This is a genomic window from Pantoea sp. JZ29 (assembly GCF_035190385.1).
Taxonomy (GTDB): Bacteria; Pseudomonadota; Gammaproteobacteria; order Enterobacterales; family Enterobacteriaceae; genus Pantoea; species Pantoea stewartii.
The window spans coordinates 115344-173014 of sequence record NZ_CP045242.1; the positions used below are offsets into that span (position 1 = coordinate 115344).

General features: G+C 50.4%; 49 protein-coding genes, 2 pseudogenes and 1 riboswitch (2 of these 52 cut by a window edge). Of the genes and pseudogenes, 19 read left to right on the forward strand and 32 right to left on the reverse strand.

Annotation, left to right across the window (positions count from 1 at the left end):
- Positions 1 to 1111, reverse strand: partial view of a sensor domain-containing phosphodiesterase gene (locus GC090_RS20435; protein ID WP_172913275.1) — the 5' portion only. It extends 656 nt beyond the left edge of the window; 1111 of the gene's 1767 nt are visible here — the first part of the coding sequence; it begins with the start codon at positions 1109 to 1111; its stop codon lies off the left edge, out of view.
- 823 nt (positions 1112 to 1934) lie between these two features.
- On the opposite strand from GC090_RS20435, the gene GC090_RS20440 reads away from it, so the two are divergent.
- Positions 1935 to 2174 (forward strand): hypothetical protein, encoded by a 240-nt coding sequence (locus tag GC090_RS20440; protein WP_006122003.1) that lies wholly within the window; start codon positions 1935 to 1937, stop codon positions 2172 to 2174.
- 512 nt (positions 2175 to 2686) lie between these two features.
- On the opposite strand, the gene GC090_RS20445 is transcribed toward GC090_RS20440, so the two are convergent.
- Positions 2687 to 3457: a DeoR/GlpR family DNA-binding transcription regulator gene (locus tag GC090_RS20445; RefSeq protein ID WP_324021887.1), complete on the reverse strand. Its 771-nt coding sequence runs from the start codon at positions 3455 to 3457 to the stop codon at positions 2687 to 2689.
- Between the two features lie 448 nt (positions 3458 to 3905).
- Complete coding sequence (locus tag GC090_RS20450; RefSeq protein ID WP_054634040.1) at positions 3906 to 5099, reverse strand: diguanylate phosphodiesterase; 1194 nt, start codon at positions 5097 to 5099, stop codon at positions 3906 to 3908.
- A 670-nt stretch (positions 5100 to 5769) separates the two neighbouring features.
- Between GC090_RS20450 and GC090_RS20455 the strand changes: the two genes are divergently transcribed.
- On the forward strand, positions 5770 to 7542 hold the full coding sequence (locus GC090_RS20455) for an EAL domain-containing protein (protein ID WP_324021889.1): 1773 nt from the start codon (positions 5770 to 5772) through the stop codon (positions 7540 to 7542).
- Positions 7543 to 7586: 44 nt separating this feature from the next.
- Here GC090_RS20455 and GC090_RS20460 read toward each other — a convergent pair whose 3' ends face one another.
- The 5 genes from GC090_RS20460 to GC090_RS20480 form a co-directional block, all read right to left on the reverse strand.
- Positions 7587 to 8258: a hypothetical protein gene (locus GC090_RS20460; protein ID WP_033742365.1), complete on the reverse strand. Its 672-nt coding sequence runs from the start codon at positions 8256 to 8258 to the stop codon at positions 7587 to 7589.
- Positions 8259 to 8484: 226 nt separating this feature from the next.
- Complete coding sequence (locus tag GC090_RS20465; RefSeq protein WP_377776260.1) at positions 8485 to 9006, reverse strand: GrpB family protein; 522 nt, start codon at positions 9004 to 9006, stop codon at positions 8485 to 8487.
- Between the two features lie 8 nt (positions 9007 to 9014).
- Positions 9015 to 9887, reverse strand: coding sequence for a 23S rRNA pseudouridine(2604) synthase RluF (rluF, locus tag GC090_RS20470; protein ID WP_006122011.1), 873 nt, complete (start codon positions 9885 to 9887; stop codon positions 9015 to 9017).
- Between the two features lie 229 nt (positions 9888 to 10116).
- Positions 10117 to 12090: an autotransporter outer membrane beta-barrel domain-containing protein gene (locus GC090_RS20475; RefSeq protein WP_324021891.1), complete on the reverse strand. Its 1974-nt coding sequence runs from the start codon at positions 12088 to 12090 to the stop codon at positions 10117 to 10119.
- Between the two features lie 296 nt (positions 12091 to 12386).
- Positions 12387 to 13265, reverse strand: a complete 879-nt coding sequence (locus GC090_RS20480; RefSeq protein ID WP_282499089.1) for a MurR/RpiR family transcriptional regulator — start codon at positions 13263 to 13265, stop codon at positions 12387 to 12389.
- Between the two features lie 490 nt (positions 13266 to 13755).
- Here GC090_RS20480 and GC090_RS20485 point away from each other — a divergent pair, with 490 nt between their 5' ends.
- Complete coding sequence (locus GC090_RS20485) at positions 13756 to 15885, forward strand: TonB-dependent siderophore receptor (RefSeq protein ID WP_205959527.1); 2130 nt, start codon at positions 13756 to 13758, stop codon at positions 15883 to 15885.
- Positions 15872 to 17005, forward strand: coding sequence for an ABC transporter substrate-binding protein (locus GC090_RS20490; protein WP_324021893.1), 1134 nt, complete (start codon positions 15872 to 15874; stop codon positions 17003 to 17005). Before GC090_RS20485 ends, GC090_RS20490 begins: the two co-directional genes overlap by 14 nt.
- A 48-nt stretch (positions 17006 to 17053) precedes the next feature.
- Here the strand turns inward: GC090_RS20490 and GC090_RS20495 are convergent, their stop codons facing one another.
- The 9 genes from GC090_RS20495 to GC090_RS20535 all read right to left on the reverse strand — a co-directional run bounded on the left by GC090_RS20495 (position 17054) and on the right by GC090_RS20535 (position 25992).
- Complete coding sequence (locus GC090_RS20495) at positions 17054 to 18025, reverse strand: XdhC family protein (protein ID WP_205952957.1); 972 nt, start codon at positions 18023 to 18025, stop codon at positions 17054 to 17056.
- Positions 18022 to 18591 (reverse strand): nucleotidyltransferase family protein, encoded by a 570-nt coding sequence (locus GC090_RS20500; RefSeq protein WP_324021895.1) that lies wholly within the window; start codon positions 18589 to 18591, stop codon positions 18022 to 18024. The genes GC090_RS20495 and GC090_RS20500 overlap by 4 nt, the downstream gene beginning before the upstream one ends.
- A gap of 22 nt (positions 18592 to 18613) precedes the next feature.
- Positions 18614 to 20953, reverse strand: a complete 2340-nt coding sequence (locus GC090_RS20505; RefSeq protein ID WP_263759385.1) for a xanthine dehydrogenase family protein molybdopterin-binding subunit — start codon at positions 20951 to 20953, stop codon at positions 18614 to 18616.
- The gene (locus tag GC090_RS20510) at positions 20950 to 21942 is read right to left on the reverse strand and encodes an FAD binding domain-containing protein (protein ID WP_263759382.1); all 993 of its coding nucleotides are present in this window, start codon (positions 21940 to 21942) and stop codon (positions 20950 to 20952) included. Before GC090_RS20510 ends, GC090_RS20505 begins: the two co-directional genes overlap by 4 nt.
- On the reverse strand, positions 21939 to 22427 hold the full coding sequence (locus GC090_RS20515; protein WP_033742349.1) for a (2Fe-2S)-binding protein: 489 nt from the start codon (positions 22425 to 22427) through the stop codon (positions 21939 to 21941). Before GC090_RS20515 ends, GC090_RS20510 begins: the two co-directional genes overlap by 4 nt.
- A gap of 223 nt (positions 22428 to 22650) precedes the next feature.
- Entirely contained in the window at positions 22651 to 23472 is an 822-nt protein-coding gene (locus GC090_RS20520; RefSeq protein ID WP_033742614.1) for a metal ABC transporter permease, read from the reverse strand.
- Between the two features lie 2 nt (positions 23473 to 23474).
- Positions 23475 to 24323 carry an iron/manganese ABC transporter permease subunit SitC gene (gene sitC / locus GC090_RS20525; RefSeq protein ID WP_324021897.1) on the reverse strand — a complete coding sequence of 283 codons (849 nt, stop codon included), beginning with the start codon at positions 24321 to 24323 and terminating at the stop codon, positions 23475 to 23477.
- Positions 24320 to 25138, reverse strand: coding sequence for a manganese/iron ABC transporter ATP-binding protein (locus GC090_RS20530; RefSeq protein WP_324021899.1), 819 nt, complete (start codon positions 25136 to 25138; stop codon positions 24320 to 24322). Before GC090_RS20530 ends, sitC begins: the two co-directional genes overlap by 4 nt.
- The gene (locus GC090_RS20535) at positions 25135 to 25992 is read right to left on the reverse strand and encodes a metal ABC transporter substrate-binding protein (protein WP_269750711.1); all 858 of its coding nucleotides are present in this window, start codon (positions 25990 to 25992) and stop codon (positions 25135 to 25137) included. Before GC090_RS20535 ends, GC090_RS20530 begins: the two co-directional genes overlap by 4 nt.
- Before the next feature lie 352 nt (positions 25993 to 26344).
- Here GC090_RS20535 and GC090_RS20540 point away from each other — a divergent pair, with 352 nt between their 5' ends.
- The 4 genes from GC090_RS20540 to GC090_RS20555 all read left to right on the forward strand — a co-directional run bounded on the left by GC090_RS20540 (position 26345) and on the right by GC090_RS20555 (position 27975).
- On the forward strand, positions 26345 to 26653 hold the full coding sequence (locus GC090_RS20540; RefSeq protein ID WP_324021901.1) for a hypothetical protein: 309 nt from the start codon (positions 26345 to 26347) through the stop codon (positions 26651 to 26653).
- A gap of 227 nt (positions 26654 to 26880) precedes the next feature.
- Entirely contained in the window at positions 26881 to 27126 is a 246-nt protein-coding gene (gene ycgZ, locus GC090_RS20545; RefSeq protein WP_033742343.1) for a regulatory protein YcgZ, read from the forward strand.
- Between the two features lie 164 nt (positions 27127 to 27290).
- Positions 27291 to 27578, forward strand: coding sequence for a hypothetical protein (locus tag GC090_RS20550; protein ID WP_033742341.1), 288 nt, complete (start codon positions 27291 to 27293; stop codon positions 27576 to 27578).
- A 142-nt stretch (positions 27579 to 27720) separates the two neighbouring features.
- Positions 27721 to 27975 (forward strand): biofilm/acid-resistance regulator YmgB/AriR, encoded by a 255-nt coding sequence (locus GC090_RS20555; protein WP_033742340.1) that lies wholly within the window; start codon positions 27721 to 27723, stop codon positions 27973 to 27975.
- 80 nt (positions 27976 to 28055) lie between these two features.
- Here the strand turns inward: GC090_RS20555 and GC090_RS20560 are convergent, their stop codons facing one another.
- From GC090_RS20560 to GC090_RS20570, 3 genes are all read right to left on the reverse strand, one after another.
- A complete protein-coding gene (locus tag GC090_RS20560; RefSeq protein WP_072021715.1) occupies positions 28056 to 28250 on the reverse strand; it encodes a hypothetical protein in 195 nt (64 codons plus the stop codon).
- A 976-nt stretch (positions 28251 to 29226) separates the two neighbouring features.
- Positions 29227 to 29910, reverse strand: coding sequence for a hypothetical protein (locus GC090_RS20565; protein WP_324021903.1), 684 nt, complete (start codon positions 29908 to 29910; stop codon positions 29227 to 29229).
- 664 nt (positions 29911 to 30574) lie between these two features.
- Positions 30575 to 31438 carry a CblD like pilus biogenesis initiator family protein gene (locus GC090_RS20570; protein WP_324021961.1) on the reverse strand — a complete coding sequence of 288 codons (864 nt, stop codon included), beginning with the start codon at positions 31436 to 31438 and terminating at the stop codon, positions 30575 to 30577.
- On the opposite strand from GC090_RS20570, the gene GC090_RS20575 reads away from it, so the two are divergent.
- Positions 31419 to 31619, forward strand: coding sequence for a hypothetical protein (locus GC090_RS20575; RefSeq protein WP_226375812.1), 201 nt, complete (start codon positions 31419 to 31421; stop codon positions 31617 to 31619). The two genes, GC090_RS20570 and GC090_RS20575, sit on opposite strands and share 20 nt — an antisense overlap.
- Positions 31620 to 31668: 49 nt before the next feature.
- On the opposite strand, the gene GC090_RS20580 is transcribed toward GC090_RS20575, so the two are convergent.
- From GC090_RS20580 to GC090_RS20605, 6 genes and pseudogenes are all read right to left on the reverse strand, one after another.
- The gene (locus GC090_RS20580) at positions 31669 to 34305 is read right to left on the reverse strand and encodes a TcfC E-set like domain-containing protein (RefSeq protein WP_324021904.1); all 2637 of its coding nucleotides are present in this window, start codon (positions 34303 to 34305) and stop codon (positions 31669 to 31671) included.
- A gap of 128 nt (positions 34306 to 34433) precedes the next feature.
- Positions 34434 to 34931 carry a CS1 type fimbrial major subunit gene (locus GC090_RS20585; RefSeq protein ID WP_033742332.1) on the reverse strand — a complete coding sequence of 166 codons (498 nt, stop codon included), beginning with the start codon at positions 34929 to 34931 and terminating at the stop codon, positions 34434 to 34436.
- 34 nt (positions 34932 to 34965) lie between these two features.
- On the reverse strand, positions 34966 to 35700 hold the full coding sequence (locus GC090_RS20590; protein ID WP_164483327.1) for a fimbrial protein: 735 nt from the start codon (positions 35698 to 35700) through the stop codon (positions 34966 to 34968).
- A gap of 1178 nt (positions 35701 to 36878) precedes the next feature.
- Positions 36879 to 37055, reverse strand: a pseudogene (locus tag GC090_RS20595) (transposase domain-containing protein); the annotation flags it as partial.
- Positions 37054 to 37251, reverse strand: a pseudogene (gene tnpB, locus GC090_RS20600) (IS66 family insertion sequence element accessory protein TnpB); the annotation flags it as partial. The pseudogenes tnpB and GC090_RS20595, both read right to left, overlap by 2 nt.
- A 468-nt stretch (positions 37252 to 37719) precedes the next feature.
- Positions 37720 to 38493, reverse strand: a complete 774-nt coding sequence (locus tag GC090_RS20605; RefSeq protein ID WP_039339554.1) for a YoaK family protein — start codon at positions 38491 to 38493, stop codon at positions 37720 to 37722.
- Positions 38494 to 38827: 334 nt separating this feature from the next.
- Between GC090_RS20605 and GC090_RS20610 the strand changes: the two genes are divergently transcribed.
- A complete protein-coding gene (locus GC090_RS20610) occupies positions 38828 to 39160 on the forward strand; it encodes a hypothetical protein (protein WP_162286566.1) in 333 nt (110 codons plus the stop codon).
- A gap of 22 nt (positions 39161 to 39182) precedes the next feature.
- Positions 39183 to 39554 carry a RidA family protein gene (locus GC090_RS20615; protein WP_006122018.1) on the forward strand — a complete coding sequence of 124 codons (372 nt, stop codon included), beginning with the start codon at positions 39183 to 39185 and terminating at the stop codon, positions 39552 to 39554.
- A gap of 1446 nt (positions 39555 to 41000) precedes the next feature.
- Here GC090_RS20615 and GC090_RS20620 read toward each other — a convergent pair.
- The 4 genes from GC090_RS20620 to GC090_RS20635 all read right to left on the reverse strand — a co-directional run bounded on the left by GC090_RS20620 (position 41001) and on the right by GC090_RS20635 (position 47069).
- Entirely contained in the window at positions 41001 to 41180 is a 180-nt protein-coding gene (locus tag GC090_RS20620) for a hypothetical protein (RefSeq protein ID WP_133745716.1), read from the reverse strand.
- Positions 41181 to 42075: 895 nt separating this feature from the next.
- Positions 42076 to 43047, reverse strand: a complete 972-nt coding sequence (locus GC090_RS20625; RefSeq protein ID WP_033742325.1) for a ParB family protein — start codon at positions 43045 to 43047, stop codon at positions 42076 to 42078.
- A gap of 7 nt (positions 43048 to 43054) precedes the next feature.
- Positions 43055 to 44254 carry an AAA family ATPase gene (locus GC090_RS20630; protein ID WP_039339560.1) on the reverse strand — a complete coding sequence of 400 codons (1200 nt, stop codon included), beginning with the start codon at positions 44252 to 44254 and terminating at the stop codon, positions 43055 to 43057.
- 1885 nt (positions 44255 to 46139) lie between these two features.
- Positions 46140 to 47069 carry a RepB family plasmid replication initiator protein gene (locus GC090_RS20635; RefSeq protein ID WP_324021909.1) on the reverse strand — a complete coding sequence of 310 codons (930 nt, stop codon included), beginning with the start codon at positions 47067 to 47069 and terminating at the stop codon, positions 46140 to 46142.
- 459 nt (positions 47070 to 47528) lie between these two features.
- Here GC090_RS20635 and GC090_RS20640 point away from each other — a divergent pair, with 459 nt between their 5' ends.
- Entirely contained in the window at positions 47529 to 48899 is a 1371-nt protein-coding gene (locus GC090_RS20640) for an aldehyde dehydrogenase family protein (RefSeq protein WP_110268525.1), read from the forward strand.
- A 125-nt stretch (positions 48900 to 49024) separates the two neighbouring features.
- Here GC090_RS20640 and zigA read toward each other — a convergent pair whose 3' ends face one another.
- Positions 49025 to 50257, reverse strand: a complete 1233-nt coding sequence (gene zigA / locus GC090_RS20645) for a zinc metallochaperone GTPase ZigA (protein WP_205952970.1) — start codon at positions 50255 to 50257, stop codon at positions 49025 to 49027.
- A 220-nt stretch (positions 50258 to 50477) separates the two neighbouring features.
- Here zigA and GC090_RS20650 point away from each other — a divergent pair, with 220 nt between their 5' ends.
- From GC090_RS20650 to GC090_RS20665, 4 genes are read left to right on the forward strand one after another with little or no spacing between them, the layout of a single operon-like run.
- Positions 50478 to 52004 (forward strand): ABC transporter substrate-binding protein, encoded by a 1527-nt coding sequence (locus GC090_RS20650; RefSeq protein ID WP_324021911.1) that lies wholly within the window; start codon positions 50478 to 50480, stop codon positions 52002 to 52004.
- Positions 52004 to 52939 carry an ABC transporter permease gene (locus GC090_RS20655; RefSeq protein WP_324021913.1) on the forward strand — a complete coding sequence of 312 codons (936 nt, stop codon included), beginning with the start codon at positions 52004 to 52006 and terminating at the stop codon, positions 52937 to 52939. The genes GC090_RS20650 and GC090_RS20655 overlap by 1 nt, the downstream gene beginning before the upstream one ends.
- Positions 52936 to 53727, forward strand: a complete 792-nt coding sequence (locus tag GC090_RS20660) for an ABC transporter permease (RefSeq protein WP_324021915.1) — start codon at positions 52936 to 52938, stop codon at positions 53725 to 53727. Before GC090_RS20655 ends, GC090_RS20660 begins: the two co-directional genes overlap by 4 nt.
- Entirely contained in the window at positions 53712 to 55124 is a 1413-nt protein-coding gene (locus GC090_RS20665; RefSeq protein WP_277284897.1) for an ABC transporter ATP-binding protein, read from the forward strand. Before GC090_RS20660 ends, GC090_RS20665 begins: the two co-directional genes overlap by 16 nt.
- Positions 55125 to 55136: 12 nt before the next feature.
- Here the strand turns inward: GC090_RS20665 and GC090_RS20670 are convergent, their stop codons facing one another.
- The gene (locus GC090_RS20670) at positions 55137 to 55685 is read right to left on the reverse strand and encodes a helix-turn-helix domain-containing protein (RefSeq protein ID WP_033742317.1); all 549 of its coding nucleotides are present in this window, start codon (positions 55683 to 55685) and stop codon (positions 55137 to 55139) included.
- 102 nt (positions 55686 to 55787) lie between these two features.
- Here GC090_RS20670 and GC090_RS20675 point away from each other — a divergent pair, with 102 nt between their 5' ends.
- The 3 genes from GC090_RS20675 to GC090_RS20685 all read left to right on the forward strand — a co-directional run.
- On the forward strand, positions 55788 to 56453 hold the full coding sequence (locus GC090_RS20675; protein WP_324021963.1) for an AzlC family ABC transporter permease: 666 nt from the start codon (positions 55788 to 55790) through the stop codon (positions 56451 to 56453).
- Positions 56450 to 56770 carry a branched-chain amino acid transport AzlD family protein gene (locus GC090_RS20680; protein WP_006122033.1) on the forward strand — a complete coding sequence of 107 codons (321 nt, stop codon included), beginning with the start codon at positions 56450 to 56452 and terminating at the stop codon, positions 56768 to 56770. Before GC090_RS20675 ends, GC090_RS20680 begins: the two co-directional genes overlap by 4 nt.
- 77 nt (positions 56771 to 56847) lie before the next feature.
- Positions 56848 to 56967: riboswitch (TPP riboswitch) on the forward strand.
- 138 nt (positions 56968 to 57105) lie between these two features.
- Positions 57106 to 57671: the 5' portion of an FAD-dependent oxidoreductase gene (locus GC090_RS20685; RefSeq protein WP_054634067.1), read on the forward strand. Its footprint extends 379 nt past the window's final position; the window shows 566 of its 945 coding nt (coding positions 1-566); the start codon lies at positions 57106 to 57108; the stop codon falls past the right edge of the window.

The following is a 57671-nucleotide window of genomic DNA, read 5'->3' on the forward strand; positions in this document are numbered from 1 at the left end:
CCAGCCCCACGGTTTTGCCGGTTTTTAAACACACTTTGGGCTGATAAGCCAGATAAAGACCTTCGTCTTTTTTCAGCGCCTGTGCCAAATCATTCATGATCAGAAAATCATCCGTGCGGCGCGAATCATAAGCATGATCGAAGGTCATGGCACCGCAATTCTGATAAATGCATTCATGCAGTGCGCTTACCGCCTGACGAACGATTTCATTGGCATCTATCTCTCGGGAAACAAACTCTGTTTCACCTGCATAAACGTCGATATCGATCGTGATATTGTCCGCTAAATCCGCCTTCAAATTCTTGAGAACATCAATCGTGCTTTGTGCCGTGTACCCTTCAAGATAGGGCTGGATGAGGGCAAACCGACCCGGTGCGAATGAATAAAGCATATCATCGGACTCAAGTTCGAGGCGCGCACTGACCAGGCCGGCGATTTGCCGGAGCAGGTTTTCTACCGGCGCGATACCAAAGGTGCGCGAGAGTTCATAAGCATGCGGAATATCAATGCAGTCGATAAGAATAAGGCGGAAGCGTCGATCAGGATTGCTCACGGCCAGCTGCTGTATATCACGCAACAACCGCGGGCGATTAGGAAGATGCGTGATCAGGTCAGTAAAACTGGCCAGATTCCAGGCGTCCAGAAATGAGGTGACCAGCCTCGCTAACGACTTTAAGGTTTCGAGTTGCGCATCGTTAAAGGTATGGGGTTGCGTATCTGTGACACATAACGTGCCCAGAACCAACCCTTCAACATTACATAATGACACGCCCGCATAGAAGCGGATATGCGGCTCGCCTTCCACTAACGGATGGAAAGAGAACCGATTGTCTTGCAGTGTATCCTGAATGACCAGTTGGCCGTCGCCATCAATAACATGTCGACATAAGGAAACATCACGTGACGACGCTTTAAGATTAAAGTTGCGGGAAACTTTAATGTATTGATTTTTGTCGTCAATAATTGAGATAAAACTGCCCGAAATGCCGAGTGCCTGCGCGGCAAGCTGTACAAATTTTTCCAGCACCTCATCCCTGGTTACATCAGGTGACAAAAGTGCTTTAACCGCTTTAAGACGATTTTCTTCATTGCCACTTTGATTATCGTGCACAACAGCCTCCCCATGTGCGGGTGCAAAACGCAGAAAACAATTTAGCCTAATTTTAAATATTTAGCGCCACATTGACCGACAATTTATAGCAAACAAGAGGCCATGCGAGACTGTATAACATGCAAGAAAAGGTTTTAAGTCATTTTTAACCGTAAATGTCACAACGTTCTGCATTATGCCCGACACACAGGCGGCACTTTTGGTGAGGAGACGACATCGCTGTCAATGTTCAGGCACAATAATCGATCAGCTTACCCCATTAAGGGTATTGGTCCACATTAAGCGGTTTTTTCTCCCGACGCTTCATCTTGCCACAGGCTGCCTCTCTCAGTAATGAATGCGCATTCAGTTATTACCTGTTGCGCGCCTGTAAGACTGCCGTTATGAAATATTACTTAAGCTTTTCTGTCAGAGATAAGAACTTAATAATGGCAAAACATCCTGACGGCACAGACGTTAATTAAATGCAAAATGTAAAGTTATGGAAGCAAAGATTAACAAACACGGTCGGGGGCTTCGTGATGGCGCGAGGAATACAGAACAGTTCAGGCATCTTAGTGTCTGCAGACACGATAAATGTCAGCAGACTTCTGGCTGAAAGCATAAGGAAATGGACGTTAGCCCGCTATCGCCGGCTACGGTATGCTGAACAGCTTTTCTTTTCGCTTATTAAACGACGCCCTGACGGTAATGATGGGCTGACACGCTGATAATTGGTACACTTATTGCCTTGGCGGAACAATGCCAATGCTGAACTCGATTAACAGGTTAAACAACCCTGCCAGTTGGCGCCAGCAGGTCTGGGTTGCTCAGGAAATGAAGTATGCTGACTGACGATCAACTGAATTACATTCTCAGCCACCCCGACGAATTTTCAGATCAGGTTGTGGCAATGGCGAAAGAGATACGGGTTTACCGTGCTGCGTTCGCACAGCCCTATGCGATCATTGAACCATTAGGTATGACGTTTATTGGCGATGAAAATGGCGCGATGGTGTGGCATCCGAAACACTACGAAGAAGGCGATACGCCGCTCTACCTCAGACCATCAATGGAAGAATAACCGTTGTGACGCATTCATACTTACACATCTGTAAATCCCCGTCCTGGCACGCCCCCGTTCACCTTCATTCATGTCAACGCTGCGAGACTCATGTTACACACTGATACTCCCTTAGTCAGCCCTGCTCTTCACCCCGTAGCATCAACACTTCATCTATCCATGTTTAGTTTGATTTGAGACACTGCCTGGCGCTGCCATGATGCGTGTGGCGTGACCACCCGCTCTGCAGAAAGATAAGCGATTCGGTCACTTTTCATCGTCAACGCATACCGATGCCGTCCATTGTGGTTGTTGGCATCTGTCCCGGCTCTGCACTTACTGAATCACTGATGTGATGCGACAAGCGCGTGATTTAAGCGAGACCCAATCATCACAACACGCGATCACCGCTTTCAGCTGCCACCGGGCGAGTCAGAAAACACGGGTTGACCGCATTTCTCTGGGCCACATCGTTGCGGCTTCTGCGCCCATCAGTTTTTGTAAGTTGTTACTGGCAAAATAATGCAGACAACTCAGGCAGGATGAGCGATAGTCAACGCAGGCACGCTGCTGGACAGGAGCGCTTTCCTGACGTCTGCGTCCAGATTAGTGTCAGTGACAATATCCGTCAGCGCATCCAGATGAACCACATTGAAAAGAGACCAGGCACCGTATTTTGAACTGTCTGCCAGCAAAACACGTCGCCTCGCATTGATGATCAAATCGTGTTTCAGAGCCGCTTTTTCTTCCGTGGGCGATGTCACGCCTTTCGTCATATCCCATCCATTACCACTCAGGAAAGCAATGTCAGGATTGATATTGTTCAGCATCTTCCGACCGTGATCGCCAATGCAGGACTGGCTGCTTTCATCGATTCGCCCACCAATGATGGTTACTTCAATCTGCTTAAACTCGGAGAGGAACAGTGCAATATGTAAGTCATTGGTGATCACACGTAGCGGCATATGGGTAATTTGCCGGGCCAGCTCAAACATCGTCGTCCCTGCATCAAGGATTACTGCATCGCCTGCTTTGATGAAGGTGGCTGCAACGCGCGCAATAGCATGTTTTTCAGGCTGATTCCGTGACGATTTTTCCAGCGTGGTGGGCTGCGATGGAATAAAGCGGTTAAGCGTTACGCCCCCGTGCGTGCGGCTGACCACTCCTTCCTGATCGAGTTTAATCAGATCACGCCTGATAGTGGCAGGAGAAGCGCCTGTGACCGAAACAAGCTGTTCAACCGTTACCAGATTATTTCCTTTCAGGTAATTCATTATCGATTCTAAGCGACTGTTTTCTTTCATCTTCACATTGACCAGGGCGTTTTCTTTTTTTGGATCATGCAGATATGATCGCAAAGTGCGATTTTTCTGTCCAGGTAATACTGAGAAGGTGATTAACTCAGCTCACGGGTGAGTAAATACCTTTGGATTCCTTACTGCACGACTGAAATGATGGTGATCCGCTTTCCTGCGCCATGCATACTCTCATCGCGAAAGCATTCTGTTCAGCATGACTTCTCGGCGAGCGACGGCGTGTTAATGCTCTTAGATGAATATAAGGTTTCGTCCCACTTCGTCTGAAACGAGGACGGTAAAAATTTGATGTGAAAGGCGAGATGACTGATTCAGGCGTGAAGTCGGGACAGGTTGAATGCGGTATCTGGAGCACTGCTGACGCAATCAAAACGGCAGCGGTCCCTGCTGCGAGTGATACGATGTCTTTATCGTGACATATAATATTAACCGGACCTTACATCGCGCTTCGATATTCCGGCCAGGCCACCGCGTCTGAATGAAGCGCACCTGAAGGAGCAAATAAACTGCCCTGGAAATTAATCACGCCCGCTGCTTCCAGCCACATCCACTCCTCCGCTTTCACGATGCCGGCAGCAATGACCGTAATCTCTAAGGCAGAGCAACATTTTATAATGGCCTGAACCACGGCTTGTTTCGGACCACTGCGGTGAACATCGGAAGTGATACTTGAGTCAATGCGAATCCGGTCGGGCTGAATATGTGTCAATAACGAGAGCCCGGCGGAACCGGCACCAAAATTATCGACGGACAGACTGATGCCCGCAGCCTTAAGCTCCCTGACGGCAACCGAAAAAGCTTCCACGCGTGAAATAACTTCCGTTTCGCTGACACCAATGACCACCTGCTCAGGGACCAGTCCTGCAGCATTTATGGCCGCAACAATGGTCTGAACCGCATCAGGTACGACAACCAGCGTCATAGGCAGCAGACTGACATACAGCGTCATCTCGTCCGGGCAGGCCCGCCCGGCCATCCTGAACGCTGTAATCACCGCGTCAAGATCGGCATCATGTAACTGCTTTGACGAATCGCGCTGTTCAGTACGACGAAGCCGTGCGTCCGCTATCGCCTCAATCGCCGTCACTTGACGGGCAAGCGGATCGACGACGGGACGGAAAGTAATACCCGATACCGAAGGCGTCACCTTGCTGGCAGTGGTGCTTTCCGGAATGAATTCCCAGTATTCGGAGGGCAATACCTCGAAGTAATTCTCTTTCTCACGCGCCTCAACAAAGGTACGCAGGAACTGCAACGCGCGGTCAGCATAAGTTAACTGGTACTTCGACGTGCCTTTATCCAGCACCGCCTGAAGCACAGTGGAACGATCATGCTCACGTAAATCAAACAATTCCATGCCGGCATTACCGAACCGACGCGAGGGCGCATAATCACGCATCAACTCGACCAGGTTATGGTGACGTCGATCAGCACAAATGCGCTGATAAATGGCAAGCACGCCCTCTTCCGGGCCTTCCAGTAACTGGAAAAAGTGCGTGCCATTGAACAACAGAATACCGGTCACATCATGAGACGCATTCAGTATGCTGGCATCATCCACCATTCCGGGTAGCGTCTTAACAGGAACGTCATCCGAGATATGGCTGCGATAAATTATTGTGGTCAGCAAAGGGCATCTCCAACATCAACGTGAGTGTAGTCGTCAGCTTATCAGTTATTCCTTTAACATGCAGGTCTCGGTGCGCGGACTGACGCAATAATTTACATTAAATTGCATCAGGGAGGAACAGTGATGGCGCGCAAGACAAAATAACACAAAGTAAACCCGGATCGGCTTCTCATTAATTATCGTTACTTTTTCAGCGGGGAACGATTACTGCCCTGACCTCTTTTAAAAGAGATATTTTTTAACTGCTAATGAGTGCGCTTTTATTTATTTTTTAACTCTATGTTTTAAAAGGTTTTAACCCACCTGCCGGTGACCCGCGCTTCTGGGTTTGCAGATTTATCCACCTGAAGCCGGCCCGACATGCCGCACGGAGCACGTCGGGAAATGTATCGCAGCCAGAAATTTGCCTTATAAAAAAGCGTAAGCGAAAATAAAATCTTCGTCCGAGGCTCCAGGGTTTCTGTTCTTTCCTCACCTGCCGTATTAATCAATACGCATTAACTCAAAAAAATGAACGGCCTTCACCCAGGACGTAAATGGTTATTCCATGACGGTTTAGCATCGCAACGCATTAATTGTTTTCGCCTTTTATAGTGATTGGCTTTTATTTTTTAAAATCAACGTACAATTATTTTTTGCAATATCATTCAGCATATGGGCAGGAGCGGCAATGGCTCAGGAACCTGGCGACAAGGAATATCACCGCACCAGAACAACACAGTCACTGCGCTTCTCAGACAGAGGCCGGGATGAGGTGCTGAAAAAGTTTTTACGTCTGGCCTGTCAGTTAGTTGGTATTAATGGAAGTTATATCGCTGTCTTAAATGACGATAAGCATAGTGTGCGTGCCAATTACAATATCGAGCTGAGTGACACGACGCGCGACCAGGCCTTATGCCGGCATGTTGTCGAAAGTGATACGACGGTCATTGCACCCGATACCCGACTTGATCCGCGTTATGCCCATCACCCTTTGATTGTCCATGCCCCTTATATTCGCTTTTATGTCGGTACGCCGCTGAAAAACGCTCATGGACAGATACTGGGAACGCTATGCCTGACGGATACGGTGCCACGGACTTTTAGCCACCAGCAGAAACAGATCATTGAGTCACTGGCTGGATTGGTTGTTGCCTTTCTTGAAGCCTGGCATTCGGCGGCCTTTATCGAACCTGTTACCGGCATGGCCAATCGGGAACGTCTCTTTCGCGACATTCTGCATCTTGCCACGCTGAATGACACGGCACTGCGCCGTCTGGTGCTTATCGACTGTATTGATATGTCACGCGCCTACGACCTGTCCCGGTCACTGGGCATGGCGTCGCTGGAGTCCTTGCTTAAGGATGTCGCCACCCTGTTAAGGTTACGTCTTCGGCCTGCCAGTGGTGAGTCGATTTACACGATCGCGACTGGCCGCTTTGCGATTTTGACCCGTGCAGAAAGCCACGTTAGCGCAAAATGGGTTGAGGAACGGTTAAACGGGATTCATGCCGATATGGGCGACGGCCTCACTATGGCGTTGGCGACCTGTACCGCGCAGATCGACTTTATCGCCGGCCAGACCTTCCCCCAGGACGCTCTCAGACGGGCAGTCAATGCGCTGGAACGCGTGAGCGGTCCGTCCGTTCGTCTGTGTGATGCTGTTAGTGATGGAATTAAAGACGCGAGTTCCCCCGCTGATTTCACCTTAATGCGTGATCTTGCAGACGCGCTGCGGCGCAACCAGGGACTGTATCTGGTTTTCCAGCCCAACGTTTGCTTGCTCAGTGGTAAACCGGTTAGCCTCGAAGCGCAGATCCGTTGGCATCATCCCCAACGTGGAGAGCTGGCAGCCGATAACTTTACTTCACTGGCCGTTGGGACTGAGCTGGGCACAACACTCACGACCTGGCTGATTGACAGCACCATTGCCCGGCTTAAACGTCTACGTAATCATCCTATTCAGTTACCTGTCACGATCAGTATTCATGAGCGGGATGTGACAGATCGGGCGTTTGCAGAAAAGCTGGCGGAAAAAATGCTTAAGGCAACCTTACCTGTGTCAATGCTGGTCATCAAAATCGTTCAAAAAGAGCATATCATTGACAGCCCCTCAGCCATGCTGGGCCTGGAAATGCTAAGACGTATGGGATTCACAATGACATGGGAATATATCGCGAAAGGCTATCGCAAAATACGCTATCTGCGCGGGACGCCGCCTGATGTTATAAAACTGGATAAAACACTGGCCAATGAAATCCATGCAAATATTACTTCCCGACTTATCGCACACAGTATTTTTACGACGCTTAAAGAGCTCAATCTCCTTGTTTTAGCCTACAGCGATCGTCCCGCCTCTGTGGTCACCTCAGATAACAGTGAGGCTACCTATGAATATTTCAACATTAAACCCATGACAGAAACGGAACTCGATCCCTGGCTGAAATGGAAGTTACCGGGGTAAGCGTTTTCTCTCCGTTCTGTACTCATGGGCCATCCTGCTGGTATTTATTTTCTGGCCAGATGGCGTTTCGTATCACGGGCCTGGATACGCGCTTCTGTGGGTGAGGGAAACAGATAATGGTACAGATCGCGATACAGGCTCAGATGTTTCACCACGCCCTCATGAATGGTCTTGGTAATATCGTTGATTAAAAAATCGCAGGTGGTGTTGAAGTTTCCCATTTTAAAAAAGGCTTTATCAAAAACCGTAATAATGCCTTCCCATTTCATCTGATATTCATCCCTGATCGGATCATGAGTTGCAATGAACAGGCCTTTGTGGGACTTCACACCATGTTTGCCCACATAGGTGGTTTGCGAATCGTAGCCACGTTTACTCCGCCAACGGCAAAATTCATAAGGCACATCATAATGGGGCAAAATGAAGTCGGGACAGCGGAAATTCTCGTCGCTTAACAGACCATCCAGCGTCACCGTGAAATGCAAAAAATCCTGCATAAAATCGAACTGACGCGTCTTGGTTAAGGTGACATTGATGGTGAAATTGCCTGAATGCACATACCAGTAGTTAGTAAAACCGTTGACCAGAATACAAAATACCTGCCAGTCGCTAAGCCGCCGGTCACCGGCTAATCCTCTGAAACGACTTATCATTAGCCTTGCTTTGGGATGCTGATACGCTTTGAACAACGGATCATTCATACCTTTCAGTAACATCAGGCCCACTCCTTTGTAATTTAGCGTATCCTGCCATGCCATTTTACTACTGAAAAGGTGCCGTCATCTGATTATGCGACGTTGCGCTTTCCTTTTGGGCACCCTCTTACTTATCGTTCTGTGATGCCGTCTGTAGCCATAAGCATCAGGCTGCATCATTGAATGTGCAGACAAGGCAAGGCTAAATTTTGCAAAAGGAAAATAAAGACGCGTTCAGAGAGATAATTCAGAAGGGATAGAGGGCTAGTGCGCGTTGCTGATGGGTCTGAACAAACGCATTTTTTAATTCACAGTAAACGTTACTCTCCCCCCGGCAGTCACGTTGCGCGGCGTATTTCACTGCCGCATAGCTGTCGCGGATGTCTGGATATTTTCGTAAATAATCCCGAAACGCCAGATGCCGGATGATATCTGGACTGCCCTGGATAAAAGCATGGACGTGATGCGTACGGCGGCCCTGAAGGCCCTTGGTATAATAGCGTCTTCCTGACATACCGTTTTCGCCACGCGCCTGATAGCCAGAGGCGCACAACGCTGACGTAATGTCAGACGAATCATGAGTAATCACTTCCAGCAAAATATCGATGATCGGTTTGGCCGCTAATCCTGGCACCGCAGTGCTACCAATATGATGAATAGCGACAAGGTGTTTACCCAATCTCGCCGCTAACACAGCCGCCTCAGCAGAGAAATGATTCGCCCATTCAGGGCAATACTCACTCACGATTATCTGACGCCCGTTTATCATTTCGCTTTTTAGCGCCCTTTTTTCTTGCGACCCGGCTGCGTAAATCGCTTGCGTGAAGCGGGCTTATCATCAGCTTTTACGCCCGATTTAGGTTGGCTATTCCCTGGTTTTTTTGCAGGAGATTTTTTCTGCGGCGTCTTTTTTGCCGATTTGTCATCAGAAGTGGAATTTTCGAGCAGCTTAAACAGTTCGATTAATTCATCATCCGTCAGATCGCGCCATTCACCCAAAGGAATACCTTTGAGATTTACATTCATAATGCGCGTGCGTTCCAGTTTGGTGACTTCATACCCAAAGTGTTTGCACATACGACGGATCTGCCGATTAAGCCCCTGTACCAGCGTAATACGAAACACGTAGGGTGCTTCTTTCTTCACTTTGCACTTTTTGGTTACCGTGCCCAACATGGGAACGCCGGCTGCCATACCGGCAATAAATTCATCGGTAACGGGCTTATCAACAGTGACGACATATTCTTTTTCGTGGTTATTGCCTGCACGCAAAATTTTATTGACCAGATCGCCATGATTGGTCAGGAAAATAAGTCCCTGCGAATCTTTATCGAGACGACCGATGGGAAAAACGCGTTTACTGTGATTAACAAAATCACTGATGTTATCGCGTTCGCCCTCTTCCATTGTGGTGATAATGCCTGTGGGTTTATTCAGCGCAATCAGCACCAAATCATCTTCATCACGAGGCTCAATCAGCTGACCATTCACTTTTACGACATCGCCAGCAAAAACCTGGGCACCAACGGCTGCGCGTTTACCATTGATGAAAACGTTGCCCTGTTCGATAAAGCGATCGGCATCGCGGCGAGAGCAGATTCCGCTCTCACTGATGTATTTATTGAGTCGTGTTGATGAATGCGTCAGCATGGTTCCTCCAAAAACGCGCACTATACCTTACCCGCTCTCGCTTGCGAAGCAGAAGGCATTAAACTTTTGGCCCCTTCATCGGCCAGTAAAATCAGGCCATATCCTCTGCGTTTTGAACCTGAAAGTGCAGGCAGACGACGTGACACATCAGTCTCGTCCCGCGCCTTTTTCGATGGCGCTGACCCGGGTCTGATCGATGCGACGCCCATAGGTCTGCACCGGGCAGGTGCTAAAACCGCGCGCTCATGCCAAGGTTCCAGGTGACCTCATGATAATCACGCGCGCCCGCCACCGTCGACACAGCGGCAAAAGCGCTAACCGCATCGCCGATGGGGACATTGGCCCCTACAGCTATATCCGTCCAGTCTTTATCCTGATTCGAACGGCTTTGTCGGAAAGCCGTTCGTGTCGATTTCAGACCTGCACTCACCGATGTATCCGTGTCGCCAAACTGATGGTTATAACTGACCTGTGCCCAGGGATTGATTCCTAATCCCTGGGTATCAATGCGCCACCCCACTGCGCCAGTTTGTGAATGCCGTGTTTGATCGGAGAAACGCATCGCACTGCTGCTGTCGCCGCGTTCCTGATAACCGTCGGCCCGCACATAATCCAGCGCATAGCTGACAACAGGCCCCGTGGTAATCGTCTCGTTTAAGGGAAAATCCCAACCAGTTTGAACCCGCGTGCCCATCAGCTTTCCACTACTGCTGCCCTGTTCAGTGCGGACCGCAGGGCCAAGTTTTATCTGACGTTCAATGCTGTCGTAATCCAGATCCGCATAATGGATATCGGCGTTGACCCACAGTCTGTCCATCAGTTGTAGCTGGCTCCAGAGTGCCACCATGTTGCCGTGCAGCCGGTAATCATAACGTTCAGAGGGATGCTGTCGTTGGCTGGCCGTTGACAGCAACGCCCCTGCCTGCAGGTTGTCGGTCAGCTGATAACCCATGCCGGCTGACAGGTTTGCGGTATCTGTGTCGCCATCATTAAAAACATCACGTTTGTTGCGCGCGTGCTGACCGGCGTAACCGCCAAACACGGTGAATTCTCCGGCTTCAGCGGGTTGCCTGCGCTGCTGCTGGAAATGACTGTCCAGCGTGTTATGCACATCCTGCAGCATCGACAGCGGTGCCTGCGTCAGTACCGCGACCTGGGCTGGTGCATCCAGGATTGACTGAATGTAGTCAGCAATCAGGGCATGCACCGCAGGGCTGGGATGAAGACGATCGGCAAACAAAAAAGTCTGTAGCGATGAGAAACCCGCTGTCGACGAAGTACAGACGGCGGAAGAGGTGCCCGGTGGACAGGCCATGCCTGCGGTGTTAGTAAGACCATAAAGCGCCGGACTGGCGATCACTTCATTAAAAAGCCCATTAATATCGACCCGAACAATATTCCCCTGTGCAGCCGCCAGCGCGTTTTCTTCCTGCTGATTGTAACGGGCCGTCAGAGAAGCCGCCTGATCGCTTAACTGCTGCCAGGTGGCGAACAGCTGTTGTGCGATCAGGTCACGAACCGCCGGTATGGCAGAGAGCTGCGCAGCGGCCTGACCGAAAGCCGTCTGGATAGCCTGCTGCCGTTCCGCCGTAGTGAACATGGTCGCCGCGTTCAGTGACTGAAACGCCGCCGCCACCGCTGCGGAACCGGCCCCCTGAAGTATTCCTTCTATCAGGGCAGGCGTCGCACCGACATTCGGCACGGTTGGCACTATCACCGTACCAGCGCCCGCATTCAGTAACGCGCTGACCTGGCTGGCGGCCGCACCGGCGCTGTTGTCAACCAGAGAAAGCGCCAGCGAGGGGCTGGGAATGAGCGTGGCAGCGGCCAGGTCATTCCCGCCGATCCAGTGAATATAGAGCCCGTTGGAATCGGCCCGGCCATTCGTTGACGACAGATAGCGGGCAACCTGATCCTGGGTATTAAACTGCGGATTGAGAGCGGGCACCGCCACAGCACCGCCTGCCGCGTAATTACTCCCGCCCTGAGAGGACGGCTGCAGCATCAGTCCCGCGTCAAGGGCGATGATTTCATCATAGAGTGGATGACTGGCAGAATCGTAGGTAAAACGGCCGACGTTGCCTGTATCACTCAGGCTGTCGCCAAATACGGTAAGACTGTCCCAGGCCATCACCGCTGGTGGGCTTACCAGGATGGCAAGCGCGACGAACGACACAGGAAACCATGCACGATTTTTCTTCATGACCAGCTCCGTTCAGGGAAATAACAAGGATGGATAAATCAAAGAACAGCAAATAAACATCACGGCTGAGTAATAGCCGCAGATTGAAGAACGCTCCAGACGAAAGCTGACGTGAGTTCGCAAAAACGAAAAATTTTTAAGCCATTCCGAAAAGTGTCAGCCACTTTTGCAAACCCGATCACGCCAGGTATTGAGGAAACACATCCAGGCGATGCAGGGTGAGCGAAAGCGTTAAGCTGCGCCAGCCATGTACTGGCTCAACTCTCCTCTTGTCGTGTGACATCTGAACGAAGGATTTATTTTTTTATGGCAGGCTTAAGACCACGGTAGAAATCCTGTAGCCGTTTCATGGTCTTAGTCGTACGATCTGGCAGGGAAGCGGCCACCGAGAGAATCAACATTTCAAGGCAAACCATCACTGTGCCGTGTAACGGGATGCGCCCTTTTTCCCCGCCGCGTGGCACGTCAATAACCACATCCGCTTCCCGGGCAAAGAAGGCGTCGGTCGCATGGGTGAGAAGAATTATCGGAATGCCCAGCCTTTTGGCCTCACGCACCACTGTTGTTCCTTCGCGATGTGCCGACTTTTGTGCCATCATGATCAGCACATCGCCCCGTTGCAGCGCCAGCATCTGTTCCGCCAGCGCAATACCTGAACGGTTAAGTGAGAAGGCTGGCAAACCGATGCGATTTAACAGGCGGACGGTGTAGTCAGCCAGAATACCCGAGGCGTTAATCCCGAAAACGGCCACCTGGCGGGCTTCACTCAGTAACCCCGTCGCTTCGGCCAGCGCCTGGCGGTTTTGCTCAGAGGCCAGTACCTGACACGCATGGAGATGCCCCTGCAATACGAAGTCTATCGACGACGAAACATCATGCGTCATAGCATTGACGGTGCTCAGCATTTTCTCTTCTGAAGAGAGGCCGGGACCAAACCAGGCCTGAAGGACGTTTTTCAAATCGCGCAGTCCTGAAAAACCCAGTGCCTGAATGGCGCGAATCACGGTCGCATCCGATGTGTTGTTCGCGCGGGCGATATCCATGGCAGTGCTGTCCAGAACCGTTTCCCGGTTGGTGTGAAGATAATGTGCAACAGCCAGCAGGCGGGGTGAGAGTTGCTGTTCCCGCGAACGCAAACGCTCGCCCAATATATCTGTACGACTTCTGGCCTGCATCAAGGAAGCCTGTCCCGCTGATTACTGTTAAAAACACCGATGAGATGAAACACTCTCACGCCCCCGTTAAATCCTGAACGATAATGTGTGAACCTGACAGGGTAATCCCCTTCGACGATACTGTTCTTGCTTCGCCTGCGCTAAGCATGTCTCGCCCGGCTGTAGTCAGCAAGCCTTTTCTCCCTCACGAACAGCAAGGTTATGCTTCTTCACCTGGATACACTTCGCCAGAATAAGTTTTTTAATTCATGAAAATTAATGAGTTAACAATATAAAAACAGTTAAATCATCGTTAATACACTCTCCTGGAAATGTAGTAAAAATAAATGTTTTTATATTTACTACTACACCCCTCAATGATTGAATGATTCTCAATTACAAAACAGCCTACCAGGACGGACGCAAAAACCTCCGCCTGAAGGCGAAAAACCCCCACATTTAACGTGGCCTTTACGTTTATTTTGTTTTTGATGATCAGCGAAAAAATATAATGAAAACACGTCCAGGCGAGAGTAAGAACCTCAGATTTCAGCAGGCTTTAATAGTGGCGATCTGTTCCAGCGCCTGGCTTCCGGCCGGTAACAGCCTTGCCGCCACCGGGGATGATACCGTCACCGTCACCAGCGATGCTGACCGTGAAGAGGGCTATGCAGCCACCACCAGCAGCGTTGGCAGTAAAATGCCGACGGCGCGTCTCGACGAGGCTCAGTCTGTCAGTACCGTGACACAACAGCAGCTTGATGATTATCAGGTCAGCAATCTGAGCGATGCGATGCGCTTCGTCAGTGGTGTTGCGGAAGCCAACACGTTGGCAGGAACAGAGGACGGTTTCGTTCGCCGTGGCTTCGGTAGCAATTCTGATGGCTCGATATATCGCGATGGTATACGAAGCAGCCAGGGGTTAAATCTGGATGCGACCACGGAGCGGGTTGAGGTACTCAAGGGATCGGCATCTCTGCTCTATGGCATTCAAAATCCAGGCGGTATCATCAATGTCATCAGCAAAAAACCACGCTATTCATGGCAGTCTTCCGTCAGTGGGCGCTACGCAAGTGAAGGTGGTGGAGCCGGTACGCTCGATGTCACCGGCCCGCTGGGTAATGGTTTTGCTTTCAGGCTCATCGCAGAGAAGCAGCGTCAGGATTACTGGCGCAATTTTGGCAGTGATGCGCATTCTCTGCTCGCACCGTCATTGCAATGGTACGGTGAGAAAGCCAGCCTGTTGGTCAGCTACAGCGACTATCGTTATGACATTCCTTACGATCGCGGTACCGCTTTTATTAATGGCGCACCACTCGATGTCGGTTACAAACAGCGACTGGATGACAAAGCGAATCATGCCTGGGGACGTAATCAGGCACTGAACGCGCATTACGACTGGCAGTTCAACGACAGCTGGAGCACGCGCCTGACGCTTGGCTGGAATCAGCGCCGTTATGACAATAACGAAGTTCGGGTCACGGCGATTAATCCTGCTACCGGCGTGGTTACCCGACGCGCCGATGCCAATCGCGGATTTAATCAGCAAACCAAATATCTGTCATGGGACGTCCTGGGGAATCCGGAGATATTCGGCATGGCGCATGCGCTGGTCTTCGGTACGGATTATGAAATGAACCAGACGTACCGGGCGCACCAGTATCAGGGCAAAAATGACCGCCGCTTTAACTACCTCAACCCCACTTATGACCTGCTGTCACCGGTAACCGACAGCACAACCGAAAATACGGCAAATGCTAACAACCTTAACCGTATCCACAGCCGTTCGGTTTATTTAAAAGACAGTATTTCGCTTACTCCAGACTGGATTGCGGTCATTGGCGGACGTTATCAACATTACGAACAACGCGCGTCAAAAGGATTTAATCCGGTCGTTGAAACGCTGAATGATGAGGGAAATACCTTCCTGCCACAAACCGGGCTGATTTATAAAATCACACCGGATGTTTCGCTCTATGCCAGCATGAGTAAATCGTTCACCCCATCGACGGATGTCGACGATGAAGGAAACGTCAGTAAGCCTGAGCAGGGCACCACCTGGGAGGTTGGCAGCAAATGGCAACTTTCTCCGCGCCTCTTCGCCTCGCTGGCGCTGTACAGAATCGATGAAAAGCGAATGACACTGAACATCAACGGTACTAACCGTCCGATCAACAAGGCGCGCTCGCAGGGCGTTGAGGTTGAGCTTAATGGTGAAGTGGTCCAGGACTGGGATGTCAGTGCCAGTTACAGCTATGACAACGCTGAAATTGTCGATGACCGGATTAACCCGGCGAATAATGGCAATCGCTTACAGAACGCACCAGAGCAGTCCGGTGCGCTTTACCTGAGCCATAATCTGATCGTCAGCAACGTGCCCGGTGATTTTCGTGTCGGCGGCGGCGCCCGCTATGTTGGCAGTCGTGCTGGCGATCCTGACAACAGTTTTACCTTACCGGATTATGTCGTAGCGGACAGCTTTATTGCCTGGAACAACGCGTTGCTGGGCAAGAAAACACAGATACGACTGAATCTGAATAACCTGTTTAATAAACACTATTACACGTCGAGCGGCGGAAACCTGCGCGTACGTGAAGGTGAAACCCGCAACCTGATGGTACAAGCCCGTGTTGAATTCTGATTCCTGTAAACGCAGCCTGCTACGAACGCTCCTGCTGTTGGCTTTGACCTTCAGTAGCCTGGGCTGGGGCAAAACCATCACCGATATCAACGGCGATAAGGTCACCGTTCCCGATCATCCTGTGCGTATTGTGCTGGGCGAAAGCCGGATGCTTTACACCTACGCACTGCTGGAGCCCGGCAACCCTTTCAAAAGGCTGGTCGGCTGGCCCGAGGATCTGAAAAAGTACGATCGTCAGACATGGGATATTTTCGCGCGTCAGTTTCCTGAGATGCAGCATATCGCGTCATTAGGTCAGGAGGGATCAAATGACATCAACCCTGAGAAGGTGATCGCATTACAACCCGATGTGGTAATTTTGCCGGCACTGGCGCGCAGCAGTGAGGCCGGACAACGGCTGGAGCGCGTCCTGAAATCCGCGCATATCCCGGTCGTGAAAATCGACCTGCGGGTGCATCTTCTTGAAAATACGACCCGCAGCGTAGCCATTCTGGGAGAGGTGCTCGATCAGGGTGAGCGAGCCTCGGCTTTTAATGCGTTTTATCAGCAACATATGCAGACCCTTGCGCAGCGCCTCGCTCAGTTTCGCGGGAAGAAGCCCACCGTACTTCTGCAGTTGCATCTGGGACGTCGAAATGAATGCTGTGTGACGTCGGTAAACGGCAGCCTTGGTGAGATACTGGCGTTTGCCGGCGGCGAAAACATTGCCAGCAAAACGGTTTCCGGCGTTTTCGGCCGGTTGAATGAAGAAACGGTGATTGCGTCACATCCGGATTTCTATTTTGCAACGGGCAGCGGCGATCGTAATGATACGTCCGATCTGCGTATTGGCCCTGCCATCACGCAGGCTGAAACGCGCGCCTCGCTGCGGCAACTGGCCGCGCAACAAACGGGCCTGAAGTCGTTGCGTGCGTTGCAGGACGGCCACGCGGCGGCCCTGTGGCATAATTTTTACCTCAGCCCCTGGCACGTTGTCGCGGCAGAATTTTTTGCCAAAACGCTTCATCCCGCGCTCTTTAACGATATTGATCCTGAAAAAACGCTGCGCCAGCTGTTTACTGATTTTCTGCCGGTTCCGTATTCCGGCACCTATTTCTGTCAGCTGACACCCAATACCTGATCACGGATTGTCCGGCGGCGTAATGGTGACGCCGGACAACGCAACGTCTTAACAGTGATTTTTTACCCGTACGATGTCGGCCATGACAGACAGCGCGATTTCCGCGGGGGTTTTACTTCCGATAGCCAGACCAACAGGCGCAATGATCCGTGCGAGCTCATCGTTATCCAACCCTGCAATGGTCTGTAAACGCGACTTGCGCCTGGCCGTATTTTTAGCCGACCCCATAATGCCAATGTAAAACGCATGAGTGTTGACCGCTTCCATCATGGTTAGCTCATCTATGCGCGGATCGTGGGTTAATGAGACGATGGCTACCGCAGCATGCGCACCGTTGAGCTCCAGCCAGCGCGCGGGATGCTGAGGGACGATCGTAATCGTATCCTGGCCCGTAAAATGACCTTCCAGCTCACTTAACATCTCTGAGCGATGCTCACATACCCGAACATGAAAGCCCAGGATTTGTGCCAGCCGGATGCACTCAAAGGCCACGGTAGAGTAACCTGCCACCAGCAATTCCGGGACGGCACCAACCGGTAACACGACCTCTGGATGCTGATAACGAAGCACCGGCAGCGCCGCCGTCATCGCCATAGTTTGCCAGGTGGCACGTTTGCTCACAGTGACCGTTTTGAGCAGTCGTGTTTTGCCACGCAACGCCTGATGCATCGCTTGTAACATCTGGCCGCTGTCGTTATCGGCAACCAAATATTCCACCAGCACGTCGAGGCTACCGCCACAGGGCAACTGCACCTGCGTTTGCCTTCCGCCTTCACCATAACGGACAACCTGACTGTGGGTGCGGTAATGCCCCTCAGCCAGCCGTGCCAGAAAGTCTTCTTCTATACAGCCGCCGGAAAGCGAGCCGCATCCTTCCCCACTGTCACTGATCACCATCATCGTGCCAGGTGCGCGCGGTGAAGAGCCCCAGGTCTGCAACACAGTGCACAGCCAGACGGCCCGTCCCGCATGATGCCAGCCTAATGCCGTTTCAATCACTCGTTGATCTAACGTCATCATGGGCTGCACCTCATTCGCCGTAAATCATCCGGATAATCAACATCCTCCAGGCAACCGCGATCCCGAAGTGGCACGTAATGTACAGGATGATGTTGTAACAGTTGCTGCGCACCAGTATCACCGGTCAGCTGGCGCAGCGCGGGGAAAAAAGCGGCCGAAAAACCCACAGGATGACCAGCACGGTCGTCAACCCAGGGACGCACCAGCGGATACGTGGTTAACGCCCTGTTTACCGCCCTGTAGCTTGCAGCGGTAAGCCACGGCATATCGCCCAGCGCCACGATCACGCCATCATAATCCGTGCACGCGCTGACGCCCGCCGCTATCGACTCGCCCAGCCCTGCGCTGGCACACAACACCCGCACCGCATCACCTAGCAGAGAATGAATGGCCACGTCTTCGGGACGCGATACCACGACCACCTCCATTCCGCTCGCCCTCGCCTGGTCAAGCGTATGTTTCAGCACGGCTTTGCCATTCAACGCCGTCAGTAGCTTATGTTCGCCACTGGCATGCCGAAACCGGCGGCCCATCCCTGCCGCCGTTAATACAATGGCCGTTTTCATCTCAGCGCGTTCCTTCGCATGTTTAGAGAATCTTATCCAGCGTGATGGGCAGATCGCGGACCCGCTTGCCCGTAGCATGGTAAACCGCGTTACTGATCGCGGCCGCCACGCCCACGATGCCCAGTTCACCCACCGTTTTGCCGCCCATCCGGGTCGCTTTATAATCCGGCAGGCCAACATCAATCGTGGTAATCGCCGGGATATCCGCGTTCACGGGAATCAGATAATCGGCAAGATTGTTGTTCAGCACTCTGCCGTTGCGCGGATCGATAATGCCTTCCTCAAGCAAGGCCTGTCCCACGCCCATAATCATGCCGCCAACCCACTGACTGCGAGCCAGTTTGGGGTTATAGAGCCGGCCGCTGTCAAACGCCGCGACCATACGTTTAATCCGGATGGTGCCAAAGTCCTCGTCCACTCTCACTTCGACAAACTGTGCACTCCAGCTGTGTGCGGAGACGTCTTCCGGGCGGCTCATTTCACCCAGGCTACCGGTCACACTGTCCCGTTCCTCGGCAGACATATCCGCTGAGAACGTGCCGCCTTCGACGCACAGCACGGATGCGTTCGTCAGGCTGACCAGTGCACCAAAAGAAACAGTCTGAGAAGGGTTAGCGGTAACACAAATCGCCCCGTTCGCCAGGCTGAGTTCATGCGGAGGGATGCCTTTCAGAGGCGAGCCCGTTAATTCGCTTGCGAGCGTGACTAAGCGCGCGCGCATTTTTTTGGCGGTGTCATCAACCGCAGCCGTCAGGTTTCCTGCCAGCTGAGAGCCCCCCGCAACGCCGGCTCGTGGCAGTTGCGTATCGCCCAGTTCAACTTCAATGCAGTGTGAATCCACCCCTAAGATATCAGCGGCGGTTTGCGCCAGAATCGTGTACGTCCCGGTGCCGATGTCAGCTCCCGCGCACTGCACAACAATCTGCCCCTGAGAGGAAAGCAGGATTTTTGCCTCAGCCGGCATGGTATTAACCGGATACGTGCCCGATGCCATGCCCCAGCCAATTAATTCACGCCCTTCGCGCATCGAACGAGGCGCCATAATGCGTTTATCCCAACCGAAGGCTTCCGCCCCTTTTTCATAGGCTTCTTTCAGACGACGTGAACTCCAGGGCAACCCCAACTGATAATCGTGATCTGCCCAGTTGCGTAAGCGAAAGGCCAGCGGATCGAGATTTAGCGCATAAGCCATTTCATCCATCGCCACCTCAAGCCCGAATGCACTGGGATTCTCACCCGGTGCGCGCATCCAGCCTGGCGTGACGGTATTGATGGGCCTGACCTGGTGCTGCGCCGAGAGATTTTCAATGGCGTACATGCGCCCCGTCACCTTACTGCAGTTTTCAGCGAAGACATCAATCAGTGACGTTTCACTGAAGCTGCGCAAAATCACCGACTGAATTTTCCCGTCGCGTGTCGCTCCCATCTCCAGCTGCTGTGAGGTGGCAGGACGCCCCCCCAAGCCGGTGAAGGTTTGTGGCCGCGTCAGTGACACCCGAACCGGACGATTAAGCGCGCGCGAGGCCACGCAGGCCAGCGCTACGTGCGTATAAGGCACCGGCTTAGAGCCAAAACCTCCCCCCACATAAGGCGAGATGACGTGAACATCTTTTGGCGAGATCCCCATCCATTCGGCGATTTCAACCTGCGCCCCTGCCACCCACTGGCTGGGTTCCCAGACGGTTATGCGGCCCTGCTCCCAGTGTGCAATACAGGCATGGGGCTCCATCGGCATGTTATATTCGCGTGGCGTGGTATAACGCTGATTAATCCGCACGTCTGCACGTTCCATGGCGGCCTGAGCCTCACCTAAATCGATGTCCTGCTTTGTAGTCGGCTTAGGCTCCACCCCTTCATCCGTCGCCGAGATCAGAGCAGGCGTCGTCTCATAGTGGATATCGACCAGGGAAGCGGCATAAGTTGCCTGTTCAAATGTCTCTGCTACGACCAGGCCAATGTTCTGACCATTGTGAATAATCACATCGTCCTGAATGGGCGTATAGGTTGTCTGCGCCGCACCGCCATCAGCAATAGCCGTCGGCTTATTGATTCTGAGTGAATTAAGATGTGTATAAACGGCAATCACACCTGTCGCACGTTCCGCTTTGGCCGTATCGATATGTGAGATGCGGCCACTGGCAATTGTCGATTGCAGGACGACGCCATGCAGCACGCGGTCGGGCTTATGCTCTACAGCATAACGGGCTTTTCCCGTGACTTTGACCTTGCCCTCACCGCGGGTTCGCGGTGTGCCAAGACCGGAAGGGCTGGCAGCGGCGCGACGGTGAGGATTGACGCTTTGCTTATCCGCGGACAGCACATCGTTGTCGGACCGCGCCAGGCCGTTGTTATGTTTTGTCATGCCTGCTCCCCCGCAGCCAGCAGCGCGCGGGCAATCACGCGCGGCGTTAACGTTATTTTGTAAGCGTTGTGCGCCAGCGCGCGCGTTTCCTGAGTGATTAATTCTGCGGCCTTATACAGGCTTTGTTCCTCAAACCGTTGTCCGGTTAACGCATGCTCCACATGACGGGCACGCCAGGGCTTGGTTGCGACACCACCTAACGCGATATGAACGGTCTCTATCCGTCCCTGCGCAAGCGTTAATCCCACGGCCGCACTCGCGCTGGCGAATTCGTAAGAAGTCCGATCGCGTACTTTCAGGTAATGGGACTGTTTTAATGCTAAGGAACGGGGAATCTCGATGGCGACGATAATTTCATCGGGTTGTAAGGCGTGCTCATGCTGCGGCGTCTCGCCGGGCAACAGAAAAAAGTCGTCAACCGGAATGCGCCGCGTATCCTGATGGCTGTTTTGGACAATAATCGTCGCGTCAAAGGCCGTCAGCGCGACGGCCAGATCACCAGGATAGACCGCCACACATTGTTCACTGCCGCCCAGAATAGCGTGACTCGCATTGATGCCGTGCAGCGCTGCACATCCTGAGCCCGGCGTGCGTTTATTGCAGGCGGAAAAGGTGGCCGGATCGCGGTAATAGGCGCAACGGGTACGCTGGCAGAGATTGCCGCCGATGGTTGCCATATTGCGGATTTGAGGCGACGCCGCCTGCCACAGACTGCCATACAGCGCGGGGGCCAGGGCCTCACAATCAGGATGACTGGCCAGTTCACTCATGGTGACCAGCGCCCCAATGGTGATTTTATCGTCGCCGAATTCGAGCGTTGACAGATCCGACAAGCCGGCAATATCGGTGAGGAGTGAGGGAGTCAGTACGCCACATTTCATCAAATCAAGTTGCGTCGTTCCACCCGCGATAAGCTGATTGTCAGCGTGCTGTTTAGCGCCTGCTGCATCCGTTACTGACCGGGCAACCTGCCAGCGAAATTCGTTCATCGTACGTCCTCCGCCATTTCAGCTGCAGCCTGCTTTATCGCATCAATGATAAAAGGATACGCGCCACATCGGCAGAGATTACCGCTCATGTATTCACGAATCTCGTCGTCTGAGCCTGTATGACCTTCTTTAATACAGGCGACCGCAGACATAATCTGCCCGGGCGTGCAGTAGCCGCACTGAAAACCGTCATGTTCAATAAAACAGCGCTGTACCGGGTGCAGCTCACCCGATGCCTGTTCCAGACCTTCAATCGTGGTGACGGCTTTTTCTTGCGTCTGAACAGCCAGCGTCAGGCAACTCAGGACACGCTGACCGTTCACCAGCACTGTACAGGCGCCGCACTGGCCCTGATCGCATCCTTTTTTAGTGCCGGTCAGATCAAGATGATCGCGCAGTGCATCTAATAATGTGACGCGAGGATCGACCGTTAACTGCCGGGTCTCACCATTGACCTGCATCGTGAGTGGTATTTTTTCTGACATTATCTGTTTCCCATGGTTGCAGGGCCGGTTACGTGATGTGAGGCTTATCGCTAACGGGCGAAATTAAAAACGTGAAGCGCGGATAACCCTGATGTTTACATGCGTATGTCCGTCATTAGGTTTAGCACTTATTTTTCGGGTCGGAGATAAAAACGAGAAGAATGTCTGCTGTGCTTGACGCTGACCGTCCAGACAAGGGTGACGGTCAGCGAAACAGCGAAGATTAATGGGCAGGTAAACGTGGGCCTTTAACGTGCGCGATCAACAAACTGATCATAAAAACGAAAGCGAATAAGACAACGATGGTCGGTGCTGGGGCACTGTCGATAAAAAATGACAAATATACACCGCTGAGCGATACCATTACGGAAATGAGAGCGGCCAGAATCAACGCATGTGAAAAACGACGTGTCAGTAAGACAGCAATCGCGCCGGGCGCAATCAACAAAGAAATGGAAAGAATGATGCCCACCGCTTTTAACGTCGCCACAATCGTCAGAGAAACCATGGCTAACAAGCCATAATGCAGCCAGCGCACCGCCAGGCCACAAGCCCGCGCCTGCTGGACATCGAAACTGAATACCATCAGGTCACGCCATTTCAGGATAACAAGTATTACCACTGTCGCAGCCATCGCCCCTGTCTGAATAATGTCATCACGGCTGATTCCCAGCATATCGCCAAAGAGAATATGGTCGAGATGAATCGCGGGTTTTAACGCAACAAACATAATCAGGCCGGTGGCAAACATGCCCGAAAAAACAATCCCCAGTACCGTATCCTGTTTGATTCTGCTGTTATCTTTAAGATAGCCGCTGGCAATCGCGCAGAAAAAACCCGCGCTGAAAGCGCCTGTGGCAAGCGGTAATGACAGCATCCATGCCAGCACAACACCGGGAAACACGGCATGGCTCATGGCATCCCCCATCAGCGCCCACCCTTTCAGAACCAGAAAGACAGACAACAGCGCACAGGGAATAGCAACGATACAGGCAATTAACAGGGCGTGGTTCATAAAACCAAACTGAAAAGGTTCAAGCCACATCATCATATCTCCTGCATCCGGCGACGCCGATGGTTCGCGAGTAAACCGTGCTTAGGTGCAAACACAAAAGCCAGCAGAAACAGCAACGTCTGGGCCACCACAATGATTCCTCCTGTCGCACCATCGAGATAATAACTTGCCCAGGCACCCGCAAAGCTGGTCAGGCTGCCGATGGCGACAGCAATAGCCAGTAAACGTGGAAAGCGATCGGTCAGCAGCCATGCGGTTGCGCCCGGTGTTACCACCAGACTGATGACTAAAAAAGCCCCAACCGTTTGTAATGCCGCTACGGTTGAAACTGCAAGTAAGGTGAAAAACAGTATTTTGAGCCGTCCCGGCTGTAACCCCACGGCGCGAGCATGGTTCTCATCGAAGAAAGCCACCATTAAATCTTTCCATTTGAAAAATAAAATCGTGGCAGACGTGATCCCGATAACGGCCAACTGAACAATATCCGCGGGGGCGATAGCCAGAATATTGCCCAGTATGATGGTTTGAATATTCACCGACAGGGGATTCAGTGAAACCATAAACAGCCCTAACCCAAAAAACGAAGAAAATACCAGACCAATAATGGCATCTTCTTTTAAACGTGTACGCTGATTCAGGACTAGCATGCTCCCCGCCGCTAATCCCCCCGACAGGAATGCACCAAAGGCAAACGGAAGCCCCAGCATGTACGCGCCTGCCACGCCCGGCACGATAGCGTGCGACAGCGCATCGCCGATAAGCGACCAGCCTTTTAGCATCAGGTAGCATGAAAGAAAGGCACACAATCCACCCACCATTGCGGCAATCCACATGGCGTTCAACATATATTGATAACTGAAGGGTTCAAATAATAACATCATGGCTGACCTCGTACTGAACGCCTGTCAGGCGATGCGGGTAAAAGAGGCTTATCATCCATGACCTCACGTAGTTCACCCTCAACCATCACATGGCGAAGTACACCGCTAAATGCCCGTTCGAGATTTGCCTGTGTAAAGGTGGTGCGCGTCGGCCCGCTGGCCAGAACGGTACCTTTGACCATCACGGTGTAGTCGCAAAACGCCACCACCGAACTGAGGTTGTGCGTTGAGACCAGCAGGGTTTTCCCTTCATCGCGCAGTTCACGCAACAGACTAATGATTTTGGCTTCGGTTTTTACATCGACGCCTGTAAAAGGTTCGTCCAGTAAAATTACCTCTCCCTGCTGAGCCATGGCCCGGGCGAGAAAGACACGTTTTTTCTGACCGCCTGAGAGCTCGCCGATTTGCCGCTCCCGGTATTCGAGCATATCTACCCGTCCGAGCGCAGCCATGACTTTGTCACGATCCTGTTGTCTGGGCCTGCGCATCAGACCCATGTGACCATAACGCCCCATCATGACAACATCCTCAACCCGGACAGGAAAAGACCAGTCGACCTCTTCTGCCTGCGGCACATAAGCCACCAGACTACGGCGTAAGGCCTGTCGCGTTGTCATACCGAGGATACTGACCGTACCTGCACGCACAGGAACAAACCCCATCAGCGCTTTAAAAAGCGTTGATTTTCCCGAGCCATTGACGCCAAGCAATGCGGCAATGGAACCGGCTGGCACGCAAAAACTGGCCTTGTCGAGGGCAATATGGCCATTGCGGTAGATTACCGAGAGGTCAGAAACATCAATTGTCGGCGTCATTGTTTTTTCATCCCATCATTAATGCCTTTCACCAATGTCTGAGTGGTGACCTTAAGTAAGTCCAGATACGTTGGTACGGGTCCACTGGCGGTACTGAGAGAATCGACATACAGAACGCCGCCATAGTGCGCCTGTGTTTCACGTGCTACCTGACGAGCCGGTTTATCCGATACGGTGCTTTCACTGAAAATAACGGGAATGGCATGTTTCTTCATCTGGTCAATAACCTGGCGTACCTGTTGAGGCGTCCCCTGCTGATCGGCATTGACAGGCCAGAGATAACGTTCCTTAAGCCCCAAATCGCGCGCAAGGTAGGAAAATGCCCCCTCGCTGGTCACGAGCCAGCGTTTGTTCTCAGGGATGTCGGCGATTTGTTTTCGGAAAGGCTCAAGCGATGCGATGATTTTCTGCTTATAGGCAGCGGCGTTCTGCGCATAGATCTGGGCATTGGTCGGATCATATTTACTCAGCGCGTCACGAATATTGTCGACATAGATAAGTGCATTATCGGGCGACATCCACGCATGAGGATTGGGTTTGCCATTGTAAGGCCCCTCCCCTATCCCCATGGGCTCGATTCCGGCAGAAACGACAACGTCAGGTACGCCTTTCAGGTGCTGATAAAAGCGCTGGAACCATAGCTCAAGATTCAGGCCGTTAGCCATCACCAGTTGCGCCCCCTGAGCCCGCTTTATGTCTCCGGGCGTCGGCTGATAGTCATGAATTTCGGCTCCGGGCTTAGTGATGGATGTTACTTCAGCCGCCTCCCCCGCCACATTTTTTGCCATATCGGCAATGACGGTAAATGTCGTTACAACTTTAAATTTTTCAGCGGCATGGCTATTTGTTGTCATTGCAACACCGAGCATGACACTCAGCGCGGTTATCCAATACCTTTTAAACCTGTTCATCGTACTGTCCTCAGCTTAATGCGCAAATATAGCTAGTGCTAACTTGTATAGCACAAGCTATAAATCAGGGACAGAAACACTTTGTGAAGTTTTTTAATGAAATGAATGGAAGTTTCATTTTTTCTGACAGGAGGTATGTAATTCGTTATTTTAAAGAGTAAAAAATAGATCCACCCCTCTCCAGCTAATGCAGATTTTCTGTCTAAACAGGTGCCGTGAATTCGTGTAAGCGTACAAACAGCGCTGTACGGTAAGGCGGATTGTATTCTTTGCTAAAATTACGAATGTGGAACACATGCCAAAGGAGGTTATTTTGCTACTTTCACAACAGTATCTGACTAACACTATCATTGGCGAGGCCGCTCTGAACCTGATATTAATTAATCAGGACGTAAGTGTTGAGTCCCTGGTGGATGAGCTCAGGGTAATGAAAGAATCTGAAGTTGATGAAAAACGACTTCTGCAACTGGCCGATGCAACAAAGTGGCTCATGGGATTCAGAAAAATCGGTGCACGCTCGTCTCCCGGCACAGGCTGGTCTGCACGCAAGCACCCTTTTTCAGCATCTTCTGACAATGACTATGATGATATTTTCTTTAAATAGTAATAAGCTTGTTTTTCATCCCTGTTGGTGGGAAACAAGCTGAACCGTACGCCATAATTGTTAAAAAAGTTTAAACGCCAACCTCTATAACCCTCTGTTTTACCTCAATTAGCACTTTTTGCACAAAAACATTCCTTCAAGATCATCAAAATTCTGTACAAGTTTTTAAAACATGTATAACTTTCGCTTAGCGGCGAAGTATATTTTAACCACTTGAGGATATGAGCATGCGTCAGAACGGACATGCACCGGATAATACCAGCGACATTGCCCGTTATTTTAACCAGGCCAGCCAGCCCTCTCAGCAGGAAACATTGGGCGAAATTGTTGTGGAACTCCTGCGCGCTGGTCAAACGCTCTCTCGTAAAGCTATCTGCAGTAAACTTCTCCATCGTCTTGATGGGTGCGCTTCATCAGAACAACAGCAGCATTATCAGGCCCTGATTGGTTTGCTGTTTAGCCGTGAAGGCTGATAAATTTTGCATTAATCGTTAATTCGTTTTTAAAGTAAATTCTGATCGGACAGTACTGCGTTTAGTCACAGGGAGTGTACTGTCCACAGCTGACGCGGGAAGGTTAGCTGTCCCCGTCATCGTGACCGGACTATGGCCACACATTCGTAATCAGAGAAGCCAGTATGTACAGAAGTGAAGAAGAAAAAATAACGGATGTGATGATAGGTGAGGCCGTGCTGACCTTACTCAAGTCCGAAAGTCCGATTTCCAGCAATGCATTAATTGCCCAGCTTGAGGTGATGGCGGGCGAAACGGAAGATGCAACACGACTGCGTGCGATTAAAGTTGCCATCGTTGAAGTGCAAAAAGGAATGGCTTCTGCAAACAGTCGTCGAAGAGTGGATCTTTCAGAACGTGATAAGCACCGTTTAAACAATGATGGTCCGCCTGAAGGTTCTAAAAAGCACTGAGCTTAATGTTTGTGGCTGGTCATCAGGCGATGATGCGGTGTGATTGCAGACAGGTAAGTTACCTGATTAACCCTGATAAATAATAATACTGTCGGCTGACTTCCTGCTATTCAACTGACAATTTTCTTAGAGAATTGAGACTATGCAACAGAGCACATCAGATTTAGCCATCATCGAATTTTTCCGCAGTGAGGGCGATCACCTCGCCAAAGAAACTGAATTGCTTGGTCGGGTGATCAGAAACATTGTCAGCGATAAGAAGCGGGTGACGAATAAAGCCATTATTCTGTACTTAATTGCTGAACTGGAGTGCACTGACGATGCATCTCAGATTGAACTGTTACGCAATACGCTGGAAATCGTGGTAGGCCGAACCCCGGACGACGCGGGCATTTGATATTATCACCAGGAAATAAAACAACGATATTTCCTGGCTGCCCTCTTTATCCTGCAACACCTTTGTATTGCAGGATAAGGCTAATGCATTTTACGCATAAAAAAATGAATGGCGCGCTTGCACAGATGTTTGACTCTTTTGTCCCGGCTATCCTCGCCCATTCGAAACAGTGCATCCGTGATCTGATGAAACTGAACGGGCTCCCCCATCTTCAAAAGCTCACTCACCACCTCTCCAATCAACGCACGAATATCGTTGTCTTCATGGTTATTCACATAACCTCCAACTGGTGTATGTATATACAGACTAACATCTTTATCATCTTAAAAACAAAGAAGATAATGGAAATTTATGGTAAGCGGAGCGGTGACATTAAGTTATGCTCTTGATTTTATTCTGGATTATTTGTTACTAATCGTGCATAAATAGCGAGATTCCTGGTACAGGATAAATTGACGAAATTCGATAAAAAGTAAATTTATATTTCCTGAGCCAGCAAAACGTGAAGAAAATTTAACAATCATTACTTCATATGTTGATCGATATTACGGATGTATCATAAAAATCAGAGCGGCTTTTCAGATAACGCCACCCGATAAAATACCACTTCAACTCTTTTTTCGTCTGCGTCAAGCCATTGCCGCCTGTTGCGATTACTAACGACTGGCGATGATATTTACCTGGCAGACACCGACTACCCGATGAAATAAATCGACCAATCATAGAGCGAATATCAGTTGTTTTACCTGATATGGCAAACACAGAAAAACAGCGCTGGAAGCTGTCAGGTAGTTACTCAGAAAAATTTCAGAAACCGGAAAATACATTCTCTGTCTTTTTGCCCCCGAGCAGGAAAAAACGGCCCAGCGCTGACAAAAACGCATGATCTTCCTTTAATCCGGCACGTGTATCGACCCAGCCATGCAGTGAGAAAACACTGTCCCGAGGCTGAAAACCTGATGTCATCGTCATGAATCTGAATGAAACGCGTACCTCCACCACCCGGTGCAACCTGAATAAAACCTTCGGCTATCACATTGTTTTTTACAACCAGTAAGCATGTAACTTACCGCATCGCCTGCCCTTTGAGTACTTATCCTGAATGCGCAGGAGTTTTCTGTGACGGATACGGGTCGCCCTGAAAACCTGGCCCACCAGGCTACTGCCAGCACACCTCCGCGGGTAAAACCCGGGATGCATCCCTCATACCCGGCGGCTGGATGACTTTACCTTTTTGTTTCTTGTTAACTTTCAGCATGCAGCCATATTTTCCTGGTAATGAGAAAAACGATGCGTAAAGGTCCCACAGAGGAACGCATGCTGGGATACGCCTGCCAGGTTCTGGATAACAACATGGCGAAGGTTGTAGACGGATTTAATCTGACAGTTCTGATTGCGCGCCTGCTGCTTTTCCGGAACGCCTTCAATCATTGCCATGAGAGAAGCCCGACGCAGAGGGGTGAGATTGAATGCTTGTGCAGTTACGGGTTTTAACTCAGTGGAACCCGTGATGATGTCCTGTAATGCGCATTTCATCTGCTGAGGTGAAAGTCTGGAGGGTATTGCGTAAAAATTATCACCTGAGACATAAGGCAGGCCGGCTAAACGCAGGAGCACCTGAATACAGTTAGCAGACATATCAGTAAGTATGATAACCGGTCCCTTAAACTTTCCTCTGACACAGCTCCGAACAAGTGAACGAAGGATACTGAATTGTATGCTGATACTGTAGTGAAGATTTATTATGACAGCATCATAATGCATTTCAGGAAATAAACCGCACTTACCGGCGACAGGCAAACGGATATGCGCTATATCGTCATATTTCGCGCCTGACAATTGTTTAACTGCCAACGAAAAGAAGTTACAGTCATCTATTATGCAAAGTCTTCTTCCAGAGGGATGTGAGCTCTGTATTTTTACAATTTCATTCATGTCCACTCACCTGTACGAAAAGGAGTATAAAAGAAACCCCATTAAGGATTAAACCAACCGAAAATGAGAGATTTGACCCACACGAATAACTTAATATTCAGTAATCAACACGATTTAAATTATGAATATCACTACTCATATCCGGGACACCAGCAGCATCACTTTATCGACCACCTGATATAATCAATTCAACACCTTTCCTGACCTGTTCGAGCCTACACCAGGGTCAGACTTGCAACCTGTCTGAATATTCGATTATGGAATGAATGATAATTCAGAGCGGCAGTATCAGAGAGGATTAAAGCGAAGCTCGGATTTTTTGATGTAGTACCTGACACTATATTACCAATTGGTGAATTATTTTTATTAACGTCACACGCTGCTAGCTCTGGTGCTTTTATTGAAAATCACCTACCTTACCAGTCTGCATCCTCATGCTTTAAATAACAGCAGAACTGGCTGTTGCAGAATGGAAGAATGTCGCATTAGCATCATTTTAAATAGCAGCACGACCTGATACTACCTGGGCAGCATCACCCGTCATATTTAAAGTAAAGGCAAATGCACCTTCTCAATATTTTCCACCAGGTAACCTGTATATCATCTCCTTTGAGCGCCCGTCGGAAACGTAAAAAATTCCTGCGGTCATAGTAAGCGCGACTTCTCAACTGGTGCTGGGGGTATAGGTGACCGTTACCGTCCCGGTATACTCGCCGCTGTTTTTAGCTGATGGCTTAAAAGTCGGGGTGGTAAATGTCAGCGGTGCCGGAACGCAATACGTGGAGGTTGTGTAACCCGGCAGGGTGACCAGGCGGCCGGTGAACCCTCTATCGGGTGCTACCCAGGTGATGGCTTCCCCATTCTTCACCGTCTGCGCAGCGCTGGTAACCGGATTCCTTACGCTGATGGCGAAGTCAACGCGGTCAGCCGGATTAGTCTCACTCCCTCCGATCCGGTAAACAGAGAAAAGACCCGATGTCCGGTCAGAGGGACTCCCCCCTGCATCGCTCAGTGACAGGATTATCTTTTTTCCCGCCGCATTTGCACCGTCATACAGGCACATATCCAGCGAGGCCGAACCGCTTGTGGTTGGCCAGAAACCGGAAACGCCCAGGTCGACTGTTGCATCCGAGGACGTAAAGGCAGGAAAATACACCTGCTGGGCACTGGCAGTGGTGACAGTCAGGGTGATGTCGGCAGTCCAGGTAGCCACATACGTATATTCCCAGCTGTAGTAATCCATCACCAGTGTGGCACGCCAGACTCCGTCAGTCAGACTGCTTAACTCACTCTGCGCGATAAAATAAGTAAAGACAGGAGCAGTTGGTGTATCCATATTTATACTGCTCCAGGGTGCCCAGTCACTGGGGCCATTATAAGAGCGCCTTCCTAGCACAGTCAGAGGCTTTGTCTGCCCGGTGCGGTCCTGAGTGAAGGTCAGCGTAATTCTTCCCGGGGCTTCAGGCTTCCAGGAAAGAGCAGTATCACAGGCCCCATTTGTGGAGTCCGTGCTACTTTTACAGACCATGCCTACCCTGAAGGAGGATGTTCCACTAATACTGCCAACGGTAACGTTATTCCAGATGTACAGCGGAGCGGGCAGCGAACTGGTGTCTATCGTCTCCGTCACGGTCGTCGTGCTACTTGTCGGCAGGTCGGCCAGGACAGGCAGCGATACCAGCCAGCACAGGGCGGTCAGCCAGCAATAGATGTTTGTTTTCATGGTCTCTCACGGTCTGAATTATTGGTATAAACGTATTAATCTGTCATCGCTACCGGGCTGTCTGCACGCTCTGACCCGGCTGTCATCAGGGTAACCTGACGACGCTCTGCTGACGGCAGGCGTGCCATATCGGTATTCTGGCACGTGGTCGCACCCAGATAGCGAACGACCTCGCGCACTTTCTGCACCCTGAGTGCACACACCCAGAACTGGTCTGCCCGCATGACGTACAGCTGGTCCATACGAGACTCCGTCTCCATGGAAAAACCGCCGTCACCGACTGACGTCCATGACGTCACATTGAGAGGAATGACGTTCTCAAGAGGCTGACGTGAACCATCAAGCAACCGGCCAAGCCAGATATAGCGCGGACTGACGGTAACCTCTTTGTTAAGTATTTTGCCGGGAGCCATAAAGGCTGTGGTCGTGCCTGCGCCCCGGGTGATTTCAGCCGCCACCCCGTCAGAGGAGACGCTCGACTCGTGGATTCTGAACGTGCTTTCCTGATACCCCTGCGTCGTAAACACAGCCCGCCGCCCGCTGGTGATATCCGTCCGACCCCCAAGACCGGAGATACTGACCCGGGAGCCGGTCTCACCATCACTCCGCCCGACGGAGACACCAAAGGCTGAGGCCGCGCCGTCATTGCTCCAGCGTCCCAACGCCACGCCTGACCGGTCCACCACCAGGGAGGAGTTGTAGGCTCCGCTGCTGCCAAACGTGTGCCGGCGGCTTCCTGACCGGTCCCATGCATCACTTATCGTCAGCGTCCCGTCACCGTACTGACCGCCGGCACTTCCGGTGACAGAGCCATTCACCGTATCCGTATTGATGCCTGACAACGCCACACCTGCACGATTATTTCCGTTATCTTCGCCATAGTGAGTCATTGAGGTACTGTACCCAAGCGCCCCACCCGACCGTTCAGACTGCCAGTTCATGCCCGCACTGGTTGTCCGTCGGGCGCCGTCTGAAAGTTTCGTACTGCGGGATATTGACACCCCGATGTACCCGCCTTTGTCGGGGCTGCTGTAGGTACTGACATTTCTGACATAAGCGCTCAGCCGCATGTTTATATTGAGGCTATTGACGGAAAAGTTACGATTCAGACCCAGCTGCCAGCTCTCGCTACGGGAACTGGACTGATAAATCTGCTCCCAGGGGGCACCGGCATTATATTCAGCACTGCTTTCATCCAGGTCCTGACGGTAAACATAACGCCCCTGATTATCGCTAAGGGTATAACCCACAGAGGCCTGCCAGCTCATTACGGGAACAGACAGCATCACGTTGGTATTTTTGTAGCAGCCCGTGAAGCCGTAAATATGCGATCGCTGAACATTACAGTCATCCGCTGTCCGGGATGTGCGGTAAAAGCTGAGAGCGAAACCATCGTTGTAACTCACCTGCTGGGTATTCCCCCGAGAGCCATCGCTGCCCTGCAGCCAGCTGACCCGTGTGCTTAGCTGCCCGTCCAGTACTCCTGAGTCAAATCCGTGAAGCCAGTCGGCTGCCGCTTCGGCATATTCAGAGTCACTGAGCACAGCTGTTCCGGCCGTCAGCGCCAGCGTGTCTGTCAGAGGGAGGCGGCCGCCGGCATGCATGACAAAATGCTCATGTGAAGCATCAGTAGTCATGGAGGACCGTTCACTGTCCGGTGAGCCCGCCTGCAGGAACCACTGAAATCCATTCCCCCACCCCATCTCCTGGCGGGTGTAGAGTTGTGATTCGGTTCGCACGAGCTGGTTATTCTCATAAATACGCAAGGTCAGCGTGTAACTGCCGGCCGGTAACATACTGGTATCGAGCAGCTGCATGCCGGCTTTGAGGTAAAACGTATTGAGCAACTGATTATCCCGGTAGGCATCCACTCGCGCATCCCGGGGTAAAAACAGGTTTACGGGCGTGCCTGCTGACATTTTACTTTTATTTGCCCACGCCAGAGTCGACCCCATGCGAACGCCGCGAATACGCTCTATCGGCAGCTGATTCAGGACTATATTCCCCCCTGCATTCGTAAAAATATCCTGAGAATTCATCAGTCCGGCCTGGATATAGATGCGCTTCAGAAAATCTTGCCTGAAATACGCATTAGAGGCTTCTGCCTCCTGGGTGCCGGAATGTCCAGAGCGCTGACTCAGCCAGCTCCAGTCCACACTGGCATAGCTGGTTTCTCCAAGCCCGAGCGTGCCGTTACCTCTTAAGGTCAGTGACTGATACTGACCCGTCGTGGCCAGATTCAAAGCCTGCTGGTGAATAAAGGCGTTTCTGCCTGCCGGGTTGGCCTGGTAATAACCACTGTCTTCAGGCAGGTGAAGAGTGTAAAGGTCGCTGAGAAACAGTCTGACTACATTATTGTTTTCATCATAAATGACACTGAGGCTGTCTGTCTTGAGATAATCACAGCCGACACGCCCCCGGTGGGCACTGCATGACAGCTGGCCATTCCTGCTCAATGGCAGATGAAGATTTTTTGTCAGCAGGGAATCAAGTCCGGAGGGATAACCGTAAAGTTTCGCGATGGCCTGCGATAATTTATCAGGCTCAAGAAAGGTTATATTTTCAAGGTCCACCCGCACTCGGGCCATACCCAGAGACTGACCGTATATCTGAACCTCTGACTGAAATTCCTGGCCCTGAATCAATTCTTCAAACCCAGCCGGAACACGCATAGCGGCCTGAGACATCACAGGAATGATGACTGCAAAAGGAAAGAAAATAGCCCAAGAGGGAAATCGGTTCACGTCACACCCGCACAGAAGATACCTGACGGGGTTACCGTCAGGTATGAATTAATGAATCAGGAACTTGTAGCCTGGGACAGAATCAGGGAGACGGTCCCGCTGTACTCACCGGCAGTACTGACAACACCCTTGGTTGTCTGGGATATCGCCAGGGGAATTGTGATTGAACCGTTAGTAATTCCGTTCGGGAAATAGGTGGCATATGACAGCGTCGACTTAGTTGTGCTAAGCGCGGTACCGTTCAGCGTCACCGTCAGCGGAATGGTGGTGGTGGTCGTGGATGCGCTCAGTTCCGGTGAACTGGCCAGGGCAACGTTCAGGTCGGCAGTGGTTGAGTTGGACCAGAGCTTAACATCTTTTGAGACTGTACCGAGTCCAGAACCCACAACATACTGCATGGCAATGGTGTCAGGTAAAACAGTGCCATCGGCCAGCGTGATGTCCACAGTCGGATCAATCGATGCCGTGACGGTGATGTTTTTTGTCACAGCATGCGCGGATGCGAATGTCAGCATGGCTGCAGAAAGCAGTGAACAGGAAAGAATTTTTTTCATCAGATACCCTTAAATCAACTGTTATTAAAAAGTGTTATGGCAATACCTCAGGTGCAATCTCCTTAATATTGCCGGTTGTAACGTCTGTATATTTAAACTTGTAATGTTCACCTGGCCTGAACGTAAAATCTTTAAGGATGACATGCATGTCTGGATAAATTGTTTTCACTTTGCTTTGCCATTTACAGCGCCCCTGCTTATCACAAATGCCGATTTCCTTTAAAGGCAACCTGACCGTGCCATCATTTACGATTTCAGATGAGCCCGGACGGTATTTCATGCTGACAACTACATTCTCAGGTGGAACATGCAATAAAACACCCCAGATAATATTGACACCTACCCGGGTGGAAATATCTTTATTTGATTTTTCCCCGGTAATTTCTGAATTGAAGGTATTGTTATCCACAGATTCAAAGTAAATACGCCAGGTTGTTTCTTTCTCTGGTGGCAGCATTGATACAATGCGGACAATCCTTTCGCTACCGGCTGCCAACGCAATTTTTGAGGGCACAACAGCAATACCGGTATCACCACCAATATCAGACACAACCTCACGCTCCTGCGGCGTGCCGGGATTTTCTATCCGTTTCAGCGTCACTTTAACAAATTGTACATCATCATCTTTTGATAAAAGCGTGAGTTGCCTGGTGCCTTTGTCATTCAGAGAGACTTCCATCGGGTAGACGTACATGGCCGCGGCAGCATCTGCGGTTATAAAAAAACAATAAATCGCAGTCACACCGAAAATAAGTGAACGAAGCTGCATGACAAACCTCACTGGCATTAATGTTCATTTATCTGAACCGTCAACATTCAGATTAAAATAATTTCAGACCCAACATGACTGAGAGCGGAAATAAATGGCCCCGGCCGTTGATGATGGCATATAACCATATTGACGGCGAAACGAGACCTGCACGGGAAACAGAAACCTGTGACTGCATCAGTCGCTCTGGATAAAAACGTTATTTCAGGCATCAACTTAAAAGTCAGAGATCATTTCCTGCGGAACAACAGACCAGAGCGGAGTTAACTTCCTGTCACAGAGTATTCATCCCGGAAAAAACATACTCCCATCATCATGCCCGACAAGACACTCAACTAACTTTCCCTGAACCTATTTCAGTTCTGCCTCCCTGGGGTATGTATCGCATACATAGTCAAAAAAGATATATTTTTGTCCCCACTGAATAAATCCGTAAATCCTAATCCTGTCTTTAAGAATACTGCGCATCAGTGATGACTGAAGCCAACTTGCCGTACCGGATTTACCCCCTTAATTCCTTTAGCATAAATAAGCATACTGCCGCCCTTATCAGATGGATAAATATTTTTTAACAGATACAGCAATACCCTGCGGGGGTAAGAACTTTCCGAAAAAATAAAATCAAGCGCATTATGCACAACGACACACCGACGTCAAACCCGATCATAAAAAGGCATCTGATAGTTATCAACTATCAAAAAAACAAATATTGATCGTTTTCCACAGCTAGTGGATTATGCAAATAAACACATATCATATTGAAAATAAAGATGATATTTAGCACGCACCTGCTGCATTTATGGGCATAGCGTTTGAATGTATGTGAAATTCTCAGGGAAAAATGGTTCCGCAAAAAAAACTTTTATTTGATATATGACAATATTTACGTTGCGGCACCAAATTAATCCTTTTCATTTTGATAATGGAAAATACACACTCCTTCCAGGAAGACAGCAATTGGATCAATATTATTTTCATTTGAAAGATAAACTGAGTTTACATCCCAATAAATTTCCATTTAAAACTTAAAACCCTGAGATTATTAGCGCCGTATTAGTTACTCCAGTTGCAATTAATAAGTATGTAACTGGACAATATGAAATAAGCCCCCAAAGCCACCCCATCAGAATCTATGATAATGGAGAGGTGAAAGTGAAGAAGGTTTAAGGGCGAGAAATTTACAGAAATGTAGGCGTACAAAGAGAACCGTAATGACGAACAAGGACGACTCGGTTGGCAGGACGATGCGCCCGGTTTATCGGCCAGTCAGCAATAACGTCCAGGACATGCCGGAAATCGCTTTCAGGTTCCACATCGTTCAGTTTGCACGTCCCTATCAGGCTGCACATCAGCGCCATCGCGGACTGACGGCCAGGCGAAGCGGCCGCGCTCCAGCCGTTTGGCCAGCAGGCACAGCCCGTCACTGGCAGACCACAGCCGTATGATCTGACTGCCGCTGCGGCCCGGGAAGATGAAGACGTGGCCGGACATCGGATCGTCTTTCAGCGTCGTCTGCACTTTTGTGGCGAGGCCATTGAAGCCGTTACGCATGTCGGTGATACCGGCAACCAGCCAGATTTTGGTGCCTGTTGGTAATGGGATTACCGTTTGAACGCCTGTATCAGAAGGGTCAGCAGATTTTTGCTGACAGTGCCCTTGAGGCAGAGCGTTCCGTGCCGGAACGTTACCTCACAGCCAATATTAAGGGTTCCCGGGTCCTCTGCGAGTGGCTCTGACTATACGGCAGCTGCATCGAGAGTCACAGGAAGTAGCTGAGGACTCTCTGAAGAGGGTAATAGCAGCTTTCCCTCACGCTATTGTTGGTGCCATTTAAACAACAGATTGGCGTAAGTGCCATTGCAAGCGCCAGCTTTTAAATGAATTTCCCGGGTTCGCAGGGGGCAGCAACGCGCTGCTGTTTAAATTCAGGAGAATAATCAGGGCAGTCTTTACGCCTGCCGGGAGTCATATTTTTCTGCATATCTGACACTTCGGTTCCCACTACTTATTTGGTGAACATCACTTTGTCGGATGCTTCAGATTATGAGCAGACGGTTTGCGCTGTACGCTTACCTTTTTTGCATTATTCAGGGTGATTATTATGGCGCTTGTCGCGAGGGTGATAAGGAAAATACCCAATGCAATCATCGCATTAAATCCATAACCTTTAAAAAGCATTAAACCGGCGATACACCCGGACAAAAATGAAAAGACGGTGGTCAGATGGGTATGCAACTGTTTCTGTGCAAAACGTCTGTCGCAGGGTTCGGCACGAGAAACGAACGAAGAGACGTACGTGCCAAGTGCAATTCCGGCATCAGTAAGCGTACCTGTGATATGTGTAGATCGAACACGACCATTTGAGAGTTGGGTAGACGTCGCATTATGCAATCCCATCAGGAAAGCCAGCATCAATAACACTTCACCATTATACTCAGGAGAATAAAACATTTTCTCGAACAGCGAAGCAGACGTCAGAGCAATTCCTTCAGCCAGGATAATCTGACAAAAAACCGTCCTTATTTTTCGCCTTTCTCCGGCAATGATAAATAATCTTGCCGATGTGCATCCAACAACAAACGCCATAATTAATCCAGCAAGAAAGATGAGGCTGTCAAAATCGGATGTAAAAACTTCAGTTGAAATTTGAGAGGTATTTCCACTCATATGTGACGGAAAAAAACCAAACGCGCCAAGCGCCATGGCATTAAGAATACCTGCCGTTGTCGCTAATGCCAGAGCAAGATAACGGTCTTCGGTATGTGAACGCAATTTCTTCTTTTTTATCAGCATATGATTCCCCTGTTACTGTTTTTCCGCACCATTTATGATTTCGCCTGTTGTAGATTTTTTAGCATAGTCGGTTTTAAGAAACGTAACGGTAAATACAGACTAGTCTGGACAGATAACACCCTAATTATATTGATATTTACAGTTATTTACAGGAAACGAAAAGGCGCGTAAAAATGTTAAAAATGGGTGTTCGCAGTTGATTTAATAAAACAACGAAAGACTGTTTCGCTTGTTTCCCCAGCCATGTGCTTTAACAACACTTCATGTTTATGGCAGGATACGCAACCAAACCCGTAACTGTGCAGACTGTCAGTCATATTTTTAAGGTTGTATCATGGCAAAAGTTGGTCCTAAATTTATTGTTCCTGTAATTATTGTGCTGGCTTGCCTGGCCTGGTGGCTCGTTCCGCATTATGATGCGGAAGAGGAAGCTTATTATGTATCAGTGCTCTGTGCAGTGCCTCAGCAAAATGAACATCAGATATACAATGCAATGAATAATGTTATCGAAGGCAGTAACTCTGATTATGCATTGCAAAAAATCCATTTTATCCCGGGACTGGCTAAACGTGTCATCACTGTCTGGAAAAATCTGACGCCCGACCAGCAGCAACTCGCCGCCAGTAATAACACGCAGTGCCAGCACTTGCTCACCCACAATAAATAACTGCGCAAAGGGTCACTTAATCATGCTGCAACGCAAAAACTACGCTGCGCTGGGCCAAATAACAGCGCCATATGTCCACGCCGTCAGCCATAACGGAACACTGTATGTTTCAGGCCTTACCGCCCACGGCACGACAGCAAGCCAGCGTGACATAGCAGCTCAGGCAGAAGCGATATTCGATCAGCTTGAGGTTATCGCCAGCGCTGAGCAAACGTCGTTAGAGAATTTGATAAAGGTGACCCTGTTCATTACTTCATTCACTGATATTGATGCACTTCGTAAGGTATTGTTTAAACGCTATGGCACCGCTCTCCCAGCCAGTTCACTGGTTCAGGTTAACGCCCTCTTTGCACCTGAATTGTTAATTGAGATTGAGGCGATCATTGCACTTTAAGAAAAGTTCGCCCTGCCCTTTTCATACGTGTAATGTCACCAACGGGTAAGAACATGCTTTTCGCACAGCATGTTCTTAATGTATTTTCCATCACCTATCCTTTTCTGACTTCACATCATTTCAGATAAGTGCGGTACACGTTTGTTCTGCACGTTGACATGGTATTCCTCTTATGACGCCGGCTTTTATACTTTCCCCTCTTGCCTATCTGGTTTTCAGGCATGCTCAACGCGAAAGATGCTGGCTGGCTATTAATATTGCAGCGATCGCGCTTGTATTCATACTTATGAAAGCTTTTTGACATGCCATACAGATATGCCACATTGTCGTTGCGATACGAATAACAAACCGAGTGGCTGACGTTTCGCAGCTCACTTATCAGCCTTTCGCATACCTGTCATAACCAGAATTGCGGTTTATCTGCATAAGGCTTTCTCATTCAGACAAACTGGCTGTGCCTGTCAAAAGGAACCTGATTAATTAATTCGTATTTCGCGTGGGCCTTGGTAAAAGGGATTCATTCAGAAACCCATGACATGTGAATTTCAGCCTGAAATCGCCAAAGAGAAGCACTGACTACAGTGAATGTTTGAGTATTCACTGTAGTCAGTTCGCGTGAACAGATGACTGCGTTATTGGCACGCTTATTCTAGAAACAGATAAAAAGGACGGCTAACAGCGATGCTGCGGCGATGTTAAGATCGAAGCTAGTGGCAGCTCTAGACCGCTTGATATTAAGGTCATTGAGCCGGCCTGAAAGACAAGCGCGCTGAACATGAATCACGGACAGCAATACGGGTACCGCAGGCTTGCGATATGCAGCAAGCCGCTAACATGTCACGGTCATCTTAGCTGGACGCGCATTTTATAGTGCCGTGATTTATTAAGTTTAACTTTTACCCGATTTCGCTTTGCGGCCTTCCGGATTATATTAATTCTGTATTTCTTCAATAACGATGCGAGTCAGTTTCAGCGTGATGAGTTGTAAACATTGACTCAGGCGCGTAACCGCATTCACGGCTTAGCTTTTAGCTTCCGCCCGGAAAGGTTGACGACCAAATTTCAGCCTGAAATCGCCAAACTCATTTTGCTCACTGATTACAGTGAACATGCAGCAGGTGTTCACTGTAATCAGTAATCAGTAATCAGTAATCAGTAATCAGTAATAAGTAATCAACTGCATTTTACATATGGCCTCTTCAGGCTAAGAAAGAGATCTCATGTCAGTGCCATACTCATCCCAGGCTGCGCATCGCGCCGTCAGTAAACGGCATATTCCTGACTAACAGCGGTACCGATGCGTGGCAAGTGATTCACTGTAATCTGTAGTGTGAAGCATCGGCAAGCGTCAAAGCCTGAGCAACATGCTCAGGGCACCAGAATACTGATTACAGTGAATTCAATATTAAAACCTGAGCTCCCATCGCTTTGTCCTTTTGAACATGATTAGCCGGAGCAGATGTAATAAGCCTTTCTTTGTTTTCTAAAAGTGAGATTAAAGCCAATGATTGTGTCACCTGCATTCTGGTGCCTGAAACGTTTTGCGGCCGATTCAACAGCAATGATACTGACGCAACCCGCAGGCTTAAGCGGTTTTATTGATACACCGCGAATTTGCATCATCATTCACAGCGCCTTACAGAAAACGCGGTGATATCATTTGTCTCACCTTTCCTCACTCGCTGGCCCCAGTCCTGCAGTGTACGGGCGACTACAGGCTTCACTCTTAAAGAAAAGAGGGATGAGGGCGCTAATCAGCATGTGAGAGAGATTCGGGCAAAATCGTGATGGTGCCATTCATTGACAACTTTGGCTTAATCATTACCAAATACTTTCCCGTTAGCACATCATCATACAGAGTGATTTATCCATCACCGCCTTAGTTATCCACTTTTTCTGTGGATAACTAAGGGATATTTTCTGTATATCGTCATTATTGATAATTTTATTGTTTATCAGATTTTCTCGCGGCAAATAAGTTTAGTGAGGATACGGTGTCAGCTCATATCAATGAGGTTTACATTGCTGGCAGATTTAGAAAAATTTCAGGGTGAAATCGCCAAAACAAAAGCTATATAATACAATTAGATATAAGAGAAAATCGCAAATTTATCGCCGTCATGGTGTAACATTAAAGCATTCCATCATTCCTTCAAACTTTCCTTTTAGTACGGACAGTCGAGAGAAAGCCTGTAGAGCTGATAAATGCGGAAGCGGTTGAACAAATATCACCCATAAGATGGGTTTGAGACCTGATTTGTAAGCGTCAGGCTTTCATTACAGTCTTACAGATCGTGCACAATTTCGACCAGCACAGCCAAGACCCGAAACAGAATTTCGGGCGAAATTTTACGGCACTGAGATAAAAAAGAACCTATTTTTCAATATATTAATATCGACAAGGAAGATTATTAGATGGCGATTTCAGCCTGAAATTGCGAGTGTAAATAGCAGCATAAACAAAGCAGGAAGGGAGGAAAGAAACCAGGCAAAGGCTATTTGCCTGGTCAGGGTTAGACGCTCATCGTGTCATGAACTTTTTCAGGGTTTCTGAGATCACTTTATCCAGCTCATCCTGCAGCTCTTTAGACTGGCGATTAAATTCATAACTGAACATCCTTCCTCGCGTTTTTTTACGCGCAAAACGATCTTTATCTGCGAAAGACCACAGCGCAATGGCAGTGGTTTTGTCTTTTTCGGGCTCTTTAATCAACGTCTGGCTACCCTGACGAATTAAGCGAAGAATATTATTCTTTAGCTCATCTTCAGCTAAATTTTCACGCGCTCTGACCACATCGATTTCAGCAGAAATCGCATTAATCAATGCATCAACTGATTGCCCTGTTTCACTGAGCTTGTCTGAAGCCTGGAGCAGAGCTTTATAATCAGGATAAGTCAGTTCAGATTGATTGGGGAAAAGCGAAATCAGATCGGCAGGCACACTCGCCGCCTGTAATGCACGGGTCACTTTAGCCTGAGACAGCCCCTGATTTTCAGCAATTTCCTTTTGTGAAAGTCCGCCTTCTTTAAGCGCAAGCAAACGCATGCCGACTTCACGTAAATTATGTTCGCGCGCCGTCTGTATATCCTGTGCAAGCTTGCGTGCCTCATCGGGCGTGATTGCAGCATCGGTAACCAACACATCAAGACCGGTTTTACAGTGCAACGCTGCGGCCCGTCGCCTTGAACCATCCAGTATCTCGATACGTTCGTCCTGCATGATGCCAATGGCAGGAAAAAACTGCTGGAGTTTGATGGTACGAATAATGTCGCGTAATGAATCAGGTGTAAGACCAGACTGGTCGCGACCATTGGTTTCCATATTTACGAAGGTTTTAGCAGCCACTTCGCTGGCAGGTATATGATTAAACCTGAACACGGCGCGTTTCCCCGTCGAAAGCACAAAGGTTTGTGAGGGGAGTTCAGAGGATTTTTCGGTAGTTAACGGCGTCTGGCTGAAGGTTCGACCAATCGTTATTCTTTTTGCACTCATAAAAACCTCAGTTCAGGCGAATAAATTCGATGCGGTCAAAAACCGCTTTTGCAAAATCTTCAGCGGCAGAACGCGCATTTTTTAGCGCTTCGCTGCTGCCCACATAGGTGGATGGATTAGCAGATATAACGGTGTCAAATGACTCTCCACAGCGTTCAAAACCATCCAGTCGCGGAAGCGTTGCATCTAACATATCGCCGCCAAAAATTTCTTTAGCAAGACTGTGACACAGCTTATGGTCAGCTTTATTCGAGAGTTTCGACATAAAGCCGATATTTCCCTGAAGGCGACACTCTGCCCCCGATTCTTCAATGATGCCAATCAACTCAGGTAAACGCGTCAGATATTTGAGAGTGGAATGAAAATCCACCTGTGCAGGCGGCACCGGCGTCATCAGAAGATCAGAAGCAGCAATCGCGTTCTTTAAAAAGGCATCCAGATGGGGACCACTGTCGATGAAGATAAAGTCGTAATCTTTTTTGAGTTTTGAGACAACATTGTCATAAAGCACTGAATGAACATTCTGTCCTGGAAGATGCGTGGCACAGAGCTCATCCCAGCTAGATGCAATAAACGCATCATCGATGGAGGCGGGCAGCACATCCACGCCCGGAATGATGGACGATACGATAAACTCATTCACCAGCTCGTCACGACTCACGTTCTGTAGCATGGCCTGCGCGGCCGTAGCCTCAACCAAACCGACTGAGCGTTCATGATTTAAAAACATGGTTGCTGAGGATTGTGGGTCAAGATCGATAACCAGAATGCGCAGGTCTTCATAGAGCAGGTGAGGGTGAGCGCGAAGCGCATGCGCCAGAGAAACTGTCGAAACGGTTTTAGATACGCCGCCTTTTAAATTTCCGACAAACAACGTAAAGGCTTCAGGATGGCGATCACGGTATTTCGGTACGCCGCGATGGTGATAGATATCAATGATATTCTGTATGGACATGGCGTATTTGACCGAACTTCCCGCAGCGCGCTTATCAAACTGGTAGCCACTTTCTTCCATCTCATTGACAGCATAATCCACACTGGCGCGGGTTAATTTTGGCAGTTTAGCCAGCGCAGCCTTCGCATAAATCTGGTAATAACTGTTTTCCTGTAACTCAAGCTTTTGCGCCTGAATTTGTTCAGTAAGGCTCAATAGCATCCGTTCAGAACGCTGAGCAACTTTCATGACCTGACTGTCATCGTTAGCCATACTTACTCCAGATATGTAGGATTTACGACTTTATACCTAAATCCTGCACATCGGGCAAGAATTTATCTTATAAACGCTATCCTATGTTTAATGCTGAACTTATGATTTATGTGACGCTATACACATAATTTACTGTAATAAGCATCTGCGATGCGTTCAGAGGTGGACTATACAGGAGGATGAACTTAATCCGTCTCGCCCACACAGCTGGACAAAGATACCGTGAGGCTATCTTCGCTCGGTTTATACAGGAAAGTAGAACGTCAGTACGTACAACGAGAAGCGAACATTCACTGTAATCAGTAAAGCCCGCCGATCACATGGGCGCAAAACTGCGTAGCAAAGGGTCAGCAGCTACTGCGCTTGTGGCGTCACTGCTGGCGGATGTATTTAACGGGCATCTGACCAGCAGGTGCCTTTTAACCTGTATTCGTTCACTGTAATCAGTAAAAGATTCACTGTATTCAGTAGCGGATGAGCGCCGAGCGTGTGGCCAGAATCAGGATGACAGACAGCTAAAACAGCACAGCAGGTGATTCAGCATCAATATCTATTACTCAGACTCAGCGGGGGCGTTCTGGACCCATCCTGTGTTCACTGAAGCAAGCTGTGTCTCAATGCTAACTCTCTAAAAATCTGACAGAGCGAACATATACATCCGCAATGTTCACTATATTCAGTATCCCTTCCAGTTGCCTGCAGATGAAAAGCCTGACCACAGAGATGCCGCTATTTGCCACACGACTTGCTTCTGTCGCAACAGATGTGGAAAGGCATCGACTAAAAAATTCACTGTAATCAGTAAGTGATGCCGGGCCAGCTTTAAGGCCGGACCTGGCGATAAAGGCGTAGCGATACAGACCGTGACGAGCCTTTAGCGAAAAATAAACAGGGAAGGGGAATGACGTAAACATTCACTGTAATCAGTAGGAGAATACCCATACCAGCGTGGCAGTCTTTGTTGTCGGGTAGAGAAGTCCGGAAGAGGCTTCATCAGCCCGGTCCCCTGAATATTCACTGTAATCAGTAACACTTGCAGCCTTCAGAAGGAGAAAATGCTCATGGCATCAGGCTGGAAAGGCTATAAGAATGATACATTTCCCAGTAACATTCACTGTAATCAGTAAACGCCCTGATCTGAATCAGCCTCTGCCTGACTTTGTGGTCCATCCATGACACGTCGATAGCATTCACTGTAATCAGTAAACGTAGCTGCCACCGTCAGTAATCTGGATCTAACTTCGGAACGTTCACTGTAATCAGCAGGAACCTCGTGACGAACAGAGGACAGATTCACTGGAATCAGCAGGAACCTCGTGACGAACAGAGGACAGATTCACTGGAATCAGTAAATGCATTTTGTCGGCTTAACCCGTCATAACATTCACTGTAATCAGCGTTCCACTAACCCTGTCACTTTTTTACTGTGATTGTTCATAAATGCCAACGTGTTCAACCCTGCGTTGTCTAACCCAAAAAAATACAAATAAAATCAATTAATTAATAACAATATTCACTATAATCAGTTATATCATTCTCCACAAACGTTCACTGTAATCAGTGAAAGGCAGGGCGCGAATAAACGCAGCCAGTATTCACTGTAAGCAGCAAGGCGAGGCAAAAAAGGATAAGCAGAAAATTAATAAAATAATAGTAAGCGCACACTTACTTATAAGTCATTGAAATATTATTAAAATAAAATCAGATGGCAGACGTTCCAACAGCATAACTTCAGCGGCGTTACTGACTATAGTGAATGCCGCTGATTACAGTGAATGATTGTAGGTAAGGAGTGAAAGAAGTATATGAACTGACGTGCAGTGTCACTTTTTCGTTAAAAGTGACACTGCAACGCAAAACTTACTGATTACAGTAAATGCGCGCGCTATTCTTCAAATTCAATGTCTTCAAGGGTATCAATACCTTCAAGATTGCCGATACCATCCAGTTTAGGCGTCCTGCTGTGGATAATGAAAAACACAGAGCGTCCGCGTTTGACTTCAGAATAGTCGAGATAGCCAATCTCTTTAAGCTGCTCCATTGCGCGTCGCACAACGTGGTTCTGCGTCGTAATTTTAGATCCTAAATTCAGGCGCATACGCAGGCGTGCCAGTGATATAGGCGCAGGGTTGGTGGGAAGGCTCTCAAGGAACGTATAGAGCGCCTGAGCCGATTCTTTACGTTTCAGACGGGAGATGGCGCGTAGCTGAAGTAAAACCTTGTGATCGAAGTTATAGAGCTCAAAAAGCTTGGGATCAGCTTGTATGCGAACAATATCTTTTTCACGATCATAGTAGGCAGACTGAACAAGGTGCGTGTGATAGGCCTTACCGTTTCCTTCAAAGGACAGCGTATTGGTCGCAATTCGCCGTAGGGATGCATCAAGCCGCTTACGTAAGGCAGCAGAAGAGTTTGCTGAAGGTATTCCACACATTTTAACGAAATCGATAAAGGGCAGCGTGACCGTATCGCCCTGAGTAGGATAACGCGAAAAAGACTGGATGATGCCTGCCCATGTCTTGAAATCATTATCCATATCCAGCCTGGCACCGGTGATGGTAATCTTTTCATACCCTTCCGCTTTCACCAGCGAGAGGTTTTTAAGTTCTTTCGTCGCATCCGTGGACGCCATCGCGCCTGAAATCCCGCGCGCGGTAGATTTAAGCGTTGGTACAAACAGTCCCAGTCGCATCAAGGCAACAGGCTGAACAGTGTTATTTTTATTGGGATGAAGCTGAATAACTTCACCGCTGTTTTTAGTCACAGACAGAAAAGGCTCTAGTAACGCTTTGTTTTCAGTATCTTTATCTGCCATGGGATAAGATCTTCATTCTGTGGATGAAAAGGATCGTTTTCTGATTACAGTGAACATTAGCACTGATTATAGTGAACTTTCTACAGTGTGTAGTGAATAAAGTACTGATTACAGTGAATAGTTTGCTGATTACAGTGAACACCAACCCCCTCTCAGCCCTTGTGTGGCGCGGCCTGCAGCGATCGGGGATCTCTTTGGATCTATTATGGATCTCTCTATGATCGTTATATAGGAACTATTCACTGTATAAGTGGATAACTCAGCGATAACAGATCATAGTGATGTTTCTCTGAATAGCGTTTTTTTTAAAAACGATAAGGTAACTGCCACCCGTCCCGGACAAACGCACTCACTTGTACCTTCATTTTTCAGAAACAAGTTCATCACTATTATTCATTTTTCATCAGTATTACTACGGCGTATGGTGACAGAATTTCGTCATTACTAAGGATCACGATCATGACTGACTTTGCCATTTCCCGTAATCCAACAACGGGTGAAATTCTTGCAAAATATCCAATGCAAACCGCTTCTGAACTGGAGCAGACGTTAGACTCAAGTGCCAAGGCCAGTAAAGCGTGGCGGCAAAGCAGCATGGACATGCGTGTCAACGTACTTCGTCAACTGAGCGAACAACTTCGCCAGCGTGAGCCAGAACTGACGCGAATGATAACCCTGGAAATGGGTAAACCTGTTGCACAGGCAAGAGCAGAGATCCTGAAATGTGCCAGTTTGTGTGACTGGTACGCTGAATTTGGCCCTGCCATGCTGCAAGACCAACCCTCACAGATTCCCGATGCGTGGCAGTCATTCCGGCCAATCGGGACTATTCTGGCGGTAATGCCCTGGAATTTCCCCTTCTGGCAGGTTCTGCGCGGTGCTGTAGGGATGCTGCTGGCGGGTAACACTTATCTGCTTAAACACGCCCCTAATGTCATGGGAAGCGCAATGCTGATGGCAGAGCTGTTCGATGCTACAGATCTGCCTGAAGGCGGTTTTAACCTGATAAACGTCGATAACGAAGGCGTTTCAACCGCAATCCGGGATGATCGCATCGCAGCGGTTGCAGTAACAGGCAGCGTCCGGGCGGGTGCCGCTATAGCTGCCCAGGCGGGTGCGGCGCTGAAAAAAACCGTGCTGGAGTTAGGTGGTTCAGATCCTTTCATCGTGCTGGCTGATGCTGATCTTGATGAAGCCGTTAAATCCGCAGTCACAGGCCGTTTCCAGAACACCGGGCAGGTTTGTATGGCAGCGAAACGCTTTATCGTTGAAGCGCCGATTGCGGAAGCGTTTGAAATGCGTTTTGTTGAAGCCGTTAAGGCGCTTAAAATCGGCGATCCGCTGGATGAACAAACGTACATTGGCCCAATGGCCCGTTACGATCTCCGCGATGAACTGGATGAACAGGTCAAAGCGAGTCTGCGTGAAGGTGCACGTCTGGTGTTAGGTGGCGAAAAAATAGCAGGGCAGGGCAATTATTATGCACCGACGATCCTGTCTGATGTAACAAGTGACATGACAGCCTTCAGGCAAGAGCTTTTTGGGCCTGTCGCCGCTATCGCAGTCGCCCGTGATGCGGATCATGCGCTGGAAATCGCTAATAACAGCGAATTCGGACTCAGTGCAACGGTATGGACGAACAACACCGATCGTGCTGAGCAGATGACGGCAAACCTCGAAGTGGGTGCTGTATTTATTAATGGCAATGGTGCATCCGATCCACGCGTGACTATCGGTGGCGTGAAGAAGAGCGGCTATGGTCGTGAGTTATCGCACTTTGGCGTCCATGAGTTCTGTAATATTCAGACAGTCTGGAAAAACCGGCGCTAACCAGTATTTTCTTATCCCCTGAGTCTACCGGCGCAGCAGTGCGCCGGCTTACTGTCTTTTCCCATCGGATAACAACATTGATTTCTGCCTGACACAAAACAGGATCCTTTGCAGAAAAAGATCCGTTACGATTCAGCGTTATCGAACCAGCCGGGCAGGGGATCGGAAAGCGTCACCCAGTATCCCGGCCCCGCCGCCATTTCCTGAGGGGTTAACAAGGCGTGATCAAGCGCAGCACGCACTGTCGTTTCATCCATATCAATGCCGATAAAAACCAGTTCCTGTCGTGCATCGCCCGTCCCGTCTATCCAGTTGTCGGCAATAAACGCGAGGGATTCACTGTCCTGTGGCCATTTATCACGCGGGATACTGGCCCACCAGCTGCCTGCATAGCCATGCCGGGCTATCGCACCCGCCTGAGACCACGACGCTGCATATTCAGGACGGCTGGCCAGCCAGAAATAACCTTTCGAACGGATCACCCCCTCAAGCTGATGATTAACCGCATGCCAGAATCGTTCAGGATGAAACGGACGTCTTGCGCGATAGACAAAGCTACGAATACCGTACTCTTCTGTTTCTGGCTGATGCTCGCCGCGAAGTTCTTTTAGCCAGCCTGGTGCCTGAGCGGCCTGGTCAAAGTCAAACAGGCCGGTATCCAGTACCTGATCGAGCGGAACATTACCAAAATGGCTGGTGATAATGCGCGCCCGTGGATTCAACCTGTGCAGCATCGCTTTGAGCGTACGTTGATCCTCATGGCTGATAAGATCGGTTTTGTTCACAATCAAAACATCGCAAAATTCAATCTGATCGATCAGCAAATCCACAACCGAGCGCTCATCCTCTTCGCCCAGTGATTCGCCACGCGCCTGTAAGGAGTCCAGTGAACGGTAGTCACGAAGAAAGTTATAACCATCCACAACAGTGATCATGGTATCCAGCCTTGCCACCGTCGACAGGCTTTCACCTTCTTCATCGGCAAAGGTAAACGTTTCAGCAACGGGCAGCGGTTCGGAAATGCCGGTTGATTCAATGACCAGATGGTCGAAACGACCTTCCGACGCCAGCCGTTTCACCTCCAGCAAAAGATCCTCACGTAGTGTGCAGCAGATGCAGCCGTTGCTCATTTCCACCAGCTTTTCATCCGTACGAGACAGTGCCGCACCGCCATTACGTACTAAGGCTGCATCAATGTTGACTTCCGACATGTCATTGACAATCACGGCGATGCGCCTGCCTTCACGGTTATTGAGGATATGGTTGAGAAGGGTGGTTTTGCCTGCCCCGAGAAAGCCGGACAGCACGGAAACGGGCAAACGTTTGTCTGTGGGCGATGAAAGAGAGTGGCCTGACATGAAGTGATCCTTAAATGGCGAACATATTATGTTATAACATAACAAAATAGCGGCCATTTTCAATATGCTTTGTTGGATTCAGGGTTTCCATTTCTTTGCTGTTAAGACTGAAAGCGAGCAGGCTGATGCGACTGGCTGAGCGTTAAACGGGTTCATATTTTAATTGTTATGTTATAACATAATTAATTCTGGGAAACATTATGTGGTAAACAGACATATCATGACACAATTCAAATACTGGTTTTTCGGTACGCTTACTGGCCTGCTGTTTGCGTCATTAAGTGCTTACGCCGATCGCAATCAGCCCGTTCGCATTGCCGCACCTTTCGAGATTAAAGGTCCCGATCCCGCCCTTTCAGGCGACATTCTGCTTCGTATGGATGTGGTGGAAACGCTGGTGGAAACGGATGAGAAAGGCAAGGCGGTACCCGCGTTAGCCGAAAGCTGGGACATTTCGCCTGATGGGCTGCAATGGCATTTTACGCTGCGGAGCAACGCCCATTTTCATGATGGATCGCCTGTTACTGCTGAGAGCGTCGTAAAATCGCTGAATACCGCCCGCAGTAAGCCAGGTTTACTCGACAAGGCACCCATTACGTCGGTCAGCGGAGAAGATCGGCGTGTGACGGTCACGCTGAGCGAGCCTTTCACGCCGCTGCTGGCAGTGCTGGCTGAAAGCCGTTCGCAAATCCTCGCGCTGAGTTCCTGGGACGATACTAATACCATTACGCGCGTCATCGGCAGTGGCCCTTTCCAGCTCGTCAGTTTCCAGCCACCTCAGTCACTGAGTGTAAAACGGTTTGAAGGATACTGGGGAGAGAAACCCAGCATTGAACGTGCCCGTTATTTGTCCGCGGGTCGGGCCGAAACGCGCGCTTTACTTGCAGAAAGTGGTGATGCGGATTACGTCTTTAATCTGGACGCCGCCAGCCGTCAGCGCTTGTCACACAAAACTTCACTACAGGTGCTTACCGTTTCCGTACCCCGTACGGTGATGCTGAAGCTGAACGTCGCTCATCCGTTCCTGAAGGAACAAACCACGCGCGAAGCGCTCAGCCTGGCGATCAATCGGAATGCGCTGTCTGCGGCCATATTACGCTCTCCCGGTGCGGCAACACAGATGTTCCCGCCCTCTATGGCCGGGTGGCACAACGCGTCTTTACAGACTCTGGATTATGCTCCTCAGCGTGCCGCCGCCTTACTGGCACAGTCCGGATGGATGTCCGGCCGGGACGGCATGTTAACCCGCGCTGGCCAGCGCTTTACCCTCACGCTGCTGACATATCCCGATCGCCCCGAGCTGCCCTTAATCGCCATGGTCATTCAGCAACAACTGCGAGAGGTCGGGATCGAGGTCATCATCAATTCAACCAATTCCAGTGAGATACCCGCGCGTCATCATGATGGCAGCCTGCAAATGGCGCTCTATGCCCGTAATTTCGCCCTGACGCCGGATCCTGGCGGCACGCTACTTCAGGATTACGGTTCGCAGGGAGGTGACTGGGGCGCAATGAACTGGCACGACAACGCGTTTGATAAGGCGCTCAGCACGCTTTCACGTAGCAACGATCCCGATCAACGACAGCAGGCAAGAGCGGTCATCACCGCCGCATTACAGCGTGATTTACCGGTTATTCCGGTTGCCTGGTACCAGCAGTCAGCAGCAGTAAACGCGAAGCTCGCCGCCATAAAACTGGATCCCTTTGAACGCCATTTTGGCCTGCGTGAAATGAAATGGGCGGAATAATGCTTAAACAACTCGTCTGGCGCTTGGGTCAGGCTGCCTTTGTGATTTTTACCGTCGGTATTTTAACGTTCGTTTTAGTACAGGCGTTACCGGGCGATATGGCCTGGCGCATTGCGTCGGGACGATATGGTTATGACCGGGTCGACCTGGCGGCGGTTACCCGCGTGCAGCAACAGCTGACGGACTTTTCCGCTCAGGGAAATGCACTATGGCACTGGATGTGGGATCTGCTGCGCTTCGATTTCGGGCGATCTCTCGTCTCAGGGGAGCCGGTCAGCAGTGAGCTGGGCTGGCAGTTAACACAAACCCTTGCTCTGGCCGGTGTAGCACTGCTGATGATGTTGATTCTCATTATTCCTGCGGGGGTCTGGGCAGGATGTCGGCCGGGCGGTGTTGTTGATCGGCTCATTAACGTGCTGGCACCCACGTTTAAATCGATTCCACATTTTGCCCTGGGTTTACTTCTGATTATGTTGTTTTCGCTGCGCCTGAACTGGCTACCCAGTGCGGGGCATGGGGAAGGGCAACATGTCATCCTCCCGGCGCTGACGCTGGCATTAACGCTGAGCGCGGTAGGGGCGCGTGTTGTCCGTGAGGCAACCTGTCAGGCAGTGAAAGCAGGCTGGTATCGCTGGGGAGCGCAAAAGGGCCTTTCCGCGCCGCACCTGTTTTTGCGACATGGTTTGCGCAATCTCAGTGTCCCTGTCGTCACCTGGATCGGCATGCAGTTCGTCTGGTTAGTGGAAGGTGTGGTGGTGATCGAAACTCTTTTTGCCTGGCCAGGTGTCGGACACGCGCTGGTACATGCGATTTTTGCCCGGGATGTTCCGGTGATTCAGGCCAGTGCGGTGGTACTGGGATTGACCTTTGTCACCTTAAATATGCTTGTCGATGCCGTGTGTTATGTCCTGGATCCCCGAGGTAAACGCGTATGACGTACCGCCAAAAAACGGGGCTGGTGATAATTTTAACCTTGCTGGCCTTTGCATGGCTGATGCCGTTGTTGAATCAGAACGATCCCCTGCAGCAGGATTTGTTACAGATGTTAACGCCACCCTCGGGTAACGCGTGGCTGGGTTATGACCATTTAGGGCGTTCGATGCTGGCGCGCCTGAGTGCGGCTCTGCGATTGTCGCTGGGGCTGGCGGCCCTGTGTGTGATTACAGCAATGCTCATGGGGCTGCTGGCGGGAATAGCCAGCGCCTGGTACGGCGGATGGGTCGATCGACTTTTCGGTATGCTGGCCGACATGTGTCTGGCGCTGCCGGGCCTGCTGTTAGTCCTGCTGCTCGCCGCAATCGCACCTGACGCGCCGCTCATGTTATGGCTGGGACTTTCACTGGTACCGTGGGTGGAATTTTTCCGTGTGACGCGCGCCACGCTGCGGCCTGTGGTCATGTCGCCAGCCGTTCAGTCATCTTCACTGCTTGGCTTCTCCATTGTTTATCTCTTTCGCCGACATCTTTGGCCGGCCCTGTCTCCGTTATTGCTGACACTGACCGTCTATGCATTCAGCAATGCCATTATGGCCGTATCGGCGCTGGGATTTATCAGTGTTGGCGTTCGTCCACCCACACCTGAGCTGGGCCTGATGATGACGGAGCTGTTCCCCTATGCCTGGGAAGCGCCCTGGCTATTACTGCAGCCTGTGGTTGTGCTGTTTATCCTGCTGGTGGGGCTGAATTTGTTGGTCAACAAGGAGCGCAAATGGCAAGCATCGTAATCAAACAGGTCGCCGTCTTCGCGGATACCTGCATTGTTGAGCCTGTAAGTCTGATCATCCATCCCGGCAGGCCCGTCACCTTCATTGGTGAGACAGGATCGGGAAAAAGTTTGTTTGCGCAGGCGATTTTCGGCGCCTTACCCGACGGACTGCGCGCTGAAGGAACGGTAGTCATTGACGGGCAGCAATATAATCTGCGAACCGATCTGACAGCACTCCGTGCGCTGTGGGGACACCGTATTGCCGCTCTACCTCAGGAGCCCTTGCTGGCGCTTGATCCGACGATGCGTGTGAAAGGCCAGACAGAAGAGGGTTATCGGTACATACAGGGGTACACGCGTCAGGGCGCGCAGCAGGCGGCAGGTTTGGCGCTGGACTCGCTGGGGCTGGCCCACGCGGCAGAGCGTTTCCCCTGGCAGCTTTCCGGTGGAATGGCCCAACGGGTGTGCTTTGCCGCTGCGCGGGCGGGCGGTGCCACTCTGCTTATCGCGGATGAACCGACGAAAGGACTGGATGTGGCGCGACGGGACGAAATTGGTGACATGCTCAACCTGGCCGTAGCCCGCGGCGAAGCCTTGCTGACCATCACCCATGATATCGCGCTGGCCAGGCAGTTAGGCGGTGACATTGTCGTGATGCATAAGGGAAAGGTGATTGAGCAGGGCAATGCCACGCAAGTCCTGAATGCGCCGCAGAAGGCTTATACGAAACAGTTGCTGGCCGCCGAACCCCATGCCTGGCCACCGGCCACGTTGTTGCCCTGTGATGACACCCTCGTATTACGGGCCGAAGGGCTTACTCTGAAACGCGCCGGGAAAACGTTGTTCCGCAATGTAAATTTATGCTTTCGCGCCGGTGAAATCGTTGGGCTTTATGGTGAGAGCGGCAGTGGCAAAAGCAGCCTGGGAGATACGCTATCGGGCTTGATTAAGCCCGATAAGGGAACGATAACCCGACCGGGCAGGTTTCATCCGTTGCGTTATCAAAAACTGTACCAGGATCCTTCTGCGGTTTTTCCACCGGATATCACTATGGCCCAGATCATCGACGATCTGCTGCAGCGCCACACAATTCCGGTGAGGCGACGTGATGAGCGGATGCGCCAATTGGGGCTCGGACAGGCGTTGTTACACCGTCCGGCTTCAGGATTGTCAGGCGGTGAGCTTCAGCGGTTTTCGCTGCTTCGGGCGATGTTGCTGAATCCCGTGTTCCTGTTTGCCGATGAACCCACGTCGCGTCTCGATCCTGTGGTTCAGCAACAGACGCTGGCCTTACTGACTGATCTGGCCATGCAGCAACGCTGCGCCATTCTGCTGGTCAGTCATGATCTCACGCTACTTGAGAGGAGTGCACATCGGGTCATTTCCCTTGATGCGATTAGCCTGCCTGATGACTGAGGCAGAGCACCCTCAGATGTGCTCCATGACCAGCACGGCCAGCGTATCCGGCTCCAGCGCACGAAAAATATGTTCAGTGTCGCCGGGATAGCTGATGTAGTCGCCCGGTGCCAGTTCGACGGGCGAGTCTGTGGGCCCGACCAGCGCGCGTCCCTGAGTCAAGATGAGATGCTCAATGGTGTTCGGCGAATGCGGTTGCGAGCGGCGCTCGCTGCCAGGCTGGATGTTTAGCAGATAGATATCCCGTCGCGCGCCGGGCGGACAGGTTGCCAGCAGGACGGCTTTATAATCCGCCTGCTCGGCGGCAACGGCAGGGCCTTCACCGCGACGAATAACCTGCAGGCGGTTCGCTTCCGGCTCCATCAGGCGGGCAAACGGAATATTCAGGGCAACGCAAAGTGACCACAACGTCTCAATGCCAGGATTACCGTTCCCCGCCTCAAGTTGAGAGAGGGTCGATTTTGCTATGCCGGCCCGACGCGCGACTTCTGCAAGTGTCAGTCCTGCCCGCTGGCGCTCTCTGACTAAACTGCTGGCGATAATATCAATGGGTGTACTCATTCTGCATCCTGTTAGTTATAGCGAACATATCGTTCATCTTGTAATGCTGCTGCGGTCCGTTCATTATAATGGGTATATCGTTCGTTATGGGATCTAATCGTGATGCTGGATAAAAAAGAGACGCTGGGCAAGGGCGTGATAAAAGCCATTTTCCTTGTCTGTCTTGCCGATGGCATTGTTGGCCTGTCATATGGTTCGCTCGCTCTTGCAGAGGGTTTTCCGTTTTGGGTGCCGCTGGCGTTATCGACGTTGGTGCTGGCGGGGGCGTCTGAATTCCTTTTTATCGGTATCGTGGCGGGCGGTGGCAGTCCTCTCACGGCGGCAGCGGCGGGGCTGTTGGTCAATGCGCGTCATCTTCCTTTTGGTATCACTGTCAAGGATTTGGTCGGTCAGGGCAGACGGGGTCTGCTAGGATGCCACATCATGAATGACGAAAGTGTCGTGTTTGGCATTTCCCAGCCTACGCTGGCGCAACGTCGCCAGGCATTCTGGATATGCGGCATCAGTATTGGCGTGATCTGGCCTGTAACCGTAATGGCTGGCGCGGCGATAGGGCAGTTTATTCCGAATGTGTCTGCTATCGGCCTGGATGCGGTCTTTCCCGCGATCCTGATTGCGCTGATCTTTCCTGCCTTACGCAAAGCGCGCACCCGCATTCCTGCTGTGACTGGTGCGTTTTTGTCGCTGGTGGTCACGCCTTTCGTACCTGCCGGTATGCCCGTATTGTTTTCCTTGCTGGGCCTCTTTACATGGAGATCGCGCAAATGAATCACGCCATGATTATTGCAGGTATTGCGTTGCTGGCTGCTGGCACCTACGCCATCCGTTTCGCGGGTGTTAAACTCGGCAATCGTCTGCCCGTCAGTGAACGAACCCAAAACATGTTATCCGATGCTGCCACTGTACTGCTGCTTGCGGTTGCGGCAACCACCACGCTGTTTGAAGGCCAGCATTTTGCAGGGATGGCCAGAGTGCTGGGCGTCGGGTTTGCCCTGTTCCTTGCCTGGCGTAGAGCTCCGCTGATTTTCATTATTCTGGGCGCGGCCTGCATGACGGCGTTGTTGCGCTATATGGGTGTACCCTGAATGCGCTATTTATCTTGCCGGACCCGGCGATAAATTGCGTGTCAGCCTTGACGAACAGCGTCGCTTAAAATACAACTAGAACCCGTCAGGGGAGTCTCGCCAGAGAGACTGAGAGGCTAATAGCGCCATGCGCGGCTTAGCGACCCTTAGAACCTGACCCAGTTGATACTGGCGTAGGAAGACGGGCATCTGCGCATCGCGTAGATGCTTGCCGCAGAGCCTGTTTCTGTCAGGCTTGTGCTTTTTCCCTTCTTGTATCGCGGGTCTCTGAGAGCTAACAGAGAGGCCAATGTGACTATCCTTATTCCGTTTTTCCCCCATCAGGATGGCGGACGATGAGCCGCTGGTCAGTGCTGGGCAGCGGTGTATCCGGACTCTGTATCGCGACGTTACTGGCCGAACACGGCGAGAAGGTTGAAGTCATTACACGACCGAATTGTCAGGCGGCGTCCTACTGGGCTGGCGGCATGCTGGCACCCTGGTGTGAGGCGGAAAGTGCGCCTCAGCAGGTCGTTGAATGGGGACAGCACGCTGCAGCGTGGTGGGCAGCCCGCGTAAGTGGCGTTGAACAGCAGGGCACACTCGTGCTCACGCCACCGCGTGACAGCGCCGAACTTACCCGGTTTGCCAGCATGACCCTAGCGCATCAGTGGGTTGCGCCAGGTGACATCGAACCCGCGCTGGAAAACCGCTTCGCCCGAGGATTATTTTTCCCGGCTGAAGCGCATCTCGATCCGCGTCAGGCAATGCAACAGTTACGTGCACGTCTGGTCAGCGCGGGCGTCAGTATTCACGCTGGCAAGCCCAGCGGACGCATTATTGATTGCCGCGGTATTCATGCGCGTGAGGCACAGCCAGCCTTGCGTGCGGTGCGGGGCGAAATGCTAATACTGCAAACGGA

Bases quoted from the DNA above. Each gene is read 5' to 3' on its own strand.
- GC090_RS20440 (WP_006122003.1), top strand. From the start codon at position 1,935: ATGCTGACTGACGATCAACTGAATTACATTCTCAGCCACCCCGACGAA.
- GC090_RS20445 (WP_324021887.1), bottom strand. From the start codon at position 3,457: ATGAAAGAAAACAGTCGCTTAGAATCGATAATGAATTACCTGAAAGGA.
- GC090_RS20455 (WP_324021889.1), top strand. From the start codon at position 5,770: ATGGCTCAGGAACCTGGCGACAAGGAATATCACCGCACCAGAACAACA.
- GC090_RS20460 (WP_033742365.1), bottom strand. From the start codon at position 8,258: ATGTTACTGAAAGGTATGAATGATCCGTTGTTCAAAGCGTATCAGCAT.
- GC090_RS20465 (WP_377776260.1), bottom strand. From the start codon at position 9,006: ATGATAAACGGGCGTCAGATAATCGTGAGTGAGTATTGCCCTGAATGG.
- rluF (WP_006122011.1), bottom strand. From the start codon at position 9,887: ATGCTGACGCATTCATCAACACGACTCAATAAATACATCAGTGAGAGC.
- GC090_RS20475 (WP_324021891.1), bottom strand. From the start codon at position 12,090: ATGAAGAAAAATCGTGCATGGTTTCCTGTGTCGTTCGTCGCGCTTGCC.
- GC090_RS20480 (WP_282499089.1), bottom strand. From the start codon at position 13,265: ATGCAGGCCAGAAGTCGTACAGATATATTGGGCGAGCGTTTGCGTTCG.
- GC090_RS20485 (WP_205959527.1), top strand. From the start codon at position 13,756: ATGAAAACACGTCCAGGCGAGAGTAAGAACCTCAGATTTCAGCAGGCT.
- GC090_RS20495 (WP_205952957.1), bottom strand. From the start codon at position 18,025: ATGATGACGTTAGATCAACGAGTGATTGAAACGGCATTAGGCTGGCAT.
- GC090_RS20500 (WP_324021895.1), bottom strand. From the start codon at position 18,591: ATGAAAACGGCCATTGTATTAACGGCGGCAGGGATGGGCCGCCGGTTT.
- GC090_RS20505 (WP_263759385.1), bottom strand. From the start codon at position 20,953: ATGACAAAACATAACAACGGCCTGGCGCGGTCCGACAACGATGTGCTG.
- GC090_RS20510 (WP_263759382.1), bottom strand. From the start codon at position 21,942: ATGAACGAATTTCGCTGGCAGGTTGCCCGGTCAGTAACGGATGCAGCA.
- GC090_RS20515 (WP_033742349.1), bottom strand. From the start codon at position 22,427: ATGTCAGAAAAAATACCACTCACGATGCAGGTCAATGGTGAGACCCGG.
- GC090_RS20520 (WP_033742614.1), bottom strand. From the start codon at position 23,472: ATGTGGCTTGAACCTTTTCAGTTTGGTTTTATGAACCACGCCCTGTTA.
- sitC (WP_324021897.1), bottom strand. From the start codon at position 24,323: ATGATGTTATTATTTGAACCCTTCAGTTATCAATATATGTTGAACGCC.
- GC090_RS20530 (WP_324021899.1), bottom strand. From the start codon at position 25,138: ATGACGCCGACAATTGATGTTTCTGACCTCTCGGTAATCTACCGCAAT.
- GC090_RS20535 (WP_269750711.1), bottom strand. From the start codon at position 25,992: ATGACAACAAATAGCCATGCCGCTGAAAAATTTAAAGTTGTAACGACA.
- GC090_RS20540 (WP_324021901.1), top strand. From the start codon at position 26,345: ATGCCAAAGGAGGTTATTTTGCTACTTTCACAACAGTATCTGACTAAC.
- ycgZ (WP_033742343.1), top strand. From the start codon at position 26,881: ATGCGTCAGAACGGACATGCACCGGATAATACCAGCGACATTGCCCGT.
- GC090_RS20550 (WP_033742341.1), top strand. From the start codon at position 27,291: ATGTACAGAAGTGAAGAAGAAAAAATAACGGATGTGATGATAGGTGAG.
- GC090_RS20555 (WP_033742340.1), top strand. From the start codon at position 27,721: ATGCAACAGAGCACATCAGATTTAGCCATCATCGAATTTTTCCGCAGT.
- GC090_RS20565 (WP_324021903.1), bottom strand. From the start codon at position 29,910: ATGAATGAAATTGTAAAAATACAGAGCTCACATCCCTCTGGAAGAAGA.
- GC090_RS20570 (WP_324021961.1), bottom strand. From the start codon at position 31,438: ATGGTCTGTAAAAGTAGCACGGACTCCACAAATGGGGCCTGTGATACT.
- GC090_RS20580 (WP_324021904.1), bottom strand. From the start codon at position 34,305: ATGCGTGTTCCGGCTGGGTTTGAAGAATTGATTCAGGGCCAGGAATTT.
- GC090_RS20585 (WP_033742332.1), bottom strand. From the start codon at position 34,931: ATGAAAAAAATTCTTTCCTGTTCACTGCTTTCTGCAGCCATGCTGACA.
- GC090_RS20590 (WP_164483327.1), bottom strand. From the start codon at position 35,700: ATGCAGCTTCGTTCACTTATTTTCGGTGTGACTGCGATTTATTGTTTT.
- GC090_RS20605 (WP_039339554.1), bottom strand. From the start codon at position 38,493: ATGCTGATAAAAAAGAAGAAATTGCGTTCACATACCGAAGACCGTTAT.
- GC090_RS20610 (WP_162286566.1), top strand. From the start codon at position 38,828: ATGGCAAAAGTTGGTCCTAAATTTATTGTTCCTGTAATTATTGTGCTG.
- GC090_RS20615 (WP_006122018.1), top strand. From the start codon at position 39,183: ATGCTGCAACGCAAAAACTACGCTGCGCTGGGCCAAATAACAGCGCCA.
- GC090_RS20620 (WP_133745716.1), bottom strand. From the start codon at position 41,180: ATGATGATGCAAATTCGCGGTGTATCAATAAAACCGCTTAAGCCTGCG.
- GC090_RS20625 (WP_033742325.1), bottom strand. From the start codon at position 43,047: ATGAGTGCAAAAAGAATAACGATTGGTCGAACCTTCAGCCAGACGCCG.
- GC090_RS20630 (WP_039339560.1), bottom strand. From the start codon at position 44,254: ATGGCTAACGATGACAGTCAGGTCATGAAAGTTGCTCAGCGTTCTGAA.
- GC090_RS20635 (WP_324021909.1), bottom strand. From the start codon at position 47,069: ATGGCAGATAAAGATACTGAAAACAAAGCGTTACTAGAGCCTTTTCTG.
- GC090_RS20640 (WP_110268525.1), top strand. From the start codon at position 47,529: ATGACTGACTTTGCCATTTCCCGTAATCCAACAACGGGTGAAATTCTT.
- zigA (WP_205952970.1), bottom strand. From the start codon at position 50,257: ATGTCAGGCCACTCTCTTTCATCGCCCACAGACAAACGTTTGCCCGTT.
- GC090_RS20650 (WP_324021911.1), top strand. From the start codon at position 50,478: ATGACACAATTCAAATACTGGTTTTTCGGTACGCTTACTGGCCTGCTG.
- GC090_RS20655 (WP_324021913.1), top strand. From the start codon at position 52,004: ATGCTTAAACAACTCGTCTGGCGCTTGGGTCAGGCTGCCTTTGTGATT.
- GC090_RS20660 (WP_324021915.1), top strand. From the start codon at position 52,936: ATGACGTACCGCCAAAAAACGGGGCTGGTGATAATTTTAACCTTGCTG.
- GC090_RS20665 (WP_277284897.1), top strand. From the start codon at position 53,712: ATGGCAAGCATCGTAATCAAACAGGTCGCCGTCTTCGCGGATACCTGC.
- GC090_RS20670 (WP_033742317.1), bottom strand. From the start codon at position 55,685: ATGAGTACACCCATTGATATTATCGCCAGCAGTTTAGTCAGAGAGCGC.
- GC090_RS20675 (WP_324021963.1), top strand. From the start codon at position 55,788: ATGCTGGATAAAAAAGAGACGCTGGGCAAGGGCGTGATAAAAGCCATT.
- GC090_RS20680 (WP_006122033.1), top strand. From the start codon at position 56,450: ATGAATCACGCCATGATTATTGCAGGTATTGCGTTGCTGGCTGCTGGC.